This is a genomic window from Peribacillus sp. Bi96, assembly GCF_918698115.1.
Classification (GTDB): Bacteria; Bacillota; Bacilli; order Bacillales; family DSM-1321; genus Peribacillus.
The window spans coordinates 1-57,217 of record NZ_CAKKLV010000008.1 but is presented as its reverse complement, the minus strand read 5'-3'; the positions used below and the strand labels follow the sequence as shown (position 1 = coordinate 57,217).

58 protein-coding genes, 1 pseudogene and 1 riboswitch (1 of these 60 cut by a window edge) are annotated in these 57,217 nt (G+C 40.9%); of the genes and pseudogenes, 25 read left to right on the top strand and 34 right to left on the bottom strand.

Translation table 11 applies throughout. From position 1 onward, the window contains the following. Positions 1–236, top strand: partial view of an iron-containing alcohol dehydrogenase family protein gene (locus LQ203_RS12085; RefSeq protein ID WP_230158424.1) — the 3' portion only. Its footprint begins 871 nt before the window's first position; only the last 236 of its 1,107 coding nucleotides appear in the window; the start codon falls outside the window, past its left edge; its stop codon occupies positions 234–236. A gap of 407 nt (positions 237–643) precedes the next feature. Here the strand turns inward: LQ203_RS12085 and LQ203_RS12080 are convergent, their stop codons facing one another. Beyond that, entirely contained in the window at positions 644–1,045 is a 402-nt protein-coding gene (locus LQ203_RS12080; RefSeq protein WP_290370578.1) for an N-acetyltransferase, read from the bottom strand. 355 nt (positions 1,046–1,400) lie between these two features. Next, positions 1,401–2,438 carry an NAD-dependent epimerase/dehydratase family protein gene (locus LQ203_RS12075; RefSeq protein ID WP_230158420.1) on the bottom strand — a complete coding sequence of 346 codons (1,038 nt, stop codon included), beginning with the start codon at positions 2,436–2,438 and terminating at the stop codon, positions 1,401–1,403. 190 nt (positions 2,439–2,628) lie between these two features. Here LQ203_RS12075 and LQ203_RS12070 point away from each other — a divergent pair, with 190 nt between their 5' ends. Together LQ203_RS12070 and ugpC are read left to right on the top strand one after the other, a co-directional pair. Continuing rightward, positions 2,629–3,516 carry a helix-turn-helix domain-containing protein gene (locus LQ203_RS12070; protein ID WP_230158739.1) on the top strand — a complete coding sequence of 296 codons (888 nt, stop codon included), beginning with the start codon at positions 2,629–2,631 and terminating at the stop codon, positions 3,514–3,516. Positions 3,517–3,637: 121 nt separating this feature from the next. Beyond that, positions 3,638–4,783, top strand: a complete 1,146-nt coding sequence (gene ugpC, locus LQ203_RS12065) for a sn-glycerol-3-phosphate ABC transporter ATP-binding protein UgpC (protein WP_230158418.1) — start codon at positions 3,638–3,640, stop codon at positions 4,781–4,783. A 49-nt stretch (positions 4,784–4,832) separates the two neighbouring features. Here the strand turns inward: ugpC and LQ203_RS12060 are convergent, their stop codons facing one another. After that, the gene (locus LQ203_RS12060; protein WP_230158416.1) at positions 4,833–5,075 is read right to left on the bottom strand and encodes a hypothetical protein; all 243 of its coding nucleotides are present in this window, start codon (positions 5,073–5,075) and stop codon (positions 4,833–4,835) included. Positions 5,076–5,182: 107 nt separating this feature from the next. Further along, positions 5,183–6,565 carry a class II fumarate hydratase gene (fumC, locus tag LQ203_RS12055; RefSeq protein WP_230158414.1) on the bottom strand — a complete coding sequence of 461 codons (1,383 nt, stop codon included), beginning with the start codon at positions 6,563–6,565 and terminating at the stop codon, positions 5,183–5,185. Between the two features lie 337 nt (positions 6,566–6,902). Further along, a riboswitch (SAM riboswitch) is annotated at positions 6,903–7,016 on the top strand. A gap of 86 nt (positions 7,017–7,102) precedes the next feature. Between fumC and LQ203_RS12050 the strand changes: the two genes are divergently transcribed. Both LQ203_RS12050 and metC read left to right on the top strand, forming a co-directional pair. Next, positions 7,103–8,215: a methionine biosynthesis PLP-dependent protein gene (locus LQ203_RS12050; protein ID WP_230158412.1), complete on the top strand. Its 1,113-nt coding sequence runs from the start codon at positions 7,103–7,105 to the stop codon at positions 8,213–8,215. Next, positions 8,212–9,393: a cystathionine beta-lyase gene (gene metC, locus LQ203_RS12045; RefSeq protein ID WP_230158410.1), complete on the top strand. Its 1,182-nt coding sequence runs from the start codon at positions 8,212–8,214 to the stop codon at positions 9,391–9,393. The genes LQ203_RS12050 and metC overlap by 4 nt, the downstream gene beginning before the upstream one ends. 109 nt (positions 9,394–9,502) lie before the next feature. Here metC and LQ203_RS12040 read toward each other — a convergent pair whose 3' ends face one another. The 3 genes from LQ203_RS12040 to LQ203_RS12030 form a co-directional block, all read right to left on the bottom strand. Then, positions 9,503–9,751: a type B 50S ribosomal protein L31 gene (locus tag LQ203_RS12040; protein WP_230158408.1), complete on the bottom strand. Its 249-nt coding sequence runs from the start codon at positions 9,749–9,751 to the stop codon at positions 9,503–9,505. Positions 9,752–9,887: 136 nt separating this feature from the next. Beyond that, positions 9,888–11,906 (bottom strand): ABC transporter ATP-binding protein, encoded by a 2,019-nt coding sequence (locus tag LQ203_RS12035; RefSeq protein ID WP_230158405.1) that lies wholly within the window; start codon positions 11,904–11,906, stop codon positions 9,888–9,890. Next, positions 11,903–13,654, bottom strand: coding sequence for an ABC transporter transmembrane domain-containing protein (locus LQ203_RS12030; RefSeq protein ID WP_230158403.1), 1,752 nt, complete (start codon positions 13,652–13,654; stop codon positions 11,903–11,905). Before LQ203_RS12030 ends, LQ203_RS12035 begins: the two co-directional genes overlap by 4 nt. A gap of 511 nt (positions 13,655–14,165) precedes the next feature. Between LQ203_RS12030 and LQ203_RS12025 the strand changes: the two genes are divergently transcribed. The 4 genes from LQ203_RS12025 to LQ203_RS12010 all read left to right on the top strand — a co-directional run bounded on the left by LQ203_RS12025 (position 14,166) and on the right by LQ203_RS12010 (position 18,482). Beyond that, positions 14,166–14,339 carry a hypothetical protein gene (locus LQ203_RS12025; RefSeq protein ID WP_230158401.1) on the top strand — a complete coding sequence of 58 codons (174 nt, stop codon included), beginning with the start codon at positions 14,166–14,168 and terminating at the stop codon, positions 14,337–14,339. A 95-nt stretch (positions 14,340–14,434) separates the two neighbouring features. After that, positions 14,435–15,550, top strand: coding sequence for a DUF2515 family protein (locus LQ203_RS12020; protein ID WP_230158399.1), 1,116 nt, complete (start codon positions 14,435–14,437; stop codon positions 15,548–15,550). 75 nt (positions 15,551–15,625) lie between these two features. After that, on the top strand, positions 15,626–15,979 hold the full coding sequence (locus tag LQ203_RS12015; RefSeq protein ID WP_230158397.1) for a hypothetical protein: 354 nt from the start codon (positions 15,626–15,628) through the stop codon (positions 15,977–15,979). 391 nt (positions 15,980–16,370) lie between these two features. Beyond that, on the top strand, positions 16,371–18,482 hold the full coding sequence (locus LQ203_RS12010; RefSeq protein WP_230158395.1) for a penicillin-binding protein 2: 2,112 nt from the start codon (positions 16,371–16,373) through the stop codon (positions 18,480–18,482). 54 nt (positions 18,483–18,536) lie between these two features. Here the strand turns inward: LQ203_RS12010 and LQ203_RS12005 are convergent, their stop codons facing one another. Then, complete coding sequence (locus LQ203_RS12005; protein WP_230158392.1) at positions 18,537–19,004, bottom strand: CBS domain-containing protein; 468 nt, start codon at positions 19,002–19,004, stop codon at positions 18,537–18,539. Positions 19,005–19,075: 71 nt separating this feature from the next. Further along, entirely contained in the window at positions 19,076–20,566 is a 1,491-nt protein-coding gene (glpK, locus tag LQ203_RS12000) for a glycerol kinase GlpK (protein ID WP_230158390.1), read from the bottom strand. 186 nt (positions 20,567–20,752) lie between these two features. Between glpK and LQ203_RS11995 the strand changes: the two genes are divergently transcribed. Together LQ203_RS11995 and LQ203_RS11990 are read left to right on the top strand one after the other, a co-directional pair. Beyond that, entirely contained in the window at positions 20,753–21,544 is a 792-nt protein-coding gene (locus LQ203_RS11995; RefSeq protein WP_230158388.1) for a TIGR00266 family protein, read from the top strand. Positions 21,545–21,613: 69 nt separating this feature from the next. Continuing rightward, positions 21,614–21,844 carry a hypothetical protein gene (locus tag LQ203_RS11990; protein ID WP_230158386.1) on the top strand — a complete coding sequence of 77 codons (231 nt, stop codon included), beginning with the start codon at positions 21,614–21,616 and terminating at the stop codon, positions 21,842–21,844. Positions 21,845–21,846: 2 nt separating this feature from the next. On the opposite strand, the gene LQ203_RS11985 is transcribed toward LQ203_RS11990, so the two are convergent. Then, positions 21,847–22,596: a glucose 1-dehydrogenase gene (locus tag LQ203_RS11985; RefSeq protein WP_230158384.1), complete on the bottom strand. Its 750-nt coding sequence runs from the start codon at positions 22,594–22,596 to the stop codon at positions 21,847–21,849. 239 nt (positions 22,597–22,835) lie between these two features. Here LQ203_RS11985 and LQ203_RS11980 point away from each other — a divergent pair, with 239 nt between their 5' ends. Both LQ203_RS11980 and LQ203_RS11975 read left to right on the top strand, forming a co-directional pair. Beyond that, positions 22,836–23,138: a hypothetical protein gene (locus tag LQ203_RS11980; RefSeq protein WP_230158382.1), complete on the top strand. Its 303-nt coding sequence runs from the start codon at positions 22,836–22,838 to the stop codon at positions 23,136–23,138. Between the two features lie 15 nt (positions 23,139–23,153). Further along, positions 23,154–24,824 (top strand): AarF/ABC1/UbiB kinase family protein, encoded by a 1,671-nt coding sequence (locus LQ203_RS11975; protein ID WP_230158379.1) that lies wholly within the window; start codon positions 23,154–23,156, stop codon positions 24,822–24,824. A 59-nt stretch (positions 24,825–24,883) separates the two neighbouring features. Here LQ203_RS11975 and LQ203_RS11970 read toward each other — a convergent pair whose 3' ends face one another. From LQ203_RS11970 to LQ203_RS11940, 7 genes and pseudogenes are all read right to left on the bottom strand, one after another. Next, positions 24,884–25,816, bottom strand: a complete 933-nt coding sequence (locus LQ203_RS11970; protein ID WP_230158377.1) for a catalase family peroxidase — start codon at positions 25,814–25,816, stop codon at positions 24,884–24,886. A 172-nt stretch (positions 25,817–25,988) separates the two neighbouring features. Further along, positions 25,989–26,105, bottom strand: a pseudogene (locus LQ203_RS11965) (glutathione peroxidase); the annotation flags it as partial. Between the two features lie 170 nt (positions 26,106–26,275). After that, positions 26,276–26,590 carry a YbjQ family protein gene (locus tag LQ203_RS11960; RefSeq protein ID WP_230158375.1) on the bottom strand — a complete coding sequence of 105 codons (315 nt, stop codon included), beginning with the start codon at positions 26,588–26,590 and terminating at the stop codon, positions 26,276–26,278. Beyond that, positions 26,571–26,789, bottom strand: coding sequence for a sigma-Y antisigma factor component (locus LQ203_RS11955; RefSeq protein ID WP_230158374.1), 219 nt, complete (start codon positions 26,787–26,789; stop codon positions 26,571–26,573). Before LQ203_RS11955 ends, LQ203_RS11960 begins: the two co-directional genes overlap by 20 nt. Then, positions 26,782–27,126 (bottom strand): YxlC family protein, encoded by a 345-nt coding sequence (locus LQ203_RS11950; protein WP_230158738.1) that lies wholly within the window; start codon positions 27,124–27,126, stop codon positions 26,782–26,784. Before LQ203_RS11950 ends, LQ203_RS11955 begins: the two co-directional genes overlap by 8 nt. Next, positions 27,089–27,646 (bottom strand): RNA polymerase sigma factor SigY, encoded by a 558-nt coding sequence (gene sigY / locus LQ203_RS11945; protein WP_230158372.1) that lies wholly within the window; start codon positions 27,644–27,646, stop codon positions 27,089–27,091. Before sigY ends, LQ203_RS11950 begins: the two co-directional genes overlap by 38 nt. 87 nt (positions 27,647–27,733) lie before the next feature. Next, positions 27,734–28,162, bottom strand: a complete 429-nt coding sequence (locus LQ203_RS11940; RefSeq protein ID WP_230158363.1) for an Lrp/AsnC family transcriptional regulator — start codon at positions 28,160–28,162, stop codon at positions 27,734–27,736. Positions 28,163–28,280: 118 nt separating this feature from the next. Between LQ203_RS11940 and LQ203_RS11935 the strand changes: the two genes are divergently transcribed. Next, positions 28,281–28,553, top strand: coding sequence for a hypothetical protein (locus LQ203_RS11935; RefSeq protein WP_230158361.1), 273 nt, complete (start codon positions 28,281–28,283; stop codon positions 28,551–28,553). Between the two features lie 65 nt (positions 28,554–28,618). Here LQ203_RS11935 and LQ203_RS11930 read toward each other — a convergent pair whose 3' ends face one another. Continuing rightward, a complete protein-coding gene (locus tag LQ203_RS11930) occupies positions 28,619–29,086 on the bottom strand; it encodes an Lrp/AsnC family transcriptional regulator (RefSeq protein ID WP_230158360.1) in 468 nt (155 codons plus the stop codon). Positions 29,087–29,258: 172 nt separating this feature from the next. On the opposite strand from LQ203_RS11930, the gene hisC reads away from it, so the two are divergent. Further along, complete coding sequence (hisC, locus tag LQ203_RS11925; protein ID WP_230158358.1) at positions 29,259–30,371, top strand: histidinol-phosphate transaminase; 1,113 nt, start codon at positions 29,259–29,261, stop codon at positions 30,369–30,371. A 98-nt stretch (positions 30,372–30,469) separates the two neighbouring features. Here the strand turns inward: hisC and LQ203_RS11920 are convergent, their stop codons facing one another. The 5 genes from LQ203_RS11920 to pdhA form a co-directional block, all read right to left on the bottom strand. After that, a complete protein-coding gene (locus LQ203_RS11920; RefSeq protein WP_230158356.1) occupies positions 30,470–31,846 on the bottom strand; it encodes an amino acid permease in 1,377 nt (458 codons plus the stop codon). Between the two features lie 332 nt (positions 31,847–32,178). Continuing rightward, positions 32,179–33,603, bottom strand: coding sequence for a dihydrolipoyl dehydrogenase (gene lpdA / locus LQ203_RS11915; RefSeq protein ID WP_230158354.1), 1,425 nt, complete (start codon positions 33,601–33,603; stop codon positions 32,179–32,181). Then, positions 33,604–34,884: a dihydrolipoamide acetyltransferase family protein gene (locus tag LQ203_RS11910; RefSeq protein WP_230158346.1), complete on the bottom strand. Its 1,281-nt coding sequence runs from the start codon at positions 34,882–34,884 to the stop codon at positions 33,604–33,606. A 32-nt stretch (positions 34,885–34,916) separates the two neighbouring features. After that, the gene (locus tag LQ203_RS11905; protein ID WP_230158344.1) at positions 34,917–35,900 is read right to left on the bottom strand and encodes an alpha-ketoacid dehydrogenase subunit beta; all 984 of its coding nucleotides are present in this window, start codon (positions 35,898–35,900) and stop codon (positions 34,917–34,919) included. Beyond that, positions 35,900–37,012 (bottom strand): pyruvate dehydrogenase (acetyl-transferring) E1 component subunit alpha, encoded by a 1,113-nt coding sequence (gene pdhA / locus LQ203_RS11900; protein WP_230158342.1) that lies wholly within the window; start codon positions 37,010–37,012, stop codon positions 35,900–35,902. The genes LQ203_RS11905 and pdhA overlap by 1 nt, the downstream gene beginning before the upstream one ends. A 756-nt stretch (positions 37,013–37,768) precedes the next feature. Between pdhA and LQ203_RS11895 the strand changes: the two genes are divergently transcribed. After that, positions 37,769–38,338, top strand: coding sequence for a hypothetical protein (locus LQ203_RS11895; protein ID WP_230158341.1), 570 nt, complete (start codon positions 37,769–37,771; stop codon positions 38,336–38,338). A gap of 267 nt (positions 38,339–38,605) precedes the next feature. On the opposite strand, the gene iadA is transcribed toward LQ203_RS11895, so the two are convergent. Further along, complete coding sequence (gene iadA / locus LQ203_RS11890) at positions 38,606–39,781, bottom strand: beta-aspartyl-peptidase (protein WP_230158339.1); 1,176 nt, start codon at positions 39,779–39,781, stop codon at positions 38,606–38,608. A gap of 191 nt (positions 39,782–39,972) precedes the next feature. Here iadA and LQ203_RS11885 point away from each other — a divergent pair, with 191 nt between their 5' ends. Continuing rightward, positions 39,973–40,281, top strand: coding sequence for a hypothetical protein (locus LQ203_RS11885; RefSeq protein ID WP_230158337.1), 309 nt, complete (start codon positions 39,973–39,975; stop codon positions 40,279–40,281). A gap of 201 nt (positions 40,282–40,482) precedes the next feature. Here the strand turns inward: LQ203_RS11885 and LQ203_RS11880 are convergent, their stop codons facing one another. Next, the gene (locus tag LQ203_RS11880) at positions 40,483–42,516 is read right to left on the bottom strand and encodes a PBP1A family penicillin-binding protein (RefSeq protein WP_230158335.1); all 2,034 of its coding nucleotides are present in this window, start codon (positions 42,514–42,516) and stop codon (positions 40,483–40,485) included. A 153-nt stretch (positions 42,517–42,669) separates the two neighbouring features. On the opposite strand from LQ203_RS11880, the gene LQ203_RS11875 reads away from it, so the two are divergent. Beyond that, complete coding sequence (locus tag LQ203_RS11875) at positions 42,670–43,194, top strand: universal stress protein (protein ID WP_230158737.1); 525 nt, start codon at positions 42,670–42,672, stop codon at positions 43,192–43,194. 394 nt (positions 43,195–43,588) lie between these two features. Here LQ203_RS11875 and LQ203_RS11870 read toward each other — a convergent pair whose 3' ends face one another. Beyond that, complete coding sequence (locus LQ203_RS11870; protein WP_230158333.1) at positions 43,589–43,729, bottom strand: hypothetical protein; 141 nt, start codon at positions 43,727–43,729, stop codon at positions 43,589–43,591. Positions 43,730–44,011: 282 nt separating this feature from the next. Here LQ203_RS11870 and LQ203_RS11865 point away from each other — a divergent pair, with 282 nt between their 5' ends. The 3 genes from LQ203_RS11865 to LQ203_RS11855 all read left to right on the top strand — a co-directional run bounded on the left by LQ203_RS11865 (position 44,012) and on the right by LQ203_RS11855 (position 47,850). Continuing rightward, positions 44,012–44,899, top strand: a complete 888-nt coding sequence (locus LQ203_RS11865) for a cation diffusion facilitator family transporter (RefSeq protein ID WP_230158331.1) — start codon at positions 44,012–44,014, stop codon at positions 44,897–44,899. 236 nt (positions 44,900–45,135) lie between these two features. Then, positions 45,136–46,245, top strand: a complete 1,110-nt coding sequence (locus tag LQ203_RS11860) for a histidine kinase N-terminal domain-containing protein (RefSeq protein ID WP_230158329.1) — start codon at positions 45,136–45,138, stop codon at positions 46,243–46,245. A 273-nt stretch (positions 46,246–46,518) separates the two neighbouring features. Further along, positions 46,519–47,850 (top strand): hemolysin family protein, encoded by a 1,332-nt coding sequence (locus tag LQ203_RS11855; RefSeq protein ID WP_230158327.1) that lies wholly within the window; start codon positions 46,519–46,521, stop codon positions 47,848–47,850. Positions 47,851–47,906: 56 nt separating this feature from the next. Here the strand turns inward: LQ203_RS11855 and LQ203_RS11850 are convergent, their stop codons facing one another. From LQ203_RS11850 to LQ203_RS11835, 4 genes are all read right to left on the bottom strand, one after another. Continuing rightward, on the bottom strand, positions 47,907–48,533 hold the full coding sequence (locus LQ203_RS11850) for a DedA family protein (protein WP_230158736.1): 627 nt from the start codon (positions 48,531–48,533) through the stop codon (positions 47,907–47,909). Positions 48,534–48,698: 165 nt separating this feature from the next. Beyond that, positions 48,699–48,863 (bottom strand): Lmo0850 family protein, encoded by a 165-nt coding sequence (locus LQ203_RS11845; RefSeq protein ID WP_230158325.1) that lies wholly within the window; start codon positions 48,861–48,863, stop codon positions 48,699–48,701. 117 nt (positions 48,864–48,980) lie between these two features. Continuing rightward, positions 48,981–49,694, bottom strand: coding sequence for a FixH family protein (locus tag LQ203_RS11840; protein ID WP_230158324.1), 714 nt, complete (start codon positions 49,692–49,694; stop codon positions 48,981–48,983). 94 nt (positions 49,695–49,788) lie between these two features. Beyond that, entirely contained in the window at positions 49,789–50,370 is a 582-nt protein-coding gene (locus LQ203_RS11835; RefSeq protein WP_356714349.1) for a YitT family protein, read from the bottom strand. Between the two features lie 599 nt (positions 50,371–50,969). On the opposite strand from LQ203_RS11835, the gene LQ203_RS11830 reads away from it, so the two are divergent. Beyond that, positions 50,970–52,322, top strand: a complete 1,353-nt coding sequence (locus LQ203_RS11830; RefSeq protein ID WP_230158321.1) for a hemolysin family protein — start codon at positions 50,970–50,972, stop codon at positions 52,320–52,322. A gap of 340 nt (positions 52,323–52,662) precedes the next feature. Here LQ203_RS11830 and ytvI read toward each other — a convergent pair whose 3' ends face one another. Further along, the gene (gene ytvI / locus LQ203_RS11825) at positions 52,663–53,706 is read right to left on the bottom strand and encodes a sporulation integral membrane protein YtvI (protein WP_230158313.1); all 1,044 of its coding nucleotides are present in this window, start codon (positions 53,704–53,706) and stop codon (positions 52,663–52,665) included. 127 nt (positions 53,707–53,833) lie between these two features. Here ytvI and LQ203_RS11820 point away from each other — a divergent pair, with 127 nt between their 5' ends. Further along, positions 53,834–54,037: a hypothetical protein gene (locus LQ203_RS11820; protein ID WP_230158311.1), complete on the top strand. Its 204-nt coding sequence runs from the start codon at positions 53,834–53,836 to the stop codon at positions 54,035–54,037. A 63-nt stretch (positions 54,038–54,100) separates the two neighbouring features. Here LQ203_RS11820 and LQ203_RS11815 read toward each other — a convergent pair whose 3' ends face one another. Next, positions 54,101–54,280, bottom strand: a complete 180-nt coding sequence (locus tag LQ203_RS11815) for a hypothetical protein (RefSeq protein ID WP_230158309.1) — start codon at positions 54,278–54,280, stop codon at positions 54,101–54,103. 219 nt (positions 54,281–54,499) lie between these two features. On the opposite strand from LQ203_RS11815, the gene LQ203_RS11810 reads away from it, so the two are divergent. Next, complete coding sequence (locus LQ203_RS11810; protein WP_230158307.1) at positions 54,500–54,919, top strand: MarR family winged helix-turn-helix transcriptional regulator; 420 nt, start codon at positions 54,500–54,502, stop codon at positions 54,917–54,919. A 56-nt stretch (positions 54,920–54,975) separates the two neighbouring features. Here the strand turns inward: LQ203_RS11810 and LQ203_RS11805 are convergent, their stop codons facing one another. Then, positions 54,976–56,382: a PLP-dependent aminotransferase family protein gene (locus tag LQ203_RS11805; protein WP_230158305.1), complete on the bottom strand. Its 1,407-nt coding sequence runs from the start codon at positions 56,380–56,382 to the stop codon at positions 54,976–54,978. A 104-nt stretch (positions 56,383–56,486) separates the two neighbouring features. Between LQ203_RS11805 and LQ203_RS11800 the strand changes: the two genes are divergently transcribed. Further along, positions 56,487–57,065, top strand: a complete 579-nt coding sequence (locus LQ203_RS11800; protein WP_230158303.1) for a GNAT family N-acetyltransferase — start codon at positions 56,487–56,489, stop codon at positions 57,063–57,065. Positions 57,066–57,125: 60 nt separating this feature from the next. On the opposite strand, the gene LQ203_RS11795 is transcribed toward LQ203_RS11800, so the two are convergent. Further along, positions 57,126–57,217, bottom strand: a 92-nt coding sequence (locus LQ203_RS11795; protein WP_230156708.1) for an IS3 family transposase, incomplete at its 5' end; no start/stop codon positions are given.

Genomic DNA, 57,217 nt, shown 5'->3' with positions numbered 1-57,217 from the left:
TCTCAGAAATCCAACATTTACTGCCATTATACAAGGCACTTAAACTGCCGATGACATTATCTGATATTGGTCTGAAGATTGAAGACAAAGCGGAACTTCAACAAATTGCAGCCATCTCTGTCCAAGAAGGGGAAGGCATTCATCTTCTATTCCCTGATATTAGCCAGGAAAAAGTGACAGCAACCATGGAAAACCTTGAAATCCTTACAAACCATGCAAGCAAATCCATAAACTAAAAAAACGATGGGGTTTTACCCCATCGCCTCAGTTTGTAGACAAAAGAGGTTCCATCAATGTTAAAACAAAGTTGATTGGAGCAGGTGTACGAGACTCCTGCTTAGAATACGCGTCCAAGGGAGAGACCCCGCAGGCGCAAAGGCGCCGAGGGCGGACTGCCCGCGGAAAGCGAGTGCCTGGAGTGGAAATCACAGTCTAAAACGATGGGGAGATTCTTATCAAGACCTAAATCGTAAAAAATCATAAAAAATAAGGGATGATACATATTAAACATGACTAATATGTATCATCCTTTTTACTTGTTTAACAATCGTGCCCTAGTGCGGAAGATCATTATTGAAAGAAAACATCCTTTAGTTGAAAATAAGGGATACTAAAAATTAAAGAGTAACATCCGTACTGCCTGTCAATGTCTCAAGGCATCATAAATCGAATAATCCACTTCACCTGAAATATTTTCCATACTATTTTCACACAACTCCATAGCCATCAGATTCTCCTCAGAAGGTGGAAGATTTTTCTTGGACGCATATATTCCGAATTCAGTTGATGTTCTAAATCCAAAGCGTTGATAGTAACGATAATCTCCTTCAACAATTATTCCCTTATATCCCATTTTAGCAGCAAATTTAATTCCTTCCTGTAACATATACTTACCAACACCCTGACGTTGATGATTAATTGCTACTGAAACTGGTGATAGCATCAATATCTCATTTTCATACTTATTACTAATCGGAAGTTTTGAAAGGATAAAATGTCCTATAATCACACCATCTTCTTCAACAACTAAGTCAAGCTGGGGAATGTAATAGTGTTTTTCTCGGATTTCTCATACTAAAGCTTTTTCAGCTACTCCGTCCGAATAATTGGTATTTTTGAATATCTCATATACAAAGCCTTCAATAAAACTATATTCTTCTTTATTAACTAATCTTATTTTCATTAATACACCTCCAATGTACATTTACAATTTTACTAAGAAAAAGCACAACTCATGCTGCAGAAACGTGCCCTTTTGTATAAGACTTCCGAAGTTATAGGATGTTTTAAGTATTCTGGAAAATAATTATTACCATTCGTTTTTACAAATAATGTTCACCCTCTTTTATAGGGTTACTTTCAAATGTTATTCCTTCATAATCTGGAATATAAAGAAGGTTTTAACCAACTGTCTGTTTCCATAATCGAAGGAGGTCACTTTCAAGTTGTCTATGAATACCTGCTTTTCTTTCAGCAGATCCTGAACGATTCTTTTCCCAATCCCAAATATCTTCGAGGGTTTCTGAAAGAGGACGGAAGGATAGTCCATTATTGATTGCCTTTTTGTTATCGACAGCCAAAAATCCATTCAAGGGTTCCTTAGCTCCTGGTAAAGGGAATTCCTCTGGTATCCATAAAGGCATTTCTCCCCACGGCTCTACTTTATTGTCCAATAAAAACTTTTCAGATACCCATGTAAAGGTAGCACCACTTCTTGTTACCTTTTTGCATTCTTCAAGTAATTGTCCCATAGTGAGAGTATAATCTGGTCCAACGGCGTTAAATGTACCTGTTATACTTTTTTCTATCATTTGAATGATCCACTGAGCTAAATCCCTTACATCGATAATTTGGATTGGACGACCTGGGCGTCCCGGGGATAAAATTTCTCCCCCTTCCGCTATTCTTTTAAGCCAATATGGTAATCGGTCGGTGTAATCGTATGGACCTACTATTTGGCCAGCACGAATTGACAAGACTTTCCCCGGTAGCTCTTTTTCAGCTGCTTTTTCGCTCAATGATTTTAGCGGACCATAATATTCACCATATATTGGTCCAGCTGTACCGTGGGTGATTTCTTCTACTTTTTTTTCATTTAGTGTATGAACCTCTCCATTTTCATCTATGCCAGGTTTGCTAGGATCCTTATAAGCTGAGATACTTGAAATATATGTATAATGTTTAACATGATTAAGTAATCTGCAAGATCTCGATACAGTTCTAGGGATGAAACCAGATGTGTCAATGACTGCATCCCATTGTTTTCCCTTTAACATCTCGAGATCCCCATCGCGGTCCCCTCTTACCTGTTCTATTTCGCGAAAAACATCAGGGTTGCTTCCACGATTAAAAAGTGTGACATCATGCCCTTTCTCCAGGCCAGCCTTAACTAAATATCTGCCTAAAAACCGTGTACCTCCCAATATTAAAATGTTCATACGATCTCCTCCCCTTTAACGATATTCCTTAAAGCATACGCAATAACCTCCCCTAAAATTTATAATATTTATAAATATTTAAAATCTCTTATTTAACTATGAATTTCATTTGGCGGAATACAAAACTAGTTTTCTTATGATTTGGCTTTTCGCTATAATGAGATAAATAGGGAGAAAGACGGTGAAGAAAATGCTTGAAAATCTTAAACAAAAATTCCCGAACGCTCTTTCCAATAAATTGGATACTGATAGCGTTTCTGAATATGTTTGGTTCGAAGACTCAATAGGAAGTATACTTGGCATTCCCCATTCAGAAATCACGGCCGAAGAAATCCGTTTACTGGAATTACTATTCGCTCCTTCCTTAAGCCAAAATGATCTCACCACGTTTCCAAACGCATCATGGAACTCTTTTTTATCCGAACCGAATGCACCCTTGCCTTTAACTAACTGGGAGAATGTTCGATTCATTCATTTTAAACTGACACATGCTGATTTTTCCAACACTGATTTTGAAGACGCCTTTCTCGCTTTCGTTCCATCTGACGCAGCCTTCGTCTGGGAAAATGAAACCTCAGGAATTTTAATAGAAACGGACAAGGATGAATCCTTATCCAAAAATGAACTAATTGCCATTACATCGACGCTTGAAAGTGATTTTTATGTAAAGACCCGGATGTTCACCGGGCGCTTTCACCCTGTCAATCAAGAACTTCGTCATCACAGGAATCAGGAAAAAAAATGTTTTGATTTGGCCCAAGTGCATTTACCGGATTTAAAGGTGGCTGATTTGGCAGACATCATCCCTCACTCACTATTAAAGGAGCAATCCGTTACGAATACCAAGTGGTATATCAATGAAATTCTCGGCAAGACTCAGCAGGATATTGAACTTATCAAAACGATTAAAACGTATATCGAGTGTAATTCCAATGCCACCTATGCCGCCAAACAGCTTTATATCCACAGGAACAGCTTACAATACCGAATAGATAAATTCACTGAAAGAACGGGACTCGATATTAGAAACTTTCGTCACGCCTTGACTGCTTATTTGATTCTTTTACTGAATGAATAACATTGCACAAAAAAGGATAATTATCCTTTTTTGTGCAATGTGCCTATACTTATTTCCAAACTGATAGCTTAGACTATAGTTAATTGTACAAGTAATCAGTAGTTTAAAAGGGGGATTTTTCATGGCAGAGTTGGTATTAGATCATATATTCAAGATTTATGATAAAAAGGTGACGGCTGTTAAAGATTTTAACCTTCGTGTTGCAGATAAGGAATTCATTGTTTTTGTGGGACCTTCCGGGTGCGGGAAGTCTACTACTTTACGGATGATTGCCGGTTTGGAAGACATTTCACAAGGGGATTTATATATAGACGGCAAGCGAGTCAATGATGTCCCTCCTAAAGATCGTGATATTGCGATGGTTTTCCAGAACTACGCTTTATATCCACATATGTCCGTCTTTGACAATATGGCTTTTGGATTAAAGCTCAGGAAAACGCCGAAAGCGGAAATCAAGCAAAGAGTCAATGAAGCGGCAAAGATCCTCGGACTGGAAGAGTTTCTAAATAGGAAACCCAAAGCCCTTTCAGGTGGTCAGCGCCAGCGTGTGGCACTTGGCCGTGCAATTGTACGTGACGCAAAAGTTTTTTTGATGGATGAGCCATTATCCAATCTCGACGCAAAGCTACGGGTTCAAATGCGGGCGGAAATCGCTAAACTACATAAACGACTGGACACCACAACGATATATGTCACACATGACCAAACAGAGGCAATGACCATGGCGACACGCCTTGTCGTTATGAAGGACGGTATCATCCAACAGGTCGGTGCGCCAAAAGAAGTTTACGAGAAACCGATAAATGTTTTTGTCGGTGGCTTTATAGGATCACCTGCGATGAACTTCTTTACCGGAACATTAAAAGAAGGTATCTTTAAAATTGGTGAGCAATCGCTCGAAATACCTGTATTTAAGATGAAGATGCTGCGTGATCAAGGATATGTCGGAAAAGAAATCATCCTCGGCATCCGACCAGAGGATTTCCATAATGAAGGAGCTTACTTCACGGAGTCCACTAACACTACATTCACGACCCAAATTGATGTAGCTGAACTCATGGGTGCGGAAATTATGCTTTACTCCACATTCGAGGGGCAGGACTTCGTTGCCCGGGTGGATGCGAAAAATATTATCCATGCAGGCGAAAACATCGAGCTTGCCCTCGACATGAATAAAGCCCACTTTTTTGATAAAGGGACCGAACATCGCATTCTGGTTGAAGAAGATGAACAGATTGCTGAAGGCATGAAGTTGCCTGCTAATTAAATAAACAAAAGACCCGTTCATGAACGGGTCTTTTTGTGTTTTCTGACAACTATTCCTGCACCAATAGCACTTCATCATGTCCGCATTCTGAGCATTTCATGATATGCGGGCATTGGCCTTTCTGAAGGGATTGAGGGTACCCGTCGTTTAGCTTGAGTGTGTCTATGTCCATATAGGCGCTGTATTCATCAGCGTAATCCATGAATTTCCCTTTATCGTCAAGATCACTGCCGCATTCCGGGCAATTCACATGAATTTTTCTTAGACCGTTACAAAGCGGGCATAAAGACATTGTTTTTCCTCCTGTTTCAGATAACGTTTTGATCTTAAGTTTTTTCATTCCATGATTCAAATATTGAAACACCCTCCCTAAAAACAGTGGGAGGGCATTCCTAGGCATTATTTATTAACCATGTTAGCTGGGTCGACCCACGCTTTGAATTCATCTTCCGTCAGGAATTCCAATTTCAACGCTGCTTCTTTTAACGTAGAATTGTCCTTGAATGCAGTTTTGGCGATCTTGGCTGCTTTTTCATAACCAATATGAGGGTTCAATGCCGTAACCAACATAAGGGAACGTTCTACATTTTCTTTGATTTTATCTTCATTTGCAGTGATGCCAACCGCACAATTATTGTTGAAAGAGTGAATGCCTTCCGTCAATAATTTAACCGTTTGCAGGAAGTTATAGATGATGACAGGTTTAAAAACGTTCAATTCGAAGTTACCTTGGCTTGCTGCAAAGCCAATTGTCGCATCGTTACCCACGATTTGTGTCGCAATCATCGTAAGCGCTTCACTTTGTGTTGGATTGACTTTACCTGGCATGATGGAGCTGCCTGGCTCATTTTCTGGAATGGCAATTTCACCGATTCCGCTTCTAGGACCACTTGCCAACCATCTGACATCGTTCGCAATTTTCATTAAATCTGCTGCCAGTGCTTTCAATGCACCATGTGCATAAACGATTTCGTTATGGCTTGTCAATGCATGGAATTTATTATCCGAAGTGACAAAAGGATGTCCTGTATCCGCTGCGATTTGTTTAGCAGAAAGTCCCGGGAATTCTTTTTTTGTATTGATTCCCGTTCCTACAGCCGTTCCTCCAAGTGCAAGGTTCAATAATTTTTGGCTGCTCTCCTCAATCATCGCCAAGTCTTTTTCAAGCATCGCCTTCCAACCGGAAATTTCTTGTCCTAAAGTTAGTGGAGTTGCATCTTGAAGGTGTGTCCGGCCAATTTTCACGACATCCCAAAATTCTTTTTCTTTTGAATCGAATGTATCACGAAGTGCTTTGATGGCAGGAACCAATTTTTCAGCGACTTCCATGAAGGCTGCAATGTGCATGGCGGTCGGGAATGTATCATTGGAGCTTTGTGCCTTGTTAACATCATCATTCGGGTGAAGAGTTTCAGATTCACCATTTTCTTTTAACCATTCATTCCCTTTGTTAGCGACCACTTCGTTCAGGTTCATATTACTTTGTGTGCCGCTTCCCGTTTGCCAGACCACAAGCGGGAAATGTTCATCAAGCGTACCTTCAAGAATTTCGCCGCAAATCTTAATGATGGCATTTTTTTTCACTTCCGAAATATCACCAAGATCATAGTTCACCTTTGCCGCAGCTTGTTTAACATATGCAAATGCACGTACTAATTCAATTGGCATTTTTTCATTACCGATTTTGAAATTATTGCGGCTTCTCTCAGTTTGTGCTCCCCAATATTTATCAGCAGGAACTTTCACTTCACCCATCGTATCTCGTTCGATTCTGTATTCCATGTGTTCTCCTCCTAAGTTTGCACTATTCATCGAAGACCTTATGTATATGAAATGAATAATGTCGTATTATTTTTCTCTCTATACATTGTACAAATTTTATTATTTTAAAGCAAAAAAACCGTCCAGCTTCCCCTCCCCTTTTTCTAAATAATCCATTTAATATTGCGATTATCCCTGCCCCCCTGCAGATTTTTGATGTTTTTTTAAAATACGTAAAGTGTCGATACCGCTTGGCCCCAACCGACCCAACCCTGCACATCTAAGCAATTTCCTTCCAAAATGTTCTTGACAGTAATTTATATATATAGTAAATTCAAAAGAAATTGAATAATCTAAACTCTTATCGAGAGAGGTAGAGGGAATGGCCCGATGACACCTCAGCAACCTTCATTTGTTTCAAACCAATGAAAAGGTGCTAATTCCACAAGTTTGTGAACTTGGAAGATAAGAAGAATGACTCATCCCCATTTAATCAAAGTCTTCTTCTTAAAGAAGACTTTTTTTTATTTTATATAACTCAAAGGAGCAGTGAAAACTATGTACAAAACCGAAACATATCTTGCTCAATTAGGAAATCGCAGTGAAACGGCGACGGGAACAGTCAATCCGCCGGTATACTTTTCAACAGCTTTCCGCCACGAAGGAATTGGCCAATCGACAGGATTCGATTACACAAGGACAGGTAATCCCACACGACAGCTATTGGAACGATCCATTGCCGATTTGGAAAAAGGCGACCAAGGATATGCCTGCAGTTCAGGAATGGCTGCCATTTCCACGATACTGGCTTTATTTAAATCAGGCGATGCATGGATTGTCAGCGAGGATCTTTATGGCGGTACATATCGACTGTTAGAACAAGGTTTTAAAAAATGGGGGTTGCAGTGTGACTATGTAAACACTTGTTGTTTGGAGGATATCGAGAAAGCCATCACTCCTCACACGAAAGCCATCTTCATCGAAACTCCCACTAACCCCCTTATGCAGCAAACGGACATTAGCGCCGTTGCCGCACTGGCAAAACAATTTAATCTATTGTTAATCGTTGATAACACTTTTTATACGCCTCTTATTCAGCAACCCATCCTGCTTGGCGCGGATATTGTCATTCACAGTGCCACCAAGTATCTAGGTGGTCATAATGATGTACTTGCCGGACTGATCGTGGCTAGCGGCGCGGATTTATGTGAGGCACTTGCCTTCCATCATAATGGTACCGGCGCGGTCTTGAGCCCCTTTGATTCTTGGCTGCTGATGCGCGGAATGAAAACCCTGGCATTGCGGATGGAACGTCATGAAAAGAATGCCAAGATACTTGTAGATTACTTATCGGAACATGATTGTGTAACGGACGTATTGTATCCCGGAAGAGGCGGCATGATTTCATTCCGTATCATTGATGAATCAGCGGTCAACCCATTTTTACAATCGCTCTCATTAATTTCGTTTGCAGAAAGCCTTGGAGGGGTTGAAAGCTTCATCACCTATCCCGCTACACAAACACATGCCGATATACCGCTTGAAGTCAGAACGGCAAATGGGGTTTGTAATCGCCTGCTCCGCTTCTCCGTTGGCATCGAGGATAGCGATGATTTGATTGGGGACTTACAGCAAGCATTCGCACATGTAAAAAGGGAGGCACTACGATGACAGATCATGATTTTAGTTTTGAAACCAAATTACTTCATAATCAACATAAATTCGATCCAACAACAGGCGGTGTGAGCGTCCCCATTCAGCACGCATCCACTTTCCATCAATCCGATATCGATTCTTTCGGCAAATATGATTACAGCAGAAGCGGGAACCCAACTCGCGAGGCACTTGAAGATATCATAGCCGAACTTGAGGAAGGCACTCACGGCTTTGCCTTTTCATCGGGTATGGCAGCCATCTCAACCGCCTTTCTTTTGTTGTCTGCCGGTGACCATATCGTCATTTCCGAAGATGTGTATGGCGGAACGTTCAGGATGGTCACAAGCGTACTGACGCGTTTCAATATTGAGCATACCTTTGTTGACATGACGGATCTGGAAAGCGTCAAAGCGGCCATTCAGCCAAATACGAGAGCCATATACATTGAAACGCCTTCAAATCCTTTACTTAAAGTGACCGATATTCAAGCCGTATGTGATATCGCAAAAAAAGCAGGTGCCTTAAGCTTTGTTGATAATACATTCTTGACACCAGCGTTACAAAAGCCGTTGAACCTGGGCGCTGATGTTGTCCTTCATAGTGCGACGAAGTTTTTATCCGGACATAGTGATGTAGTAGCTGGACTTGCCGTAGTGAAGGATCCGGAATTGGCAGACAGACTCGGTTCCCTCCAAAACTCCTTTGGAGCTGTACTTGGTGTTCAGGATGCCTGGCTAGTAATGAGGGGTCTGAAAACATTGTCGGTCAGAATGGAACACTCCCAAAGAGGAGCTGAAAAGATTGCCTCCTACTTAAAGGAGCAGCCATTAGTGAAAAAAGTTTATTATCCTGGTCTTGCCGATCATCCACAGTATGCCATCCAGGAGGGACAGTCCCTTGGTGCAGGAGCGGTCTTATCATTTGAATTGGAAAGCGAGGAAATTTTCCGCTCATTCGTGAACACTGTTGAACTCCCTGTTTTTGCTGTGAGTCTTGGAGCGGTCGAATCGATATTATCCTACCCGGCTAAAATGTCACATGCTGCCATGCCTGCTGATGAAAGGGAAAAGCGAGGCATCACCAACAGCCTGCTTCGTCTCTCAGTCGGACTTGAAAATCCGGACGATTTAATCAAGGACTTTGATGCCGCCCTTGTACGTATTGCAAAAGGGGAAGCTATTGCTGCAAAATGATGAAAAGATGGGTGCCTCATATATAATGGGCACCCTTTTTTTGCACAAATATCGCTTCTTTCTCAACCCAGCCAAAAAAAAGGCCAACGATTTCTCGATGGCCTCACTATCATTTCTTCATATTATATTTATCAAGGAAGCGATCCACGCGTCCCCCTTTTTCAGCGAATTTCTGTTTGCCTGTATAAAATGGGTGCGTATTTGAACTGATCTCGACTTTTAATAATGGGTACGTTTGACCGTCCTCCCACTCGATCGTTTCATTGGACGTTTTTGTGGACCCCGTCAAAAATTTATAACCACTGTTGGTATCCATAAATACTACTTGTTGATAATCAGGATGAATTTCATGTTTCACTATTATCACCTCATTGTTAGTATAGATATATGTTAACCGTAATGATAACTATTATCAACAATTATGCTTGAGAGTGCCAATAGAGGCACCCACAATATAGTGTAATCTTGTCTATCCATCCTTATTCAATTGTATTTCACCCGGCCATCCCTTTATGTGGACCAGCCTGCAGTTCATACATTTGATAGTACTTCCCTTTCAATCCCATTAATTCTTCATGTGTACCCTTCTCCGTAATTCGCCCTTTATCCAACACCAGAATTTGGTCGGCATTTTTAATCGTGGAAAGTCTATGGGCAATGATGAAGGTCGTTCTCCCTTTTTTCAGCACCTCCATTCCCTCCTGGATAATTGCCTCTGTTTCCGTATCGATGCTTGCTGTCGCTTCATCCAAAATCAATATCGCCGGATTGAATGCAAGAGCACGTGCAAAAGAGATTAGCTGGCGCTGTCCAGAAGATAAGGTTCCACCTTTTTCTATCACGGGTTCATCCAGCCCTAAAGGAAGATGCTTCAGCACTTTGTCCCCTCCTACATCCTTTAATGCCTTTTCAACCATTTCCCTTGTGATTCCTTTATGGTTCAGGGAGATATTGGATGCGATGGTGCCAGTAAATAAATAGGGATCTTGAAGGACAATTCCCATATGCTCCCTAAGCGTTTGATGGGGTATATCCAGAATATCCCTTCCGTCAATTTTGATTTGCCCTTCACTGCTGTCATAAAAACGGAACAATAAATTCATTATAGAACTTTTTCCCGAACCAGTATGGCCAACCAAGGCGACCGTTTCCCCTTGTTTTGCTGAGAAGGAAATGTCTTTTAACACATATTCATTATCCTTATAGCCAAAAGAAACATGGTCAAATTGCACATTTCCTTTGTATCTGGATATGTTTTCATCACTGACTGCCAATCCCTGCTCATCCAATAAACTGAATGCCCGCTCCCCTGCAACGAGTGCCTGTTCCAGGTTGGCGAACTGATTGACGATTCCGTGAAGCGGATGAAGCAGGCGGCTGATTAAATCAACAATTGCATACATCATCCCTAAAGAAATCGCTGAACTAGCTGTAAGTGAAATTCCACCGAAATACCAGACGAATGCTATCAGCGCCAAAACCTTAATGACACCAATCAAGTTCCCACCCGTCAACGAATTTAAATGGAGCATTTTATTTTGATAGGAATAATGCTCCCGGTTTAAACTTTCAAAAGATTGCTTCGTCTCCTTTTCACGTCCAAATGCCTGAATGATGTTCATTCCAGAAATGGATTCATTGATCATCCCATTAATATCACTGACCCGCTCCCGAATGATGTGATTATATTTCGAGGCGAATTTACGGTATACCTTCGTCCAGATAACGATGATTGGAATAAGTAAAAGGCCCATAGTACCAGCACGTGCATCCAGAATATATAGAGCGATGAGTACTCCGAAGATATTAATCGTGCTCGAAAAGAAGTTGGCGAGCACGGTTACATATAATTCCCTGATCGCCTCGGTATCATTTGTGACCCTTGCTACAACTTTCCCCGCTGGCATATTATCGAAATAACGAATCGGCAACCGGGAAATATGTGTGAAAATATCATTTCGCATCCTCTGAATGATTCGGTTAGCCGCTTTCTGTAGATAAAAGCTTTGCCCATATTGAAAAATGGATGAGATGATGACAAGGCCAAAGTAAAAAGCCACAAGCTTCAAGATTCGCGGGATTTCCGGTTGGTAAAACCCCATCACTTCCTGACTCGTCAATTTCTCTACTTGCGCCCTTTGCTCTTTCCCGTCTTTCTTGATGATTAACGTTTGGTTCTCCAAGGTTCTGCGGCCATCCATGGGTATACCTTCGTTTAAGAAGACAAATTGATTGCCAACCTGCAAAACATGGACTTCTCTGCCTTTCTTCTCACCTTCAGTAAAGTAATCCGCCCGTTTATACCAATTTTCATCATACTTAACAGCATCTTTTCCTTTTTCCGATTCATACCAAGAAGATTCGATGCCAAGTATATGTGAGTCGATGATTTTCTTGGCAACGAATGGGCCCGTTAAATCGGCCGCTACTGAAAGTGTCAGCATGATCAATGCGCCAATGATCAATTTTTTATAAAGGGCAGCATAATCAAACAGTTTCTTTACGACCTTCATGCCTTCATCTCCGTCCCTTCGTCAACCTGCTGTCGCTCGTATTGCTCCCTATACCAGCCATTATGTTGCAGTAAATCCTCATGAGTTCCCTCTTCGATGATCTCTCCACTGTCCAACACGATGATCCTATCCGCATGTTGAACGGCTGATAAGCGATGGGTTGTGATGATGGTCGTTTTCCCTGCCCGTTCATTTTGGATATTTTCAATGATTGTCGTTTCCGTTTTCGCATCTACAGCAGATAAGGAATCATCCAATATAAGGATTTCCGGATTTTTGATCAGTGCCCTCGCAATCGAGATCCTCTGCTTTTGCCCTCCAGAAAGAGCGACACCCTTCTCACCGACGAGTGTCTCAAGACGATTGGGCAGCATCATTAAATCCTTCTCAAAATCAGCAAGGCGGATAGCTTCAGCCAGTTCATCTTCCGTTGCATCCATTTTACCGAATAAGATATTTTCCCTCACAGATTTTGAAAATAAAAAATGGTCCTGTGGAACGTAGCCGATCCATTTGCGTATATCTTCAAGATCCAGTTGCTCCAACGGCATGCCGGCAAAAGATATTTCCCCTTTTCCTAAAGGATATTCCCGCAGCAATTGCTTCACGAATGTCGTTTTTCCACTTCCTGTTTTTCCGACTATCCCTAATGTTTGACCACGTTCAAGTCGAACGGAAATATTGGATAGATTCACTACAGATGAGGATGGGTATGTAAAAAACACTTGATTGAATCCCATATTTTCCGGATTTGGAATACGCTCCAGCCCCATTGAGTTTTTCACATCCGCTTCATATGAAAGGGTATCTTGAACACGATCAAGTGAAGCATTTCCCCTTTGCATGACATTGATCAGTTCACCCACCGCGATCATCGGCCAGATTAACATGCCTAGGTACACATTGAACGAAACAAGTCCGCCTAGCGTTATGGTCTGTTGAAAAACCAGATAAGCACCATAGCCCAAACCGATTAAATAACTGATGCCGATAATAATGCTGATCGTCGGATCAAAGAGGGCATCGATTCTTGCCACTGCAAGGTTTTTACGATATACATCCTCTGTCATTTCATCAAATTGCTTTTCGTCCTCCCGTTCCTGAACATAGGCCCGAATTACACGGACACCTGAAATGGATTCCAGAACCTTGTCATTTAAAGTACCAAAGGCAGCTTGTGCATCCGTAAATCGTTTATAAATTTTCTTCACATAGATTTGCATCATCACTGCCATGATTGGAAGGGGCAGCACCGCCGCAATCGTCAACTGCCAGCTGATGGTTGCACCCATCATGACAACGACCGTAATGGTGAACAGCACCGAGTCAACGAGCGTCAATATCCCGAAGCCAGCAGTGAGTGAAATTGCCTTTAAATCATTGGTGGCCCTTGCCATTAAGTCCCCTGTCCGGTTTTTTTCATAAAAAGCCGGCGACATTTTCATCAAATGCCCCATAAACCCTGACCTTAGTTTTCGTTCGACCAAGTTTCCGCCGCCAAATAACAGATAACTCCATAAATACCCAAATAAGTAGCTGCCACACAGCACCATAAGCAAATAAATAACGTATTTCATGACTCCTTCCTGCGTCATGTTGCCATTGTTCATATCATCGATGGCATTCCCGACGAGCTTCGGCGGGATAACCTCCAAAATATTCACAAGACATAAAAATAAAATGGCCCAGGTATAACGCTGCCATTGTTCCTTAAAGAACCAAGACAGCTTTTTAAAAATCGCAAACATGAATTCCCCTCCCTTTAGTTCCAAACTGCCCCTGCGCTAACCGCTTTCTGGATCTCCTGGCTGCAGTAAAACTCCCAATGTTTTTTGTCTCATTTATAATTCCTCCTATCTTTTATATGGAAAGGATGCTATTGCACCTTAATCCCCAAAGACCAAAAAGCCTCCGCCAATTAGCGGAAGCTTTTAGATGTGTAAGAACACATATAAAGGCGCAGGCCGCGAAAATCCACAACCTGCGCTTTAAACGATCAATGAGCACATTCGAGACTTTATCTAGAAAGACAATGTCTCAAGGCAGGAGGACGTATGATAATATTCGGTTATGGCATCTATGTGCTTAACTGATTTAGTCATGACGTTCGTCTCCTTTCTCATTGAATAATGGTAATATTTAACTCGTGTTTAAAGATTACTACGTGTGTATATTTTTGTCAATTGTCAGTTTTCTAGATTATTGATGGATAATCCTTTATTCTTAATAAGAATGACGTAACCTAAGGAGGTTCAGCATATGCAATGGAGAAAATATATACTCCTAGCGGTTCCCTTTTTATTTTTATCCATTTTCATCTTATTTGCCGTACCGGCCAAATATACACCATTATCCTTTATTCCCGTGTTACTTTTCTGGATCGTTTATTATATTTTATTGCACCTGGAAAAGAAGAAGAAAAATAACCGATAACAAAATTCAACGATGAACTTGAGGGCGTTGCAAATGCAAAGCCCCTTTCTTGACCGCTCTGCATATAATGATTGAAAAACATTCGTGGTGATTGTATGTTCTCCCAATATGTGCAGAAGCTGTTAGGCAAAAGCTTTGTTAAAACGAAACCCATCATCGATGCGGAAAGTTATGACACGTTAAAATCCCATTTACAAAAAGAGCTTTTTCAGCCTACGGACGGGTCAAAAGCTTTTTTCCCCGAGGAAACCGCGCTTGTTAAAAGCATTCGATCCAAGACGGCTGCCTTGAATCGCAATAATATCACAAGAACACAAGCATATCTTGCTTATTATAATCGTAACCCCGAGGTACATTGGGCCTTTTTAGCACATATGGTTTCAAGGAATGGAGGATACCATATGACTGACTTGAAAAGTTCATCCATGACCCATCTCCTTGACAGCGCGGAACGGCAGAAATTTTTCCTGTTCCTTGAGCGCGCCAATTCAGCCATATTTGCCGATGCCTTCCCTCAACTCCTTTTATATGAACATTCTAAACAAAAAGAGCTTCCATTAAGAAAGTATTTACCCCTCTTCCATATTTCAAGATTCATGGCCCCGATTTGGGAATCTTTCATCAAGGAACCCCAGTCATCCCTTTTAACAACGTCGCTTATCATCAATGAACAAAGAATGCTTCAGGAAAGGGTAATAAAACGCACCCATCATGGTGAAATCCTCCGGAGGCTTGATTTTCAACTACAGGAATTCTTAGGCTTCACCAACGTGATCTTTCCTTATGCAAATAAGAAGGACGGACTCCATTCCTTGACCGGACTTACCGTTGAACGCTTTGCCGATCCGAAACAGCGTATAGAAACGGGAAAATTCTTATATGAGCTTCTTTTTCAGCCCGCTGTTTTTCGCGGTGTTAGCCAGTTTATAAAAGAGGTTACGCATACTGGTTCGAGAAAGGATTATTGGCAAACCATATATACCTCCGATGCATCCGCATCCAAAGATGATAAAATTTACAGTCCCACCCTACATGATGCATGGTCAGATCAAATTTTCTTTCCTCCCCCTTCCATTGATTGGTTTACAAAGGAAAGCCAGGTTGAAGATTTACAAAGCTCTCCTATTATTAAAAAGGTGGACCTGACCAACAAGGTGCTCGAAAATGTCAAACATCTCAAAACCATAAACGAACTGAAAGCCTTTTTCTAGCATCAAGCCTCTTACTTTGAATATCCCATCCTCCATTTGGCAAGAATGGTTAGCAAAAAAGAATGGGTGAATCAAATGAGAGGCATTGTACTATTGAATCCAAACAGCAAGATTGGGGATTTACATACAAATGAAAGCTTTGCGATCCAAAAGATTGTAACGGACAAGTATATAGAAGAAAAAAAGATTTCCCCGGTCATACTGAATCCGTATCAGCTCCATCCTTATTACACGATCCCACATGAACTTCTATTCAATTTACAAAATAAAAAAACGGATCAAATCGATTGCCTGGTGTTGCACTCTTTAGAAACGCTGGAGCGTTTTATCTATATTTACCCTGAAAAGTGGCTCGAGCTTTGCGGATATTTCAAAGAGATAATCTGTGTGGCGACTGAAACTCCCGTTTGGAAATATGAAGCAAACTAATGGACTATTTAAAAAGTCATGGTACAAAAAGACCTTGTGAATGGATTCTCTACGGAGATGTATGTCAATCATCGATCTTTTACCACGACCTCTTCTTGATTTGAACTTCCCCTTTTTCACATGAGCGAATCATAATCCATCCCCCTCTTGATTACCCCCCTGCTTGGCTTGACCCTCTCTTTATCTATTAAAATCTTTCTCAAATCATTAGCATTCAAATTATTTAAATTTACCTAATTTTATGAATACCAGTAATTTTATAGATTAATAACATTCTTTTGGCTTTATAGATAAATTTACGGATAAAGCATAGAAAAATAAGTTAATTTTATATATCATTGGAGATAGGAATTTTCTTATTTTTTACTTTTACTAGAAAGGAATGAAAATGATGGCCAAGGGAAAAAAGAAAAAAAATCCAATTCCTTTCCGATTGAACATTATGTTCTTTTTAATATTCATTTTATTTTCAAGCTTAATAATCAGGCTTGGTATCGTCCAAATCGTGTATGGGGATGATTATCTTCGTGAAGTCGACAGAACGGAAAACGATGTGGCCAATACCCCAGTTCCGCGTGGTAAGATGTATGACCGCAACTTGAACCCGGTCGTTGATAATGAGCCACGTAACGCCATTACTTATACGAAATATCCAAATACGAAAATGGCCGATATGGTAAAAACGGCCCAGGTCCTTGCTACCTTGATAGAAAAAGATACGAAAAAGGTAACATTGCCGGATAAAAAGGACTTTTGGATTTTAAAACACCCGAAAGAAGCCGAAGCTTTGATCACCAAGGCAGAGAGAAAGAAAATAGTAGAAACGAAACTGGAGCAAAAAGATTTATACAAACTTCAAATGGATCGGGTCACCGAAGAGAATATCCAGGAATTCACCAAGGATGAATTGGAAGTGATCGCCATATTCAGGGAATTCAATAGTGGCTATGCCCTCACTCCGTCCATCGTGAAGAATAAAGACGTCACTACAAAAGAATACGCCAGGGTTAGTGAGCATTTGGATGAAATGCCAGGCGTGGACGTAACGACGGATTGGGAAAGGACCTATAAGTATGACGAGACCCTGCGCTCGGTTCTGGGCAAAGTCTCTTCTTCAGAAGAAGGAATTCCCAGTGAAAATATTGACTTTTATCTAGCACGCGACTATACCAGGAATGATCGGGTCGGAAAAAGTTATATCGAAAAACAATATGAAGATGTCCTGCGCGGTCAAAAGACGCGGGTTGAAAATGTGCTGAGCAAAGGGGAAGTCATCAAAACGAATACCCTCACTGAAGGGCAAAGCGGAAAAGACTTGGTCCTGACAATTGATATGGAGCTGCAGCAAAAGGTTGAAGCTATCATCGAGAGCGAATTGCGGAGGGCGAAGGCTAGGGGAAATACCTACTTATTAGATCGTGCCTTCGTCGTTTTGATGGATCCGAACACAGGCGAGGTGCTTACGATGGCCGGTAGGCAATACGGCCGTAACAGTGAAACCGGCTTAACCGAAATGAAAGATTTCGCCCTTGGGAACATCACGACCTCCTATACGATGGGATCATCTGTCAAGGGAGCTACGGTCTACACGGGCTTTCAGACGGGAGCCATTTCTCCAGGAACGGCGTTTCATGATCATCCACTTTTATTGGCTGGTGCTAAGCCAAAAAAATCATATAGCCCTTTAGGGTATGTTACGGATGTCACCGCGTTAAAAAAATCGTCGAATGTCTATATGTTCATGACGGCTATCAGAATTGGCGGCGGTCATTATATTCCACATCGACCGTTAGGAATCAACAAGGAAGCTTTTTCCGTCATGCGGAATCATTATGCCCAATTCGGATTGGGTGTCCGTACAGGCATCGACCTGCCAAATGAATCAGTCGGATTTAAAGGAGTCGATACAAAAGACGGATTGTTGCTGGATTTATCGATTGGACAATATGATACATATACTCCAATGCAATTGGCACAGTATGTATCGACGATTGCAAATGGCGGAAAAAGGCTGGAGCCCCGTATGGTCAGGGAAATAAGGAATCCTTCCAACGAACACAATGAATTGGGGAGTGTTTTTAAAACAATGAGCCCCAAAGTGTTAAACGATTTAGGTGGGAAAGATGTTTGGATTCAACGTGTCCAGGAAGGATTCAGACAGGTAGCACAGGAGCCAGGCGGGACGGCCTATAAATATTTCGGCGGTAAATCCTACCGTGCAGCAGCGAAAACGGGGACGGCTGAAGCCTTTTACGATGGACCGCGGAGAAATCAATACAGTGAGCCAGTCCCGACAATAAATCTGACACTTGTAGGATATGCACCTCACAATAACCCTGAAGTGGCATTCTCTGTCGTCGTCCCATGGGTTTATCAAGGTAAGCCTGCAGACGATATTAACAAACGGATCGGCGAATTAACAATGGATGCCTACTTTAAATTGAAGGAAAAAAGAGCAAAAGGTGAATCTAATGCAGACAAAGCAGTAGAAAGCACTCAGTGATTGATTACAAAAGGCCTGCTCGATTACGAACAGGCCTTTTTATTACTGCTTCCCCTATTCCAGCTTTTGAACGAATTCCTTATAAAGAGCCCTTAGTGCATCTCCCCTGCTGATGATGCCGATGACTTTATCATTTTTGTCCACTACGGGGATTTTCTTGAAATGATGCTTGGACAGTACCTTTATCAAATCCTCTAACGGATCTTCGGGGGACAGCTTCGTGATTTTTTTATTTTTAATGATCTGTGAGACTTTGTCATTCATTTTGGATGTGACCTTTTCATCCAATTCTTCACCAGGAAGGATGGTAATGTAGGTGAAATACCCCATGATCGCTTCCTCTGCAGGTGTCAAATAACGAAGGATATCCCCGTCCGTTACCATCCCCAATAGCTTATCGTGTTCATCCACGACCGGAACCCCGCCCACTTTATTTTCGATAAAGGTTCGCAGGATTTCCTTTAATGTAAAATCAGGACGGGCCACATAGACTTCCCTTATCATGAAATCCTTAACTAACATATAAAAACACCCCTTTTTATAAGTTTGACGTTCCGATTTCATCTCTCTTTTTACTAATACCCTTACTTACTCTATTTAAAAACCCTTGCCGCCTGAACGGCCTTTTTCCAGCCATCATATAAACCCTTCCGTTCCTGTTCTTCCATAACGGGTTCGAATTTTTTATCGACGGCCCATTGCTTTGAAATCTCTTCTTTGCTTTCCCAATATCCGACAGCGAGCCCGGCTAAATACGCTGCCCCTAATGCAGTCGTTTCACTAATTACCGGCCTTTCGACTGGTACATTCAAGAGGCCGCTTTGAAATTGCATCAAGAAGTCATTTTTGACAACCCCGCCATCGACCCGCAATGCCTTTAGACTAATCCCTGAATCGCCTTCCATCGCACTGAGGACATCTTTTGTCTGATAGGCCAATGCTTCCAATGTTGCCCGGACAAAATGCTCCTTCGATGTCCCCCTTGATAATCCGAATACCGCTCCCCTGACATCACTATCCCAATAAGGGGTACCTAATCCAACAAATGCAGGGACTACATAGACGCCATCGGCTGAAGTGACACGCATTGCATACTTTTCACTGTCTTTCGAATCCTGCAAGAGTTTCAATCCGTCCCTTAACCATTGTATGGCCGAACCTGCGACAAAAATACTGCCTTCCAATGCGTACTCGACTTTTCCGTTCAGCCCCCATGCAATCGTAGTCAACAGGCCATGCTCGGATTTTACTGCCTGTCCTCCTGTATTCATCAGCATAAAGCAACCGGTGCCGTACGTATTTTTAGCCATTCCTTTTTCAAAGCATGCTTGGCCGAACAGAGCGGCCTGTTGATCTCCTGCAGCTCCGGCAATCGGAATTTCGTGGCCAAAGAAATGATGTGGGGCTGTTTTCCCATAGACCTCCGATGAGGAACGAACATCCGGCAGCATTGAATGCGGCACTTGCAGAATTTCCAGAAGCTCTTCGTCCCACTTTAAATCATGAATGTTATACATCAGTGTCCTTGAAGCATTCGAATAATCAGTTACATGGGCTTTACCACCTGAAAGCTTCCATATCAGCCACGTATCGATCGTACCAAACAATAATTCACCGTTTTCTGCTTTTTCCCGCGCCCCTTCTACATGGTCGAGAATCCATTTCACCTTTGTACCGGAAAAATAAGCATCAATCAACAAACCCGTTTTCCCGAAAAATAAGTCATCAAGACCATCATTCTTCAATTGCTCGCAAATCTCACTCGTCTGTCGGGATTGCCAGACGATGGCATGATGAATCGGCTGACCTGTTTCCTTATTCCATACCACGGTCGTCTCCCGTTGATTCGTTATGCCAATTCCCGCAATCTGTTCAGGTTTTACATTCATTTCCGATAGACACGAAGCGATGACCGATAAAATGGAGCCCCAAATTTCATTGGCATTATGCTCCACCCATCCAGGATTCGGGAAATATTGGGTGAACTCCTTTTGGGCAATATGCAAAACTTCCCCGCTCTTATTAAACAAAATGGCGCGGGAACTTGTCGTTCCTTGATCCAATGATAATATGTAAGTCTCCATAGTTGTCTCCTCCTACACCTAAGATACATTTCAACTTAAGTGTCTTGCTGTTTTCTCTATCTTCATTTTACTAGATATACCCCTGAAAACAAAAAATATAGAAAGTTAGATGGAAGGTTGAAAATTATTGGCAGATTGATAGCTAATCTTTTACAATGAAAAAAGACGGATAGGAGGAAATGGTAAATGAATAATCATGATATAGATTTTAAAATTTATGGTGACGACATGCAGTTTGTTGAAGTGGAATTGGATCCGCATGAAACCGTGATTGCCGAAGCTGGAAGTTTAATGATGATGGAGGACCAAATCAAGATGGAAACCATCTTTGGTGATGGGGCTTCGAATAGTGACGGCGGAATGATCGGTAAGCTATTTGGTGCTGGGAAAAGGCTTCTTACGGGTGAGAGTCTTTTCATGACGGCTTTTACGAATGAAGGACGAGAAAAAAGACATGCCTCCTTCGCTTCCCCTTATCCAGGTAAAATCATTCCCATGGATTTAAGCGAGCTCGGCGGGAAAATCATTTGTCAAAAAGATGCTTTCTTGGCAGCGGCAAAAGGGGTTTCAGTCGGAATTGAGTTTCAGAGAAAAATAGGAGCTGGCTTCTTTGGCGGTGAAGGTTTCATCATGCAAAAGCTTGAAGGAGACGGAATGACCTTCGTTCACGCCGGTGGAACGATCCATAAAAAAGAATTGGCTGCAGGCGAGATTTTACGCGTCGATACTGGATGTCTGGTAGCAATGACAGGTGGGGTAGATTATAATATTGAATTTGTAAAAGGCGTAAAAACCGCCTTATTCGGAGGCGAAGGTTTATTCTTCGCCACATTAAAAGGACCCGGAACCGTCTGGGTGCAATCTTTGCCTTTCAGCCGACTTGCCAGCCGTGTATTTGCTGCAATGCCGCAAAATGGGGGATCTTCTGAGGAAGGCAGTGTAGCAAAAGGGTTGTTCAATTTATTCAACGATAAATAAGAACCGGACCAATGGCTGCCATGCCATCATGGCAGTCATTGATCTCTTTTGAAAAGGATGGATAGCTATATGCAGCTTGTTAAATGGTCCTACATGAGACGTTATAATATCAAGGCAATTTTTGATGAATTCCCGAACTCGCCTGTTATTTTCCGAAAAATAAGAGATTACTATTTTGTTTATACCATTCACTGGACAGCAGCCGATGCTCCCATCGGCATTAATGAGCTTGAAAAAATGGAACAGCTGCTCAACCGGGAGCTCGGAACTGAACTGCAATATCTCTATCGGAGAAAATGAGGTCACTCCTCGTATATCATTTTTCTTGTCATCCCTCCATCGACGATAAGGTCAACTCCCGTAACGAAGTCATTCTCCGATGCCGTTAAATAAAGGCAGGCCCTTGCAATATCTTCCGGTTTGCCAACCCGATTGGATAAATGCTGTTGATGATCCTTTTCCCTTAACGCTCCATAATCACCTGTTTCAATCCAACCCGGTGAAATCGAATTAACCGTAATTTTCTCTTCGCTGAATGAAGCGGCGAGTGCATGGGTCAAGGCAACGATCCCCCCTTTTGTCGCTGCATAGGATTCCGAATCCGGCTCTGACATAATCGCTCTTGTTGATGCTAAATTGATGATTGCCCCGCCCGTTTCATTATTCCGCATCGATGTTGCCGCTGCCCGGGAACAAAGGAAAACACTGCGCAAGTTCGTATTCATCATATCGTCCCATTCCTCAATCGTCAGATCATATAGCGATTTGAATAATGTCTTTCCGGCATTATTAATTAATATATCAATGGTTTTATATGTTTCTAGAGTGACATCCATCAAATGCAGGATGTCAGCTTCCTTCCGAACATCCGTTTTAACGAACATGGCTTCATGCCCATTACTTTTGAGCTCCTCTACATACTGAAGGCCCTCCTGCTCGTCCATATCTGCAAGTACGACCGATGCACCACTTTCAGCATATCCCTTTGCCACGCCTCTCCCTATACCATTAGAAGCGCCTGTTACAATCACCGTTTTATTTGTGAATCCCATATTTTCATCCTCACTTTCACTAGCTTGCTTTCCCTATCATAATCTCCAATTCGCTCCACTTCAAACACTTCACTTTAAACACTTTCCTTGAGTTTTCAATAATCAGCAGGACCCATTATATTTTTGTAGTGGCCTTCAATGATGTATGATAATAGAAACAACAAGAATAAACCAGGGTGAAGGAAACCTGCTATTATCTTTCTACAGTGTAAAAAAATTTATATTGGAGGAATGTAAAAATGGACTTATTAAAAAATGTGTTTTCTTTAGGATTAGGTGCTGCCGCTGCTACAAAGGAACAAATTGAAAAAGCAGTGGACTCTCTTGTGAAAAAAGGCGATATCTCAAAGGAAGACTCCAAGGTTCTTATTAAGCAATGGGTCGAAAAAGGGGAACAGGCCCAAAAGCAACTGGATGAATCCGTCAAGCTCAAAGTCAATCAAGCACTCAACGGCCTAAACTTGGCAACCAAAGAAGAAGTTCGGGAATTAGAGCGTCGTATCGCAATTTTAGAGCAGCAAAACAAAAACATACAACCGTAATCTGGAGGTACTTGAATGTTTGGCAAGCGACTGAAACACGCACATCGTTACCAAGAAATCATTAATGCCTTTTTGAAAAATGGTTTTGGTTACTTCATCTATCGCCTCGGGTTATCCGAGAGCAAAGCGGCATCGAAACTCCAACCAGACGAAAATCTGAACCTCCGCTCAATAGGTGAGAGGCTGCATAAGATATTACAAAGCTTGGGACCCACTTTCATTAAACTTGGTCAGATTGCAAGTACGAGGCGTGATTTCGTTCCGGAAGAAATCGTCCGCGAACTTGAAAAGTTACAGGACCAGGTCACTCCCTTTCCATTTGATAAAGTTCGCAAGATTGTTGAAGCTGAATTGGGGGATTCATTGGAAAATCTTTTTCTTGAATTTGATGAAATCCCACTGGCAACCGCTTCGATTGGGCAGGTCCATGCTGCACGGCTGCCATCGCAGGAAATAGTAGCAATCAAAGTGCAGCGGCCCGATATTCTGCCAACCGTGGAAACGGATTTGGAAATTCTCGATGATTTGGCAAGACTGATGGAAGCACGCATATCTTGGGCAAGACGCTACCAAGTCAGAAAAATGATTGATGAATTCGCTAAATCACTTCGCGCAGAACTCGATTATAACTCCGAGGGGCGCAACGGGGAAAGAATAGCCAAGCAGTTCATCAATGATCAAGGGTTAAAGATACCAAGGATCCATTGGGAATATTCTACAAAAAGGGTACTATCGATGGATTTTATTCAAGGAATTAAGATCAATCATTATAAGCAGCTTGATGACGAAGGGTATGATCGCCGAAAAATCGCGGAAAGATTAGCAAATGCCATGCTACAACAAATATTGATCGATGGCTTTTACCACGGCGATCCCCACCCTGGCAATATCATCATTTTGCCAGGTAATGTCGTCGCACTCATGGATTTTGGAATGGTGGGACGTCTGGAGGATGAAACGAAATATCAATTCGCCTCGCTTGTCATCAATCTGAAACGCGGAAGTACTAATGGACTGATCAAGACGCTTTCCGATATGGGCCTCCTGACAGACGAAACGGATATGGCTTCATTAAGGGGAGATATTGATGAACTGCGAAATAAATATTATGATATCCCATTGAGCCAAATCAGCCTAGGTGGAGCAGTGAATGACCTGTTCACAGTTGCCAATCGGCACCATGTCCAAATCCCACCTGAATTCACGATGCTCGGCAAGGCACTGCTTACCATGGAAGCCATTATCGAGGAATTAGATCCACATTTCAGCATTATGAAGGCAGCTGAACCTTTTGGGGAAAGGCTTTTTAAGGAACGCTACAATCCAAAAAACATTGCAAAGAACACATGGAATCAATTCATAGAGTCTGCTGAAGCTCTTGCTGAACTTCCGAAGGACATCAGGGAAGTAACAGGTATCATAAAAAAAGGGAAATTGCGATTGGATATCAATATTCCCGAACTTCAAGTATTTTTACATAAGCTAGATCAAATCTCCAACCGTTTGTCTTTTAGTATTATCCTGCTTGCCTTTAGCATAATCATGGTCGGTCTCATTATCGGCTCGGCAATTGGTGGGGAAACCCTTCTTCTATGGAAAATACCAGTTATCGAGATAGGTTTTGTGGTTGCAACCCTGATGTTCTTATTCATGCTTTACACCATTTTTAGATCCGGAAAAATGTAAACTTACGAAAAAAGAGAAAAACCAATCAATAAGGTTTTTCTCTTTTTTCATGATTTCATTCATTGGTTATGTGTGCGACGATCATATGAAATCGCATACGCATGATGTCGGAAATGTAAGATTGGGTCTTCCGAGCACTCAATTCCCGCAGGGATATTGGTTGGATCAAACAGTAAATGATCTGCAAAAGATTCGATTTTATTTGATATCATTAAATGACCGACCGTGATTACTTGTTTATCTTCCGACCAAGCAATGGTTGAATCGTCAGTCGGGTCATTTACCCCTCCTATTTGAATGTTCAATTTAAAGCCCACTGGACCTTGCTTGAGCCTCTCTTCCATTTCTTCATTTAGATATTCGGGATGACGCTTGGCTACCTCCTCTTTTGCTAGCATACTAAGGCCTGCATCAGGTACCCACTCATACTTAATGGCCTGACGCCTCCCTTCCGCATTAACGAAATAGAAGGCATGAATGGAGTAATATTGACACGTTGAGAAACTGGCTGGAGAACGCATTTCTTTCAGCATTTGTAAGCTTGCCTTGCTTTCAGGATACTTCAACAGGATTTTTGCAAGCTCTTTCAGATTGGGAAAACCATCTTTTGCAGACTTGAAAAAGTCAGCAATATCAACAAATGCTTCAGGTGTTTTCGCAAAGAATAGCGGGATGGTCACAGCAATAAGGTCTGATGCCTCTCCATTAGGCAATTGAAACTTGACTGCCATGCCCTTTACAGGTGAAATGGCATCAGGATGGCTTGGAATCGGCGAGCTATTTGAAAACCGGATGATCGCCGGCACGGATTCATCCTGAAGATGGGCTGCCACCGTTAATGGGGACGCGTTTCCGTTTGGGGTGAAAATCCCCTCATACATATATCCCCTTGCATGCGCCCGTCGATAACCAGGATATGTTCCAGCTACATTTTCAATTACATTCACCGCTTCACTCGCTAATTCAGGTTTAACATTGGCATTTCCCTCCATATGTCACCCCTCTTTTCAAATTTTTATTAAAGTTCTTTCGCTATTACCTGTACCCCTTATTTCATTAGCTTATTCAAGATACTTTGATTTCATATAATTATTGGAAAGCAATGATCGCTAAAAATGCGCCTGGAAAAATCCAGGCGCTTCATTATATCTTCGAATCCATTATATAGAAGGGGGGTGCTAGACTTCCCCTTACATCAATTTTACTGAGAATTGGGAAGGTAACGCCATAATTCAACTGGAAAAACGTCTTCACTTCTTCATTTTGGCCGGGCTCTTGATTCAGACCTTATCTTTATATTTGTTATAAAGTTTTAGAAGGACTTCATTCACTTGCCGTATGGACAACAATAAGGAACCCTCTGCTGAAAAATCATATATGGCTCTTTAATTGTTTAAATGGTAAGAAGAACAAGAAAAATACGCTTAAAGGATTACAGACCCCACTTTATTTCATTCAACATGAACGGCAGTGCCATAAGCAATGATTTCACAAGCATTTTGCATGATAGCTGAAGTTTCCAGGCGCATGGCAACGATGGCGTTCGCCCCTTTTTCTTTCGCTTCATCCACCATCCTGCCAATTGCTTTCTGTCTTGCTTCTTTCATCATTTCTGTATACTCAGTGATTTCGCCCCCGACAATGGTCCTTAATCCAGCGAGTATATCTTTTCCGATATGCTTGGATTGAACACTGTTCCCCTTAACAAGCCCCTTCAGTTCTTTGATTTCTTTACCAGGTACGGTATTAGTAGTCACGATAATCATATAGTTCATCCTCTTCCTTTTTTCTAATTTTTTTTACGATCAAATAAAAAATCAACGGAAATGGAGCTTGAATCAAACCTAGAATCCCCCACATCCAATGGTTAAAGCCATTCTTCCTGGCATCGATGAAGAGAAAAATACTTTGGGCCAATAAAATCAGCCCACACACAATCAAAGCAAATATTTTAAGGTTACTCATGACCCATCTTCACCTTTCTTTTTACAAGCATCGTATAAAAACAAATGAACACAACGGTCAGCACCTGGAGCGCCAGAAAGACTTCGGGTTGATGGAATAGGGCTAGAAACAGGAAACCTAGAATGATTGCAGCGGTTACAGTAAATATAAGCAGTTCTTTCAACCACTTTTTTTTGGTCTCCGCTCGCTGCATTTTGATTTTTTGTTCAAAATAGGACGGTTGGGGGATTTCAATCGAAAAAGCCTCATCAAAATTTTCCAGGCTCTTATTTATTTGGTCGACTATATCTTGATCATCCCTAGATGAGCGGTTTGGATAAGCTTGTTGATCCTTCATCAATCGGTTTCAGCTCCTTTCTTATAGTTTTAATGCCTTTATGGACACGGGATTTTACTGTCCCTTCTGGAATCTTGATTATTCCCGCTATTTCTTCATAAGAAAAACCATAGTAATGCTTCAGGATGATCGGAACCCGTAAATCATCATTCAGGTGATCTAGTGCTTCCATGACATCATCCCATGCTTGGTTATTGCTTTGTGTCTCCCATTTCAGTTTGCGGACTGACTGCTCTTGTTTTAACCAGTTGATTTCTCGTTTCTGCTTTCGCTTTTGATCCAGATATAAGCGTGTTGCAATGGAAATCAGCCATGTAGAAAACTTTGAAGTTCCCTTGAACTTAGGAAGATTCTCAATCGCTTTCGAAAAGGTCTCCTGAGCTAAGTCTTCAGCATTTTGAAGACTGAAAGTCAATTTCAATAAATATTTAAGCAGGAAAGGATAGGTAACTTGAAACAATTCGGCTAATGCTTCATCGTCACCCTTTTTCGCCGCTTTGACCAGCTTTTTTTCTTCCATCTATGATCACCTACTCTCGTCCCTATCCGTTATAGTTATATGACGTTTGGGACGAAGAATTCGTTCACGAGAAATACATAATATTTTTCATTCTTGATTCCGCTCCACTTCTGAAAGGATCACATGGGTGACAGTTGCCGCAAAAGGAATTGTCCGGTTGATGAATGCCTCCACTTCTTCAAGGCTCTCACTATGAATTTTTAGCATAAAACAAGCCTGTCCAGCAATTCGATAGCAAAAATCTACATTCGGTAACTTGGAGATATACTTTTTGAATTTTTCATATTCCCCATTTTGTATCGTTGCTTCCACGATACACTCAATAGGAAAACCAATCTTTTTATGGTCAATCTCGGCAACATACCCTTTAATGATTCCGAATGACTCCATTTGCCGTACTCGTTCTGTAACAGTGGGAGCAGAGAGGTTGACTTTCTTTGCCAATTCCCTCATGGAAATTCGGCTATTCATCGTTAATTCGGCAAGGATGCTACGGTCTTTTTCATCTATTTTCATTTAAATATAATTTCCCTTCTTTTCTTTACATTCATTCATTATTAAACTGAAATACCTTACAAACGCAATGAAAATCCCTAGTCTTTTATATTAAGATTATCTCAAAGGAGAGATGTTCATGACAAGAATAAAAAATTCGGGGCTTGGGTCCAGTCCATTTCAACGATTGTTTCACTCAGAAGAGATTTCGCATAAATGGGCAGAAGATACGAAAGAAAGCTATGCAATCGCCTTTGCAGAATTATTTCTCATTCACCGTGAAAAAACGGAGGAAAAGTTTTTCCAAGTATTAAAGGAGGTATTCACTGATGAAGAGGTCTCAGAACTATTGGCCTTCATTTGTTTTACAACTGCCCAGCAATATTTCGGGGCTTTGATGGATTTGAAATAACGCCAAAAAGGAACAGGCCTCGCCTCGTTCCTTTTTGTAAAAACCCTTCATTCTAACCCTTTCAGCTAGGATTTCGCGCCATGATCCTCCATTTCATTGATCTTTGGAAGAATGGAGCGGGAAGGTACCGGGGATGTCAAAACTATGGAAGTGTTCAGATGTCCATAGGGTATTAATCGATCTATAAGTAATCTCATGCTGTCCATATCAGCTAAAGCCGCTTTCAAAAAATATCCAACAGTTCCTGTTACACGATGGCATTCGATAATGTCTAAATCATTTTTAACTAACTGCTCGAAATCGGAAACAGAAACCTTAAGTTCACTGACCTGAATGAACACAAGTACACCTCTTCCTATCGCCAGCGGCGAAACCCTTGCACTGAACCCCTCAATGATCCCCTTTTCTTGCAGGCGATACATACGTTCCGAAATGCTGGGCCGACTGAGAGCCAATTTCTTTGATAGTTCACTTATCGTAATGCGTCCATTCATCTGTAAAAGTTCCAGTAAACTGACATCTATTTCATCCATGAAGCACCCACCTTTCATAATGAAGGAATATAAGCTTATCTTTCTTAAAAATGTTGTATGGAAAGTGAAAAAACATTCTTTTTTGTATGTAAATTTACCAGTTAATATTCTATCATTAAAATTAGCAAATAGAAAAAGAAAATTCAGAATTTACCAAAGGGAGGAACCTGCATTGACCTTTACGAAAATCCCGGTTCGAAAAAACATTGAAGACATCAGCCCATATGTTTCCGGTAAGCCAATTGAAGAAGTCCAACGCGAACTGGGACTTGAAACGATCGTTAAATTGGCCTCCAATGAGAATCCATTCGGTTACTCAGCTCTAGCAAAGGAAGCCATGCTTATCGAAATGGAGCAAACCTCCTTTTATCCTGAAGGAATGGCACCGTCATTAGCTGAAAAGCTGGCAAGGAAATTGAATATCAAACAAGATCATATCATCCTGGGAAATGGATCTGATGAAGTGATACGTTTGTTAACAAGAACCTACATCCAACAAAATGATGAAGTCATCATGGCTGATGTTACATTTCCACGCTATGAAACGAATGTATTGATTGATGGCGGCACACCTGTAAAGATCCCTCTTATAGATGGTGTACATGACCTGGAGGGTATGTATGATGCCATAACTGAAAAAACAAGAATGATATTTGTCTGTAATCCCAATAATCCGACAGGAACGATCGTTCAAAAAGAAAAGTTAAGATCTTTTATCGAGAAGGTGCCGAAACATATATTACTGATCGTTGATGAAGCATACTATGAGTATGTCGATGATGAAGAATATTTAGAAACTTTGCCACTTCTAAATACCCATTCTAATCTGGTCATCTTACGCACTTTTTCAAAGATTTATGGATTGGCTGCATTAAGGATTGGATACGGTTTAATGGATGCTTCCATCATACAAGAGCTAGTTAAAGTGAAGGAACCCTTCAATACCAATCGTTTAGCACAGGCTGCTGCCTTCGCTTCCCTCGACGACCATCTATTTGTAGAACAATGTGCCCGTAAGAATGAGGAAGGAAGAAGATATTTAGAAAACGAACTAAGCGAGATGGGATTAACATGCTTCCCTTCACATGCCAACTTCTTGATGGTCAAACTGAACCATCCAGGTAAGGAGATTTTCGAGAAGCTATTGATTTCTGGTGTCATCATCCGTTCTGGTCATTTGCTAGGCTATGATAATACGATCCGCGTGACGATCGGCACTCCTCTTGAAAATGAGAGATTCATAACAGCGTTACAACATGCAATCAATAAAACCTCCAGTACATGAACGATCGAAACGAAGTTGCAGTATGACGATGATTATTAATAGATAAAAGATACGACATGGACGCCTTTGCCCATGTCGTATCTTTTACGTGGATTTATTCAACAAGATTCTTTTTCTATGATCGTTGTTTCCTGTTCATCCACGCTTTTGAATTTAATGATCGAAATCGAGATCAATGTAGCCAACACAAGAAGGCAGGCAATGATGCTGATCCGATTCTGTTCACTAAATACGAACGTGACACAAATGATGATTAAGGTGATGACTGCAAAGAAGGTTACATATGGAAAGCCCCACAATTTAAAACTCGGAGCTTTAGGATATGAACGGCGAAGTTTTAACTGCGCTAAACAAATGCTGATCCATACAAGCGATACCACAAAACCTGGAAACGCCATTAATAAAGTAAATGCCTTGTCCTGTGCAACGTATGTAATCATGGAGCCGACGACCAATGCAATGGCACTTAGCATTAAACTATATAACGGAACGCCATTTTTTGACACATAAGCGAACGACTTGGGAGCTTCTCCTTCTGCCGCTAAAGAATGCAACATCCGAGTACACCCATATATTCCAGAGTTAGCGGCAGATAAGACGGCCGTAATTAAAATGAAGTTCATGATGTGTGCCGATCCCTGAAAGCCGGACATTGACAAAACTTGGACGAAGGGGCTTGCCTGGTCGGTGATCTCGTTCCAAGGAATCAAACCACAGATTACAAGTATCGGTAAGGTGAAAAATAATACGACTCTCCAAATATAGCTTTTAATGACCTTCGGTAAAATGCGTTCTGCATCCTTTGCTTCCGTTACCGTCAGACCTATTAACTCAGAACCTCCATATGAGAACATAACGATCAGTAATGCCGAAAAGATGGACATCCACCCATTAGGGAAAAACCCTCCGTGCCCTGTGAAGTTTTCCAGATAATTAGTTCCGCCGCTTGGGATGGCCCCAAATAAGATGCAGGCTCCCAAGATAATGAATAAGATGATCATTGTAATCTTAATGCCAGCAAACCAAAATTCGAATTCCCCATAATTTTTAACATTCATCATGTTAACCCCAATGATCAAGGCAGCGCACCCTAAACTTAATATCCATAGTGGAATCGCTGGGAACCAATACTGCAAGAAGCTTCCAGCCACCACTATCTCAATGACACATACGGACAGCCACATGAAACAATACATCCAGCCTATAATGAAGGAACTGCGCTTACCGAATGCTTTCTGAACGAAACCCTTCATATTCGTATTTGGATAGACGATCGCCATCTCTGCTATAGCTCCCATCACTACAAGAAGTAATAGTCCTGCAAACAAATAAGTGAAAATGACTCCTGGTCCTGCTAATGATATGGTTTCGGCACTTCCTTTAAAAATCCCAGTGCCTATTGCCCCGCCCATTGCCATCATGCTAATATGTCGCGGCAACAATCTTTTTTGCAGTGCCCCCCCATTTGATTCCATTACATCCGCCTCCTTCATTCCATAATTTTTAATTGAAAAATCCATCACTCCAAACCAATGGTTGAATGGCGACTTGATAGTTAGATTTTCATCAACCGTTAAGCTATAGAAGTTGAAGTTGCATGGCATTCTTCAACAAGATAAAATTAGAACAATATGCCATTAGTTTTACAAAAGGACATTGCAAGCTTGTACAGTTCCTGGGTGGAATAAACGGGGCCTTTCCTTACGGGGACCCATGACCATTATTTTCATCTCTATCTATTAAAATAGAACATTCCAATTGGGGACTACATTTGTAATCCCCATGAGTTTACTTCTTCCCCGTGATCTTACTTATTAACGATGTGGATCGCATGTCCCAAAACTGCCTCCGCCGCTTCCATCCACCCCTCCGTCAAAGTTGGATGAGGATGCATACTGAGGGCTATATCTTCAACCCGTGCTGACAGCTCAAGGGCGAGAATGCCTTCACCGATAAGGTTGGAAGCATCAGCACCTACCATATGCATGCCCAGCAATATGTGGCTTTTGGCATCTACGATCACTTCAGCAAATCCTTCTGTTTCATTCGTTGCAAGCGCCCTTCCGTTGGCACTGAACGGGAATTTTCCCGACTTGACGCCGTATCCCTGCTGCTCAGCTTCTTCACGGCTTAAACCAACTCCTGCTATTTGCGGTTCCGAGAAGATTACATAAGGTACAAAAGCTGAGTCCATGGCACTTGGCAGCCCCCCTATTACTTCCGCTGCAACAATTCCCTGCTTAGACGCTCGATGAGCAAGAGCGGGACCAGGCGTAATGTCGCCGATGGCGAAGATGTGCGGCACATTTGTACGGCATTCCATATCTACTACTATATGGCCTTTTTCGTCCACAGTAACGCCAGCCCTGCTCAGACCAATCTCTTCTGTGTTAGGAATCCTGCCGATTGTTACCATCGCCTTTTCGCTCACGACCACTTCCGCCCCATGTTTTTCGGAGGAAACATGCAGATGCACTTGACCATCCACTACACTCGCCTTTTCTACCTTAGCGGATGTTTTAATAATCATCCCAAGTTTCTTGGCATTACGGGATACTTCCTTGACAAGATTTTCGGCAACTTGTGGAAGAATGCGGTCGGCCATTTCAATGATGGTCACTTTAGCTCCTAACTTTGCAAATGCCATACCCAATTCGATACCGATATAACCTCCGCCAATGATCGACAAGCTGGATGGGACTTCCTGAAGCTGCAAAGATGTTGTTGAATCCAAAATATATTCTCCATCCACTTTAATGAATGATGGAACGAATGGTCTGGAACCCGTCGCAATAATTGCCTGTTCAAACTTGTAGGTTTCAAAATCCCCATCGGTTTCGACCCCGATACGGTCGTCAGATAAAAAGGTTGCTTGACCTTTAACAACTGTCACTCCATTTTCTTTACACAAATGGGCAATGCCTTGGTTCAACTGAGAAATGATGCCCTCTTTCCAATCCTGCCAAATTTTAAAGTCCATAGTGGTTCTTTCTTGAGATAGCCTGATTCCCATTTTTCCCAAATCATTAAGCCGATGGAATTGGTCAGCTGTGTGTATTAAAGCCTTAGAAGGTATACAGCCCCTATTGAGGCAAACACCACCCAGCTTATCCTTTTCAACTAGAACGACTGATTTCCCTAACTGTCCGAGGCGGATAGCCGCAGCATATCCTCCCGGACCACCTCCAATGATGATAACATCCGTTTCTACAGCAACTTCCCCTACTACCATTTATCTCATCTCCACAACTAAACGAATTGGATTTTCCAGTAGTTCCTTGATCCGATTTGTAAAATGCACCGCTGTTACACCATCAATTAAACGATGATCGAAAGATAAAGACATATTCATCATTAAACGAATAACACCTTCCAAATCGCGAACGACCATGCGCGGTTCCATTTTATGCAACGCTAATATGGCCGCTTCGGGATAATTAATGATCGGGGTCGCATGCATCCCTCCAATCGGTCCAACATTGCTTATGGTAAATGTACTGCCTGTAATTTGATTTATGCTCAATTTCCCTTCACGGGCTTGGGTGGCCAACTGCCTGATTTCATCTGCTAGTTGGAAAATCGTTTTTTGATCTGCATGTTTTATGACAGGAACAATGAGCCCCTCGTTTGTATTCGTCGCAATTCCAATATGATAATAATTCTTCAAGATGATTTCATTTGTCTTTTCATCAATTGAAGCGTTTAATGTTTTAAACTCCTTTAAGGCGATGACAATGGCTTTAACAAAAAACGGTAAAAAGGTCAATTTAATATCCTTGTCATCGGAATATGCCTTTAATTGATCTTTCAATTCCTTCAATCGATCCATTTCCAATTCATCAACATGGGTTACATGAGGAATGGTCGAAACAGACTTTACCATATGTTCAGCTATTTTTTTACGAATTCCCTTAAGCAGAATGCGCTCTTCCCACTCATTTTCCGTTCCTTTTGCCTGATCGGCATTCTTCATAGGATCCTTCTCCTGAAGAATCCTGTCATCTTTGTGATGGGCATTTTCGCGTGTAATCGAATTATTTTCTTTAAACTTTTGCAAGTCGCTTTCAATTATTCGTCCTGCAGGCCCAGAACCTTTTACCTGCTGGATATCAACCTTCATTTCCCTCGCCATTTGACGAACGAATGGGGTAGCCAAAACGCGCCCTGCTTCAAAAACCGGTTTGCTTGTAATATGCTCTGCCATTCCTTTTACATTTCCAGATTGCCCGTCCGGGATATCCTCTTCCATACTGTCATTTTCCGGTACATACATTTCATTCTCTTCTTGAATGGTGAAAATAGTGGTCCCCACTTCCACAATATCCCCTTCGGAAAAAAGTATTTTCTTGACCACTCCCGTTGTTGGGGCAGTCAATTCCGCATTGACTTTATCCGTTTGCACTTCAACGATGGGTTGGTCCTGCGCTACTGCATCCCCTTCTTTGATGAGCCATTGGATGATTTCTCCTTCATGCATTCCTTCCCCTACATCAGGAAGTTTAAATTCGATCATGCGTCTTCCTCCTTCTCCCTTAATATCATCATTTAGAATGTAATCGTGTCCGTTATCCCTTGTTTTACACGTTCAACAGTCGGTAGATAATGATCTTCTATAGAAAACGGCGGTACCGGAACATCAAATCCAGTGACACGCTTAATCGGCGCTTTCAGGTAAATAAGAGCTTCATCATTAATGATGGAGATAATCTCCGCACCTAATCCAGCAGTCTTATGGGCTTCATGGACGATTAATGCACGCCCGGTCTTTTTAATGGATTGTACGATCGTATCCCGATCTAGAGGGTATAAAGTTCGAAGATCGACCACTTCACACTTCCAGCCTTTTTCGTTTTCGATCTTTTTCGCGGCGTTCAACGCCTCCCTTAACATAGCCCCCCAGGCAAAAATGGTCAGGTCGCTTCCCTCCTGGACCACTTTTGCCTGACCAATCGGTATTCGGTACATTTCTTCGGGAACTTCTTCCTTAAAAGCCCGATACAATTTAGTAGGTTCCAAAAAGACTACCGGATCAGGATCTTCAATCGCAGAAATGAGGAGCCCTTTTGCGTCATATGGATTACTAGGCGCAACCACCTTTAATCCTGGAGTATGGGCAAAAAAGGTTTCAACACTTTCGGAGTGTAGCTCAGGACCTCTGATCCCGGCACCATATGGCGTACGGATTACGAGGGGCACCCCAAATTGCCCACGCGTTCGGTATCTCATACGGGCAGCATGGGATACGAGCTGCTCGAATCCTGGGTAAATAAAGGCGAGAAATTGAATTTCCACTATCGGTAACATTCCATTAAGGGCTAAACCAATGGCAGATCCGATGATTCCAGACTCAGCCAATGGTGTATCCACAACTCGATCTTTCCCATGCTTTTCATAAAGTCCTTCCGTCGCTCGGAAAACTCCGCCATTCACTCCAATATCCTCGCCCATGATCATCACGCGATCATCCTGACCAAGCTTCTGGTCCATCGCTTCCGTAATAGCCTGGAGCATCGTTAAACTTTTGCCCATTATTTATTCACACCTTTCTTTAAGATTTGTTCCAACTCCTGCTGTTGTTCCTTTAGATGCCACGACTCATTTGCATATACATGGTTAAACATTTCGAGCGGGTTGGATTTCGGATAAGCTTCCGCTTTTTGGAGGTGAGCATCAATCTGTTCGTTGAACTGTTTTAACACCATTTCTTCCTGCTCATCATTCCAGTAACCCTCTTTTATCAAAAACTTTTTAAGTCGGGTAATCGGATCGCGGTTTTCCCTCCAGAATGTTGATATTTCGTCCTGCTCACGATATATGGCCGGATTGTCAGCAGTAGTGTGGGCACCATATCGAAAGGTAATGGCTTCAATTAAAGTAGGTCCTTCACCTTTTAGCGCTCTTTCGACAGCTTCCTTTACAGTCAGCCAAACTGCGAAGATATCATTTCCATCCACTCGAACCCCAGGGATGTCATAAGCAGCCGCCCGCTGGGATATCGTTTTGGATGCTGATTGTTTATTAAAAGGCACACTGATCGCGTAGCCATTATTTTGACAGAAAAAGATAGTTGGGGTTTTATAAACGCCTGCAAAATTCAGAGCCTCATGAAAGTCCCCTTCTGAAGTGGCACCATCGCCAAAATAAGCAATGCTTACATTCTTTTCCCCTTTTAACTTACTTGCCCAAGCCGTTCCTACCGCATGAACCATTTGTGTGGCAATGGGAACACTAGGTGGCATTATTCTTTTTCCTTCAGGACATATTGAACCCTCAAAATGCGCCATCCAGTATAGGAAAACACGATACAGCTCCTGCCCATGAATGATTGCCGCTCCATGATCACGGTATGTGGGAAACATCCAATCTCCTGCCGACAAAGCTAAAGCGCTACCTACTTGTGATGCTTCCTGTCCTTCGAAAGGTGCATAAGTTCCCATTCTCCCCTGACGCTGAAGATTAATTGATTTACGGTCAAATGTTCTGAGCAAAAGCATGCTCTCATACATTTTTAACATCAGTGATTTATCGATTTTCGGATCAATCGTTTCAACGATTTCTCCTTCAGGAGTCAATACTTGAAACATTTCCGGTTCAACTCCACTTGAATGCGCTTTCATTATTGGGTTTCCCGTCTTTTCCATTTCATTTCTCCCCTTAAGATAGATTTGTTTCGCAAACTTACCGAGGATTTTAACAGTCATGAAATAACAGCCCAAAAATTTTTCGTTGGTCTATTATGTCTGTGAATGAATGCTGTTTCATAAACTACATTTCCTTATATAAAAGGATAATACATCCAAGATTTTAATAATATGTTAATTAGAATGAATTTTTTGCATATTTCCTTTATTTTGAATATGTTTCCTTATACTTCGCCTTCATTTTGAAAACAGGCCCCATCAATAGGAAAATTTTAAATAAAATCATATAATTGACTAAAAAATATTGGATATAGTTTGATTGCTGCTAATCACATTTACCCTGGGGGTGCCCCAATGAATGAAATAAGTATCTCCCTTTCATCATCCGAAACCTGGATCGAACCAAAAAATAACCGGTTCCCTTGATAGGGACACAACAATCAAAATGCATATGAATCACAAAATCAGATAGGTCATTTTTTATTGATTTAGAGCCAATTTCACAATAAAAGCATCAAAAATAGGATTAATTTTCGGATAAAAATATACTCTTACAATAGATATTGTACACAGGTATTCTGTGCGTGTTTGTTTATGATTTTATAGATATGCTGTTCTTACTTAAGCATATCTGAAATATATGCTAAAAAATGCAGCCAAAGGAAATTGGGGATCTATTGTAATTAGGATATTTTCTAAAATATGGAAATATTATGATAAAATATAAGGATAGTTGGATTAAAAGGGGAATTCAAAATGAAACGGTTTTTTATGCTTATGGGCTTACTTTTATTTTTTGCTCTTTTAACGGCTTGCTCGACTAAACCATCTTTAGAACTAGTAAGTTCAAGAGTTGATATTGTCAATGATAAGAGCAAGGTTGGTGCAATTGGTATAACGGAAGGTGATAAAAAGGGGCAGGAGCTTGTACCGACGACGTTATATTATGAATTTGAAATTAAAAATAACGGCAATAAAAAAAGGGGGGGAATGGGTGATAAGGGATTACAAGTAAAAATGGAACCAAATGATAAATTAGTGGCTATCTCCAAAGAAACAGTGGGTTTTAATATTTTTAAACCCTCTTCATATGTTGGAACGGGTGTAGGCTATGGAAATTCTTTTTATGGGGAAATCCAGCCCAATAAAAATGGGAAATACATTTTCACTTTCGATTTGGGTGTAAGTGAAGAAAACCCTCAAGTTCCTCTAAGAGTTCCATCAAACGAGAAGTTAAAAAAACTTAAGGATAATGCTTTAGATGCTTCGCTAATAGTAATTATAGATGGTAAAGAAATAACTCGATTTAACTTAAAAAAGAAATAGTTAAAACTTTGCTATTTAAATTGATTAAAAACAAATAAAAACAGTAAAGCATCGGTGATGGAACCGATGCTTTTTAGGTGTTAAATTATTGTGACTTTGATTGATTTATTCCCCAGAAGGGAATTCGATATTATAATAATGAGTCTTTTTTTATTTCTTATTGAGAATTACGGGACTCTGAAACGGCACCGACCATATTCCGCATCATGGTCTTATCTTACTAAAAGAACTTCATTACCTTTTTTCCACTTACAATATGAGAAAAATCTATTTTTCAAATGTTCCTTTCACAACCGCTTCACCACCTTTGACCATGATTTGGCCCATCGCGATTACGCAATCTATTTCTAACGTTGGCTGCTTCATTATGATGATATCGGCGTCCCTTCCTACCTCTAGCCGTCCCTTTTTTTCAAGTTTTAAAATACTCGCAGGATTTTCCGTCACAACTCGTATGGCATCGGCAATTGTCACTCCATCCTCGAGAATCGCATCTACAACAGAATCATATAAAGACATGCATGTACCAATGTTCAAACCGCGCAGGTTCCCGTTGCCATCGAAATCAGGCAAGCTGGCTTGTCCATCTGAAGTTAAAGTGATCTGCCTGATATCAACACCTTCTTCAAGTGCCCTTTTGATTGCTGTACTTGCTTTCACTTCCCCTTCTTCAAGAAATTTTCTGATCGTGCTCGTCGTAAAATCAATATACCCCCCTTTTTTTGCAAATTCTAGCCCTGCACTGAATAAATGAGGATTTCGATTTATATGTGTGGGGTAAAACTGTGTAATCGGTATTTCCGTTGTTTCGACTACATCTTCAATTACCTGCAAATGATTTTGACTGTCACCCACATGAATGTTCACGACACCGCTTTTTCCTGATAACAGCCCTCCATTACGTGCCTGTGAGGCTAGCTTAGCAAGTTCAGCCGCTGTCGGCTGCGATGAACGATGATCGGCAATGGCAATTTCGCCCACACCGATAATTTTATCCACAAGAATCAAATCATCTTCAATCTTTCCTGTTAACGTCTTGACTGGAACTTGATATGAACCAGTCTGAACGAAGCAGCTAATCCCTTCTTCTTCAAGCGATCTTGCTTTAGCTAACAGTGCTAGCATCGTCCTTGTCGTTCCATCTGTCCCGATGACCCCGACTAATGTCGTTATACCTGCTAGAGTGGCATCTGTTAATTGGATTTCAGGTGTCCTCGTTTTAAAGCCACCTTCCCCACCTCCGCCTATAATATGTACGTGAGCATCTATAAAGCCCGGAACTACGATTTGCCCCCTCGCATCAATCACTTCCAATTCAACGAAGTTGGCAGGTACATCAATCGTGTCCTTAATGAACCCAATTTGCTTTCCAACCAAGAGGATATCTTTTTGACCCATATATTCCGGACCATAAATCTCCCCATTTTTTATAAGTGTAAGCATTGTTCCTTCTCCCTTCATGAATTGAAATGTTCAAATAGGTTTCAAAGTCTTTTACATGGGTAAATATACAACATGACTCGCTAACAATTACATAAATAAAACAAAACATACTTGTTCGATTTACAAGTTGTAGCCGAACTGACATCTTGATTATGCTTTTCGAAAGTATAAAAACTAAAGGAGCTAACGACATGAATAAAGTAATTTCTTCTGATATTAAAACAAATAAAACGTTATCCATGCGTCAAATCATGAACTTATATCAAGTTACAAAAGAATTTAAAGGAAATATATATTTTATCTGCAACCATAAATTGGTGGATGCCAAGAAACTTTCGACATTTGTATCTTTTGTACTCATTCTTCAAGAGTGTGCAACCATGAAAGTCATCCTTGAAGGCGAGAATGTACATGCCATGCTCGAAAAAGTACAGGATATTTGTAAAGAAAATGATGAAGGTGCATTTGGTTATCAAACAAATCAAACCGTTAACATTTAAATGATGACAACTACGAATAAACAAAGAGGGTGTATACAATGAGAACCATTTTAATGGTGATTGGCGCAATCGTCGTTATCGGCATAATCGTAAATTTTATTTTTTAATGAATGTGGAAAGACTGTCAAAGGCTTGACAGTCTTTTTTTGTGCTGAATTGGATGGGGAAGTGCATCTGATCCATTCTCCATTTTAAATTAAACTACCACGGTAACTCCCAGTCCTTCCATTTATGCAACCCTTTTCGAATTTCATTTCCTTTATCAATCCAATATTGCTTACTTTGCGCGCCTTCTTCTTTTGCCTGTTGTTTTGCTATAAGTGCCTCTTGTTCAGCTATAAGCTGTCCGATGTCTTGTGTATTAAACGATTGAGAAGCTTGATTCTGTAAAGCTCTCGCCATTATTTTTTGAAAGATGAGTGCACTTCCCTGACTACTATGTGTCGTTAAATAATGTTTTGCATCCGTCTTATCATACCCAGCCCAAACAGCACCGACCAATGAAGGTGTATAACCGACGAACCATTGATCTTTAACCCCTGATATTCCTTCTATGGGAACTTGTGTGGACCCTGTTTTACCTGCTACTTCGTATCCGGAAACAGCCGCATTTTCCCCTGTGCCATATTCCACAGTTCCAAGCAGCATGGCATTCATTTTGTCGACAACGCCTTTAGAGGTTACCTTGGTGCGTTTCTCTTTAAAGAAGGCTACCTCTTTTCCATCGTTATTTTCTATTTTTACAATGGCATGCGTCTGCATCCGTTCGCCACTGTTGGCAAATGCTGAAAAGGCTCCTGCCATTTGCAGCGGTGACACCCCTTTCCTCATCCCGCCTAAAGCAACCGACAGGTTTCGGTCATTCTTGTCATAAGGGATCCCAAACCGCTTTAGTGAATCAAGCCCCTTATCGATGCCAATTTCATTCAACAGCCAAACAGTTGGCACATTCAGGGAATTCATCACCGCTTCGTACATAGGAACTTCCCCTTTATACACTCCGCTCAGGTTTGTTGGCTCATATTCCCCAAAGCTCATTTTTTCATCCTTTAATGGGGCTGTGATATCGTACCCCTCCTCAACCGCCGGTGTGTAAACGACAAGCGGTTTAATGGATGAACCTGGAGATCTTGTCAGTTGGGTTGCCCGATTATATCCCATGAATTGATGCTCCCCTCTCCCGCCGACGAGCGCTTTTATTCCGCCTGTTTTCGGATCAAGAAGGACTGACCCACTTTGAACGATTTCTTCTGTACTCGTTCCAACTGGAAAATTGGCAGGATTCGCATACACGGATTCTGTAGCTTGCTGCATAGGTTGGTCCAGTGTCGTATATATTTTATATCCCTTTGTAAGAAGATCCTCAAGCTTTATTCCATATTTGCTGGATGCTTCCGATAAAACATGATCGACAAAATAAGGGTACTTTCCTTTTAATGGATCAGTTTCCTTCTCTCCCATAAGGAGCGTCACCGTATCTTTTTTGGCGGCAGCTTCTTCGTCTTTCGTCAAATAACCATGTTCAGCCATTCTTGAGAGCACTAAATCACGTCGCTTCAATGCCCCATCCAAATTCTTGTAAGGATCAAGTTTGGATGGCAGGTTAATGACACCCGCCAGTAAGGCTCCCTCGGAAATTGTCAATTCGGATACCTCTTTGGAAAAATAAATATTTGCTGCCTTTTTGATGCCCCATGCTCCATGGCCGAAATAAACTTGATTCAAATACATTTCGAGAATTTCATCTTTTGTATATTCATTTTCAACTTCTTGGGCTAGAAAAAACTCTTCTATCTTCCTTTTCAGTGTTCGATTAGATTCCAGCATCGTAATTTTCACAAGCTGCTGGGTAAGCGTGCTCCCTCCCTCAACAACACTTCCGGCCTTCGCATTTTTAACCAAAGCTCGCAAGATCCCTTGGTAATCTATGCCATGATGTTCATAAAAACGGTGATCCTCAATTGAAACCACCGCTTGTTTCATATGTTCCGGTATTTCATCTATCGTAACACCTTCGGATTTATTTGCTGTTACTGTGCTGGCAAGATTCCCATCAAGATCATAGATTCCCGTCGGTTGCTGAAGATGATTTTGAAGCTGGCTTATGTCGGCACCCTGCCTGAAATAAAATAGTAAACCGGCGCCTAAAACCACCACCGCCAATATTATAATTAGACTTAATTTCATTAACCCTCTCATTTGTACCCCCATTTTCCCATCTGCGACATATTTCATTAAAAATATTTTACCCTTTTTATTAAAGAAAACTCCTCGAATGTATAAAAGACAATAGCTAAATTCGCCTTTTCCAGATAAACAGGCGTTAAGCCATTTAAAAGTGGGTATAACACATTTAAAGACATTATAAAATGGGGAGAGATGATATTGATGAAGGACTTAAAACATATTGTCGTCGCTTTTGATGGAAACGAAGAGAGTAAGCGTGCCGTTGAATACGGAGCAACATTGAAAAAGGCCTTTCCTGGTGCTGAGCTGACCGTAGTTCATGTCCTGAATAATAAGGTGGAACAGCATATCATTGGAAACGCATCGGCTCCGGGATTCGTACCTTCCGCAGGATTTTATGTAGCCCCCGTCCAAACACACCCTGTCGTAGAAGTTGAACAACCAGAACATCAAAAAGTAAATGATCACCTTTCCGCCGTCGAGAATAGTGTTCAAAATGCAGAAAGCAATACGTTGAGACTGCTAAGTGAATGTCAAGTAAAGGGGAAATTCGAAATATTGGAAGGTCATGCGCCTGATAGCATATGTGACTATGCTCAAAGAAACGCGGCTGACATCATCGTTGTTGGTAATAGCGCTAAAAGCGGGTTGGAAAAATTCTTTCTTGGCAGTACAAGTAGTTCCATTGCCAAAAACGCCCACTGCTCAGTATTCATTGCAAAATGAAAATGGAGCCAGTTCAACCTTTATGTTCTATATGATCATCCTTCGAAAAAGACTGGATTCCTTTATGAATTCGGTCTTTCTTACGCTTTTTTTACTTCCATTGAAACAGCGGTATATATCAACACCGCGAATAATTAAACTGATCGGCATTAAAGTCCCATTAACAATGAACGAATAAAGCGCTACTGACTGCCTGTTGGAGCAGAAGAACCAATGACACGATTCCAGATATGTTGACATGACAAAGAAACCTCAGAAAACGCCCCACAAACATGTTGCCAATTTGCCAATTCCATGCAGCTTTGTTTTGAAACGCTTTTCCTCTTTAAGAGTCATTGCCAAACATATTCATGAATACTCGGATAGCCCCACCACCGAAAAGGCAAGATAATAATCAATGAACCTTTACCTTCATCGATGCTGTACCGCTATAAAAAGGCCAAGGAATAATCCAAAATGTGTCCATTAGTTCCCCTTCCGCAATTAGCGCAAAACAAAATGCGGCACCCGATATTGTGTCCAGTAATGCTCGCATCCAAACCACATCCCATCCCTGTGCTCGTACTAACGGGGTCTAAGCTCACTTTTTGGCTCCTCTTGTGGAAGTATTAAAAATCGATCCTCGGTTAGAATATATTACTAGTTTCTATAAATGAACCTTATTGCCAAATTTTCTCTTTTAATCAACTTCTCTATAGGCCTTCAATACACCCATCATAATCAAGTTAGATGGCTAAATACGATAATTTTTCTTTAGACTCACTAAGGTTTGTTTTGGTATCTTATTGAGCTTTTTTACACTTGGGAGGGAATAGACATGGATAAACATTCGATTTCAGCTGAAAAAGGCGCCTACATAAGCATTGCCGCTTACATATTCTTGTCTGCCCTTAAATTGTCTATTGGTTATTTTGGCGATTCTAAAGGACTTTGGGCGGATGGCTTAAATAATACGACCGACATTATCGCTTCAGTAGCCGTATTGATTGGCTTGAAAATCTCAAAGAGACCGCCTGATGATAATCATTCATATGGGCATTTGCGAGCGGAAACCGTAGCCTCGCTGGTAGCTGCCTTCATCATGATAACCGTGGGCCTGCAGGTAATATTCAGTGCTATCGAATCCTTCTTCACGCAAGATTCAACAACCGTTCCCAATATGCTGACCGCTTATGTCGCTCTTTTCTCTGCAATCTTCATGTACGGAATCTATCGTTTTAACATCGCATTAAGTAAAAAGATCAACAGCGCTTCCATCAACGCCGTTGCACAGGATAATCGTTCCGATGCACTTGTCAGTGTTGGTGCATTTATGGGAATTATCGGTACTAAGCTGGGAATCCCTTGGTTAGATGCTATAGCTGCTGCAGTTGTTGGGATCATCATCTGCAAAACTGCATGGGACATTTTTCATGACGCCTCCATCTCTTTAACCGATGGTTTTGACGAACAGCTTCTGCAAAAGATCGGACAAACCATTATCTTGACAGAAGGTGTTAAAGACATGAGTGAAATTAAAGCACGAATGCATGGGAGTGAAATCCTGCTTGAAACCACCGTTCATGTTAACCCGCTTTTGACCGTCATCCAAGGTCACGATATAACGATTAAAATCGAGGAGAATCTTTTGAAGGAATATAATATCGAGCATGTAATCGTTCACATTGAACCATATGCATTTCATACAAAAGGTAACCGTCATTAACTTTACGGATACCTTTTTATTATGTTTAATCTTGTAATAAGTGTAATAAAACTGTGTCAAAAAAAGGGATTTATCGATTGATTGCCGAATATTTATCCAATTGACACATGTGTAAAGAACACTAATCTGTTATCATAAAAGCATCATGTAATTATTTTGATATTTTGTAATTTTATTCAAATGAATATATTTCTGGATCATAAGTAAATTCATTTTCCTACAGTATGGAGGGCAAAATGGTATCTAATCGAGAAATGACCATTCACTTTTTATCTTCTCAAAAAAGCAGTATCATTTCCAAATGGAACGATGAGCTGCTGCATTTACCGGATGAATATATGGGGTACTTCAAAGGAGAAGTAGAAAATATTTTTAATCTGCTAATGGATCAGCTTGGAAAATCGGATACTGGCATAGAAGATGTACTGAGGGTCGTAGGGGAAAAAATTGCGTCTGATCGAGTTCATAAGCAGTTGAATATGGAAAATTTCTTTTCCACTGCAACCATCGGCAGATCCATCATCATTGATCACGTTTTGAATTCCGAGGCATCTAAAGACGAAGTATTTAATCTTATTAAGCAAATAAACGTTTACTTCGATAAACTCATTCATTTTGCATCATCCCATTATACGGAATTGAAAACGAAGGAACTTGAAGAACGCTATCAATTCATAAGCCCAAACCATAAAGACCGTTTGACGCTCCTAGGCCAAATGACCTCAAGTTTTGTCCATGAATTCCGTAATCCACTTACATCCATCATGGGATTCATTCAATTGTTACAGGCCGAGCAACCCGAGATAAAATATCTTGATATCATTTCAAAGGAATTGGATCAGCTCAATTACCGGATTACACAATTCCTTAATATTTCCAAAAAGGAAACATCAGAATCACCACCGGATCTGTTTTCCATTTCCAAACTCGTGAACGAGGTGATCGAGTTTTTATATCCTAGCATTTTGGAAGTAAATGCTTCCATTACATGTAATATTGCCGATGATGCGGTAATTTCCGGTTCTGAAGAAGAATTCCGCCAAGTTTTACTGAATATCATTTTAAATGCTCTTGATGTAGTTGGGGGGATGCCATCCCCGTCCATCTATATATCTGGCTCTGAATCACCGCCCGGCATCCTTACCTTAAATATTTCCAACAATGGTCCGAAGATACCCGACGAGGTCCTTCCGAATATATTTGACCCTTTCATCACCACAAAAAAAAGTGGAACGGGATTGGGACTATTCGTCTGTAAAGAAATCGTTTTAAAACATCAAGGAACATTATCATGTCACTCAACGGATTTCCTAACGACATTTTCGATTCAATTGAAAACTAAATAATGGATAAATATCCTTATTTACTTGGATATTCAGTGTGAAATTTTTGACTGATTGACGTCTATTTACTTATACTAATAGTTAGGTTCCACTACTAATCGAGGTGAATGACCCTATAGATTGAAAATAAAAACCATCATGATATTTCCTGCAAAATAATTTTTTCATCTAACATTTAATACGATAACATCATTTCATTCATTATTGGTTTTGGGAGGTGACTGGGAAAATTAAGTCGTTCGGTACAATAGGCGATTCAATTAAGTCCCACACTAATTGGACATATTAAGTTTTCTATTTATCATTATTTTAATCGCTTTAACTGCCTTTTTTGTAGCTTCTGAATTTTCGATCATAAGGGTTCGCAGCTCGAGGATCGATCAATTGATTGAAGAGGGAAACAAAAAAGCCATTGCGGCCAAGAAGGTTACATCCAATCTTGATGAATACCTATCCGCCACACAGCTTGGAATTACCGTAACTGCCCTTGGATTGGGGTGGCTAGGACAACCGACCGTCCTCAAATTGGTGGGACCTTTATTCAATGCCCTGCATTTCCCACAGGAATTCACAAGCATTCTTACATTTGTCATTTCATTTTCCCTGATAACATTCCTGAATGTGGTTGTAGGTGAATTGGCTCCAAAGACCGTTGCCATCCAAAAAGCAGAGCAAGTGGCCTTGGCTATAGCCAACCCGTTGATTTTTTTCCATAAGATTGCCTTTCCCTTCATCTGGATATTGAATCACTCTTCTCGTTTCGTTGTCGGATTATTTGGCTTCAAGCCTGCATCTGAAAGCGAAATTGCCCATACGGAAGAAGAATTGCGCTTTATCCTCTCAGATAGCTATAAAAGCGGGGAGATTAACCAATCGGAATTTAAATATGTAAGCAACATCTTTGAATTCGATGACCGTGTTGCCAAAGAAATCATGGTTCCAAGGACAGAAATCATGACCATATCTAAAGATGAAACGGTACAGGAATTCGTCGACATGGCAAAACTGGAGAAATACACTCGATATCCTGTTGTCGAAGGTGATAAAGATCATGTCATCGGCTTAGTGAACTTAAAGGAAATTTTCTCGGATCTTATTAAGAATCGGGAAATCCATTTTAAAGCGATTGAAAACTACACTCGCCCGATCATTCGGGTAATGGAGAATATACCCATACATGATTTGCTGTTGAAAATGCAAAAGGAACGCATTCATATGGCTATTTTGATGGATGAATACGGCGGAACTTCAGGCCTTGTCACCGTTGAGGATATCCTGGAGGAGATCGTTGGGGAAATTCGTGATGAATTCGATGTCGATGAAGTCGCATCCATCAGGAAAGTTAAGGATGGACACTATATTTTTGACTCTAAACTTCTTGTAAAGGAAGTCAATGATTTACTTGGCATTCACTTAGAAGAAGATGATGTCGATACTATAGGTGGATGGGTCCTTACGGAAAATTATGATGTAAGTGTTGGGGACATCATGGAAAAAGACGGCTTCTGCTTTAAAGTGATTGAAATGGAAGATCACGCCATTCGTTCTATCGAGGTAACAAAAAAGGTCATTCAGCTTCCTCTGGAAGAGGACCTTTCCCAAGGATAATAATGAAAAACAGCCTCGTAAAAGGTCCTTTTACGAGGCTGTTTTTTGTCTTCTCATTAATCTGGAAACCGTCCCATTTTTTTGACCGTTACGATTGGAGGTGGACTCTTTTTTTTCCATATGATATAAAGCATGATTAGGACAAACGAAAAACCTGCCACCGGAATTAGATATGGCGCAGTAATTTCTTTGATTTGCTGCCAATTCTCTCCGAGGATCCGTCCTAAGGTTAGAAACGCAATGGTCCAAGGTATCACAGCGGCAACCGTATAAATGATAAACTTCCATACGGACATCCTTGCTATACCTGCTGGGATGGAAATGGCATGGCGAACAACGGGGATGAATCGAGCCGTAAAAATCACTCCTACCCCATAACGTTGAAACCATTCTTCAGCCATTACGATATGATTTTCTTTAATGAACACATATTTTCCATACTTCAAAAGGAAGGGCCGTCCGCCATAATAACCAGCCCAATAGAGAAATAATTGTGCGATCGTTCCTCCTGCTACGCCTGCAAGGACAGCTCCCCAAAAATTCATCTTCCCAAGGCCAACCAAATAACCACCGTATCCGAGAACAAGCTCACTAGGGATGACTTCAACCATCAGCCCCAATAAAATCCCCATATACCCCATTCCTGCAAACCAATTCAATATTGTCATTATAAGCTGTGATATCATGCAATCGGACTCCCCTTACCGCTAATTTCAAAATGTTTGTCCTTTTATCCTATTTCAGCTCATAACGTTCTATTCGATTTTTCAAATCCTTCTTCACTTCATATCCTGTTACGAATGCACAGAAAAAAAGACCAGCTGGTATGTACTCCGGTCTCATTCTTGTCAGTATTCTTTTAGCTCCCTTTTTTGGGAGAATTGAGAAAAAGCAGCTATGGTGAGTAAGGATGAATCATTTTGGGAGACATTAGTGAAAATCTCCTGGCGTGATTTCGTTTTTTCAATATGAATCCCGAGATTCTTATACTTGTTGATTATTTGGTTATTCATGCTTACCCTCCCTTTCTGCTGCTGCGTTATCGTTATTCTTTTACTTCCCAGTTTACGTAAAGATAAAACCTACTTACACAATTCCGCTATAAAAAACATGTTGCACAGGTTCACTTGTCAATTTACTTGTATGGTTTCCAGTTGATGTTCATGCACTTCGTCTTTTTCTACATGTACCTGCACCTTATAGGTTCCCGATTCATCAAGCGATACCTTATTTTGGTATGTGCCATTTCCATCTTCTTTTGCTTTGGTGAAATGACTTTCTTCGCTGCCTTCCTTCCACACTTCGAAATTCACATCTGCATTTGTCAGAGGCTTCCCATCCAATTCTACGGTTGCTTCAAAGCTCGAACTGTTTCCTGCCTTAACAGGGTTACTTTGAAATTCAATTGATAAATCCGTACTCGGATGAGCCGAGGCACCTTCACTTTCATGATCTGGGATGACAACTTCTTTTTCCGGCATAACATGAAGGCCTTTGGCCGTTACATGGGCAACCACAATATACTTCCCTTGTTCATCAAAAGTATGCATCACTTGATACATGCCGCTTCCAGTATTTTTTGCTTCTAGCATTTCCCGTTTGTCCTGTCCGGACTTTCTCACTTCCAACAGTACCTCATCAGCTTCGTTCACTAATTGGCTTCCTTGTTTCACTGTCGTTTCAAGAATGACTTCTTTTCCAGGATTTAATTTTCCCTTAATGACAATCGATGCTTCCAAGGATTCTGGAACGGCACTGTTCACTTCTTTATCCTCTGGCATTTCAGACTCTTGACAGCCAGCCAGCATGAATAACAACGCAGAACACAAATAGAATTTTTTCATAAAAACTTCCCTTTACTATTTATTAGACTAAAAATCCGTCCTTTTCATATTGCCCATCCTTCCCTTTTTTCAAATTTTTATACATGCTATTACATCAAGCAGTTCGCATCACGGTGACTGAAGTCAGCATGGCTACTGCGATGATCGTTAAAAATGAATATAAAAAGACCGAAGTCCCCACCACACTCAGTCCGGCAAGCAGAACGCATCCATCAATGAAAAAAATCAGCAAACCCACATTGAGCCCACTCTTCCTGGAAAGGATCTGCGCGAGCATATCCGTTCCGCCAGTAGAGGTTCCATACCTAAGCATCAAGCCTATTCCAAGTCCAATCAATCCTCCCCCCATTATCGCACTAACAAAAATGGGAAGATCCCACCCTGTGACAGCGTCGGAAAATATATCAATGCATAAGGAGGAAAAAAGCAAGCCATGCAAGCTGTTCAGAAATAGTTTTTTTTCAAAGTACCAAGCATATATATATAATGGAATGCTGCTTAAGATCACACCAAGCCCTGTTGGAAGTCCTATATAGTAATGAAAAATCAGCCCAATCCCTATCATGCCCCCATCCAATAAATGATAAGGTATCAGGAAAAAATTAATTCCCACACCAACAAGCATGCTGCCGGCAATGATCGCCGCCATCCTTTCCAGAATTTTTATGGCTGTCACCCCCTTTTAACCTTCATAAAAAACCTGTCCGGATTTTATAGAATATGTTTATATAGTCCAAAAAATAATGAAAACAATCAATTTTTTATGTAGCAAGCTAATAGTTTTCTGAATATTCCTTCACATGATACAATAAAGTAGAGAAAACAGTCAAAAACCGCTAATTATTAGATCAAATTGATCCTTTACAAGCTATTTACCTGATTTAAGGAGCTGTAAGCTGTTTGACTGAATCATTAACTCTTTCTATAATGAAAGTATTTAAATTTATTAAATTGAGGTGATTTGATGGGACATTAAAGAATGTTCGTTTTGACGGACGGACGCTGCTTTGCGTAACGGACATGTGCATACTTTTGAAAAATGGGTGTACTCCTTCATACAGAAATTCTTCTTTTTCCCGTCTGCGCATCGCTAATCGGCATATACTATTATTCTCTTCAGCTATTAACAAATTGGGAGTTCAAACATCTTTGTAAACAGCTTATTTGAATGAATCCCGAAAAGATTTTGCAAGCAAAAAAAAATATACTTGTATATTTTAAAAATGTAGGAGGTGGACTCCTTATTCGTCTCAGAGGCGAGTTAAGGGAGACTATTTGGACATAATAAACTTGGTTCTTATTGCCATTTTAATTGCTTTAACAGCATTTTTTGTAGCTACGGAGTTTGCGATTGTTAAAGTGAGAAGCACGAGGGTCGATCAATTAATTGAAGAAGGAAAGCCGAATGCTCTTTCAGCAAGGAAGGTCATATCCAACCTGGATGAATACCTCTCAACTTGTCAGCTCGGAATTACCATTACTGCTTTAGGTCTTGGATTCCTCGGGGAACCGACAGTTGAAAACATTTTGCGACCACTTTTAAATCAATTAAATCTTCCGGAGTCGGCTTCACATGTACTCTCAGTTGCAATTGCCTTTTCTTTCATTACGTTCATACATGTCGTTGTTGGAGAATTGGCACCGAAAACATTGGCGATTCAAAAAGCGGAGCAAGTAACATTATTGGTTTCGAAACCTTTAATTGCCTTTAACAAAGTCATGTATCCTTTCATCTGGGTACTTAATGGCTCTGCAAGGTCGCTTACAAAAATGCTAGGATTAAAAGCAGTTTCCGAACATGATCTGGCTCATACAGAAGAAGAGCTTCGCATCATTGTTTCAGAAAGCTACAAAAGTGGCGAAATTAACCAATCAGAGTTTAAATATGTGAATAAAATTTTTGAATTCGACGATCGGATTGCAAAAGAAATCATGGTTCCGCGTACTGAAATTGCAACCATATCCAAAGATGATACGATTCAACAATTTTTCACCGTTATGGCGGAGGAGAACTTTACCCGCTATCCTGTCATCGATGGTGATAAAGACCATGTTATCGGTATGGTCAATATCAAAGAGCTATTCACTGAAATGATAGACAAGAACAATCAGACGGCGTCAACGATCAGCAGATATGTCCGTCCCATCATACGTGTCATTGATAGTATCCCGATTCATGATTTACTTTTAAAAATGCAGAAAGAACGCATACACATGGCTATCCTCATGGATGAATACGGCGGTACATCAGGTTTGGTGACCGTTGAAGATATCCTTGAAGAAATCGTTGGCGATATCCGCGATGAGTTCGACCTGGATGAAGTGCCGGATGTCCGCAAATTAAAAGAAGATCACTATATCATCGATGCTAAGGTATTAGTCAGTGAAGTGAATGATTTACTTGGATTGGATATAAACGATGAAGATATCGATACGATGGGCGGTTGGATCCTTACAGAGAATTACGAGGCCAAACAAGGTGATGTCCTGACTTATGGTCCCTATAACTTTAGGATAAAAGAAATGGAAGATCACCATATTTGTTATATTGAAATATATAAACCAGCAAAAGTCGTAAGCGAAGTAAAAGAATTTCCAATGATCTCACAGACCGAAATCGTTTCATGATTAAAAAACCCCCGCCCCTTACATTAGGAGCGGGGGTTTTTTCCCCGTTGGTACATGAAATAAAAAAACTACATATCATATAAAATTACACCGATTTAGATTGATTGATAACATGTAGTATAGTTCAACCTTTATTGTTTCATACTGTTAGAAAAGCGATTCTTTATGAAGGAGTGTGGAATCATGAAACTTATAACCATCTGCCAGCACTGCAAAGGGAAAGGGAAAACTCGTTATCTGCAATTCTTTTCCCGGAACTGCCATCATTGTAACGGCCAAGGTAAAGCAGTAAGAGATATGTCCAATCTAAGAAACCAAGCAAAAAACCTCTAATAATCTTTCATATTTTGAAGTTTGATTTGATGACACCTGCCTTCTTTAACGTTTCATAAACGATCAGTATCGAAGGTCCAAGGAAAAGTCCAAGGAAACCAACCATTTTAAATCCTAAATACAGACTGACCAACGATGCCAATGGAGACAATCCCATATTTGCTGAATAGATTTTTGGTTCGATGGTCCTTCTTATAATGGTAATGACCAGGAACAGGATAATCAGACCAATGCCAAGATGATGGTTTCCTTGAGCCCAAACAATAACCGCCCAAGGAACAAGTACAGATCCCGTCCCCAAAATTGGAAGAATGTCCACAACAACTATTAACAGTGCCAATGGGATTGTATATTTTACCTCCAACAACCTTAGTCCGCCATAAGCCATGATGAACGTAATTAAACTTAACAAGATTTGCGCCTTAAAGAAGCCCACTGCTGCCATACTTAAATCTTGATAAACTAGCGATATCTTTTGATAGGTGGATGTCTTTAAATACTGGACTGCCTTTTTTCTTAACTTAGGCAATTCCAGACTAATTAGGAATAAAGCGATTAAATAAATTAAAAAATCAATGAAAAATCCTGGGATAAGTGTAACGAGCTGGACCATATCCTGAACAAAGCCCTCTGTGAAACCTTCTAAAGCCTTGACTCCCTTTTCCATCGTTTGTTCTATGGACTGTATGAGATTGGGCGGCAACGTTTGGGAATATTGTTCCCATTGCCTTATGACCGGCAATATCGCCGTCAGATACATTTCACGAATGACGCCAGGAAATTCCTCCGAATAGACAATGACTTTCTTGATTAAAACCGATAGGGAAAAATAAGTGATGCTCATAACCCCGCCTACATATAAAACAAATGAAATCAAAACTGCCCATAGACGATGCAGCTTTGCCGTTTCACTAATTATGCGGACTAATCCATCCAAAAGAATGGCAGTGAGTAACGCTAAAATCAACGCCCATGAATAGGGAATGACGATAAATAGGACTAAAAGGAAAATACCCCTCCAAAACCAGCGGAAAAAGACAGCACCATTCACTGAACAAACCCTCCTTGCACTTCTTGTTCTCCTTATATTTATGAAACGGTGCCGCATATATTTCGCTTATACGTTTTATTTTCTCAATTAAGGGAAAAAGAGATAAAAAGAGATGGAGGGATTGACATTGGATAATAAAGATAAAGAAAAGTATCTTGAAGAGCGTAATGATAAATCCAAGGCATTCAAAGAAAATCAAGAAAAACAGCTGGAACGTGATCAAGTAGTCATGCCAATTGAAGATTTACCAATTGACGAAATTAAATATGAGCGAGAAGAAGAACGAAATAAAAAGGAAACGAAACAACGCTCCACCAGCGAGAGGTTCTAAAACTTGAGATGATAAGGATGCTTTCTAAACATGATTCTATTCAGCGAGATCAACTTGAAATGATTACTTTCGATCAACTCGTGCCAGTGATTTTAACTCGATGATCAATTTGAACTCTTTTTTTGCTTCCCACATATGCAAATGGTAGCTTTTCGTTTCTCGTTGAGGGCAGTTGATGATACCATCAGGATTTATTTCCGCAGTTGCCACCACTGGATTTTTTTCGGAGCATCTGTTTTTCATATCGATTGTTTGTTATCCATTCAGGTTAGTGGATGCTGGTGCATTGTTATTTGATGATATAGAAGATTCGGTTACCCGCGTTCATATTCCACCCTCGTCTTTCCCATACCTCCTTCTCTTCCAAAATTAAACATTGACTGAAATGAATGATTCTTTACAATAGACTTTTAAGAATTAAAGAATATAATGGATTGGTCGACCATTATAAAGGAGAATCATATGACGAACCCTACTCAATTATTTCATCAATATTTACAAGTATCCAGATCATTAGTCAGCAAAATGAATGAACAAATTACAACCCTTGAAATTTACCACAATCAGTGGACGATCTTGAATTATTTAAAAAACTGTGGATATTCCACCATACCCGATATATGCAGCTACTTGGACGTAGATAGTGTTATCATCACACGTTCGGTCAACAGCATGGAACAGAATAATATGATTAAGCAGGTCCCTGGAAAAGATGAACAGGAAAAACGAATCGAACTGACTCCCCGAGGCAAAGAAGTACATACCAAATGCCTTAAGATAGCAGATAAGATCGAAGGAAAAGCCCTGGAAGGCATTACAGAAGAAGAACAGGACTTTTTTTTCCAAACGGTCCTTAAAATCCTCAATAATATAAGAAACTAAATGTCTTATATGATTGTTGAATTAGTGTGAGCCATGGTCTTCCATTGGCCACTACCCTAGTTTCCATCGAAATATGGCCATGCCTTTTTTAAAAGTTGGATTCCTTCTTCGATTTCCTTTTCGGTTAATCCACCGTACCCTATCAAGACAGTCGGCTCTTTTACCTTCTTTGAATGATAAACTGAAGTTGGATGGACTTTAACCCCAACACTGGCTGCCTTTTGAATAAGCTCTGATTCACTGCTACTGCTTTTTACTTTTAACAGAACGTGTAATCCTGACTTTTCACCGATTACGGCTACACGATCATGAAAGTTCTCTTCAATTGCATTCAGCAACACCTTGTTCTTTTTACGATAAATCGTACGCATTTTATTCAGATGGCGTTCCCAATGCCCATTTTTCATAAAAAGACAGAGCGTTTCCTGAATCATTCTGGAAACGGTCTGTTTGTATCCTATTAAGTTCTCCTGATAGCGGCAAGCTAGCTCTTTGGGTAACACCATATAGCCGACCCTAATTGTAGGAATGAACGACTTTGAAAACGTGCCTAGGTAAATGACCTTTCCATTTGTGTCCAACCCCTGCAAGGACGGAATCGGTTTACCTGTATGACGGAATTCACCGTCATAATCATCTTCAATAATATAACCCTTTTTTTCCCCAGCCCAATTCAATAATTCCACCCTTCTGGCTATCGGCATGATCATGCCGGAAGGAAACTGATGAGAAGGGGTGACATAAGCAACATCAGCCTCACTATTTTTTAATGAGTCAACATTCATACCGCTTTCATCTAATGGAATGAATGCCATTTCAGCTCCCTCCAACCTCAGTACCTGCCTAACTCGATGAAAGCCAGGATCCTCCAACCCAAAAATCCGCTCATTTCCAAGAAGTAACCGCAGTAAATGGATGAAATACTGTGTACCTGCCCCGATAATGACCTGTTCCGCACCACAGCGGACTCCTCTAGATTGAAAAAGATAGGAAGAAATCTCAGCCCGGAGTCCCCATTCCCCTTGAGGATCACCGCTGATGAACATTTCCCTTTCCTGTAGATACAACGTATTGTTTAAGCATTTTTTCCATACCGCATGCGGGAAAGAATCAACGTCCACCCGGCCATGATTGTAATCTATCTTACTCCGTTCATCTTGTGGGCCTATCATCCCTGCTTTAACAGGCAACGGTTCATTCAAAGGTGAGATCGGTTCTAAATCGGCTGCGTAGAAACCTTTCCTTAATTGACTTTCCACATACCCTTCCGCCATCAACTGCTGATATGCCGTATCTACAGTATTCAGGCCTATCCCTAAATGAGCAGCTAGCTTTCGTTTAGAAGGCAATTTCATTCCGGCTTTTATTTGTCCATTCTGGATTTCCGCTTTAAAGTATTTATACAATTGGAGATATAACGCTTCTCTATTCTTTTTATCTAAAGTTAGCGTGATTTCAAACATTTGGCCCTCCTTTTAAACTGGTTCCATAAATTATATCAGCTTTGGTCCTTTTTACAGGATCAGAATGTTTCTATAATGAAGATATCAATCAAGAGGAGGAGACTATGGAGCATATTGAACTATTCGGGAAACACGTGATCCTCACCCCAATGATGGAGCATCATATTGAACCGCTTTATGCAGCTTCCCTGCCATCTGAAATCTGGGAATGGAGCGCCACAAAGATTTTGTCATATGAGGATGCCGTTTCCTATGTAAAGGAAGGCATTCGAGCAAGGGAACAGGAACTTCATCATCCATTTGTCGTTGTCGATCAAACAAATGTTTCCGTAATCGGGAGCACGAGCCTAAGAAGTATCCAGTTTGACAATCAATCCCTGGAAATCGGAGCAACTTGGTATCATCCCGACAAATGGCGGACAGCCGTTAACACTGAATGTAAGTACCTTCTATTGCAGCACGCTTTTGAAAGGTGGCATATGAAACGGGTTGAATTCAGGACGGATGAATTGAACAAAAGATCGCGTGCAGCAATAACCAGGCTCGGCGCCCATGAAGAAGGCATTTTAAGGATGGAGAAAAAGCTGAAAGATGGAAGGATAAGGAATACAGTGGTTTTCAGCATAATCGAGAACGAATGGAATGATGTAAAAAAAAGATTGGAAGCTTTTTTGGATAGGTGAAGATGGAGAAAAAGAGTGCCGATTATGAAGTGAACCCAAAAAGTTAGACACTTTATTTAATTAGGCAGCCTTGAGGGCATGAATCCGGTAATCTACCGGGCTCATGCCTTTTAATTTTACCTTGATTCGTTGATGATTGTAGTAATGGATAT

What these genes read in the sequence shown, in the direction of transcription:
- LQ203_RS12075 (WP_230158420.1), bottom strand. Translation starts at nt 2,438, where the DNA reads ATGAACATTTTAATATTGGGAGGTACACGGTTTTTAGGCAGATATTTA.
- metC (WP_230158410.1), top strand. Translation starts at nt 8,212, where the DNA reads ATGACAGATCATGATTTTAGTTTTGAAACCAAATTACTTCATAATCAA.
- ugpC (WP_230158418.1), top strand. Translation starts at nt 3,638, where the DNA reads ATGGCAGAGTTGGTATTAGATCATATATTCAAGATTTATGATAAAAAG.
- LQ203_RS11980 (WP_230158382.1), top strand. Translation starts at nt 22,836, where the DNA reads ATGGACTTATTAAAAAATGTGTTTTCTTTAGGATTAGGTGCTGCCGCT.
- LQ203_RS11975 (WP_230158379.1), top strand. Translation starts at nt 23,154, where the DNA reads ATGTTTGGCAAGCGACTGAAACACGCACATCGTTACCAAGAAATCATT.
- LQ203_RS12015 (WP_230158397.1), top strand. Translation starts at nt 15,626, where the DNA reads ATGAGAGGCATTGTACTATTGAATCCAAACAGCAAGATTGGGGATTTA.
- sigY (WP_230158372.1), bottom strand. Translation starts at nt 27,646, where the DNA reads ATGGAAGAAAAAAAGCTGGTCAAAGCGGCGAAAAAGGGTGACGATGAA.
- LQ203_RS11845 (WP_230158325.1), bottom strand. Translation starts at nt 48,863, where the DNA reads ATGAATAACCAAATAATCAACAAGTATAAGAATCTCGGGATTCATATT.
- LQ203_RS11935 (WP_230158361.1), top strand. Translation starts at nt 28,281, where the DNA reads ATGACAAGAATAAAAAATTCGGGGCTTGGGTCCAGTCCATTTCAACGA.
- LQ203_RS12050 (WP_230158412.1), top strand. Translation starts at nt 7,103, where the DNA reads ATGTACAAAACCGAAACATATCTTGCTCAATTAGGAAATCGCAGTGAA.
- LQ203_RS11985 (WP_230158384.1), bottom strand. Translation starts at nt 22,596, where the DNA reads ATGGGATTCACAAATAAAACGGTGATTGTAACAGGCGCTTCTAATGGT.
- LQ203_RS12035 (WP_230158405.1), bottom strand. Translation starts at nt 11,906, where the DNA reads ATGAAGGTCGTAAAGAAACTGTTTGATTATGCTGCCCTTTATAAAAAA.
- iadA (WP_230158339.1), bottom strand. Translation starts at nt 39,781, where the DNA reads ATGCTTACACTTATAAAAAATGGGGAGATTTATGGTCCGGAATATATG.
- LQ203_RS11960 (WP_230158375.1), bottom strand. Translation starts at nt 26,590, where the DNA reads ATGATTATCGTGACTACTAATACCGTACCTGGTAAAGAAATCAAAGAA.
- LQ203_RS11875 (WP_230158737.1), top strand. Translation starts at nt 42,670, where the DNA reads ATGAAGGACTTAAAACATATTGTCGTCGCTTTTGATGGAAACGAAGAG.
- LQ203_RS11880 (WP_230158335.1), bottom strand. Translation starts at nt 42,516, where the DNA reads ATGAAATATGTCGCAGATGGGAAAATGGGGGTACAAATGAGAGGGTTA.
- LQ203_RS11955 (WP_230158374.1), bottom strand. Translation starts at nt 26,789, where the DNA reads ATGAGTAACCTTAAAATATTTGCTTTGATTGTGTGTGGGCTGATTTTA.
- LQ203_RS11905 (WP_230158344.1), bottom strand. Translation starts at nt 35,900, where the DNA reads ATGGGCAAAAGTTTAACGATGCTCCAGGCTATTACGGAAGCGATGGAC.
- LQ203_RS11970 (WP_230158377.1), bottom strand. Translation starts at nt 25,816, where the DNA reads ATGGAGGGAAATGCCAATGTTAAACCTGAATTAGCGAGTGAAGCGGTG.
- LQ203_RS11800 (WP_230158303.1), top strand. Translation starts at nt 56,487, where the DNA reads ATGGAGCATATTGAACTATTCGGGAAACACGTGATCCTCACCCCAATG.
- LQ203_RS11950 (WP_230158738.1), bottom strand. Translation starts at nt 27,126, where the DNA reads ATGAAGGATCAACAAGCTTATCCAAACCGCTCATCTAGGGATGATCAA.
- LQ203_RS11895 (WP_230158341.1), top strand. Translation starts at nt 37,769, where the DNA reads ATGAAACGGTTTTTTATGCTTATGGGCTTACTTTTATTTTTTGCTCTT.
- LQ203_RS11815 (WP_230158309.1), bottom strand. Translation starts at nt 54,280, where the DNA reads ATGAAAAACAGATGCTCCGAAAAAAATCCAGTGGTGGCAACTGCGGAA.
- glpK (WP_230158390.1), bottom strand. Translation starts at nt 20,566, where the DNA reads ATGGAGACTTACATATTATCATTGGATCAAGGAACGACAAGTTCCCGC.
- LQ203_RS11810 (WP_230158307.1), top strand. Translation starts at nt 54,500, where the DNA reads ATGACGAACCCTACTCAATTATTTCATCAATATTTACAAGTATCCAGA.
- fumC (WP_230158414.1), bottom strand. Translation starts at nt 6,565, where the DNA reads ATGGAATACAGAATCGAACGAGATACGATGGGTGAAGTGAAAGTTCCT.
- LQ203_RS11840 (WP_230158324.1), bottom strand. Translation starts at nt 49,694, where the DNA reads ATGAAAAAATTCTATTTGTGTTCTGCGTTGTTATTCATGCTGGCTGGC.
- LQ203_RS12025 (WP_230158401.1), top strand. Translation starts at nt 14,166, where the DNA reads ATGCAATGGAGAAAATATATACTCCTAGCGGTTCCCTTTTTATTTTTA.
- LQ203_RS11910 (WP_230158346.1), bottom strand. Translation starts at nt 34,884, where the DNA reads ATGATCGAATTTAAACTTCCTGATGTAGGGGAAGGAATGCATGAAGGA.
- LQ203_RS12060 (WP_230158416.1), bottom strand. Translation starts at nt 5,075, where the DNA reads ATGTCTTTATGCCCGCTTTGTAACGGTCTAAGAAAAATTCATGTGAAT.
- LQ203_RS11870 (WP_230158333.1), bottom strand. Translation starts at nt 43,729, where the DNA reads ATGCGAGCATTACTGGACACAATATCGGGTGCCGCATTTTGTTTTGCG.
- LQ203_RS11990 (WP_230158386.1), top strand. Translation starts at nt 21,614, where the DNA reads ATGCAGCTTGTTAAATGGTCCTACATGAGACGTTATAATATCAAGGCA.
- LQ203_RS12030 (WP_230158403.1), bottom strand. Translation starts at nt 13,654, where the DNA reads ATGTTTGCGATTTTTAAAAAGCTGTCTTGGTTCTTTAAGGAACAATGG.
- LQ203_RS11805 (WP_230158305.1), bottom strand. Translation starts at nt 56,382, where the DNA reads ATGTTTGAAATCACGCTAACTTTAGATAAAAAGAATAGAGAAGCGTTA.
- LQ203_RS11860 (WP_230158329.1), top strand. Translation starts at nt 45,136, where the DNA reads ATGGTATCTAATCGAGAAATGACCATTCACTTTTTATCTTCTCAAAAA.
- LQ203_RS11995 (WP_230158388.1), top strand. Translation starts at nt 20,753, where the DNA reads ATGAATAATCATGATATAGATTTTAAAATTTATGGTGACGACATGCAG.
- LQ203_RS11930 (WP_230158360.1), bottom strand. Translation starts at nt 29,086, where the DNA reads ATGGATGAAATAGATGTCAGTTTACTGGAACTTTTACAGATGAATGGA.
- LQ203_RS11940 (WP_230158363.1), bottom strand. Translation starts at nt 28,162, where the DNA reads ATGAAAATAGATGAAAAAGACCGTAGCATCCTTGCCGAATTAACGATG.
- LQ203_RS12070 (WP_230158739.1), top strand. Translation starts at nt 2,629, where the DNA reads ATGCTTGAAAATCTTAAACAAAAATTCCCGAACGCTCTTTCCAATAAA.
- LQ203_RS12005 (WP_230158392.1), bottom strand. Translation starts at nt 19,004, where the DNA reads ATGTTAGTTAAGGATTTCATGATAAGGGAAGTCTATGTGGCCCGTCCT.
- LQ203_RS12020 (WP_230158399.1), top strand. Translation starts at nt 14,435, where the DNA reads ATGTTCTCCCAATATGTGCAGAAGCTGTTAGGCAAAAGCTTTGTTAAA.
- LQ203_RS11865 (WP_230158331.1), top strand. Translation starts at nt 44,012, where the DNA reads ATGGATAAACATTCGATTTCAGCTGAAAAAGGCGCCTACATAAGCATT.
- LQ203_RS11885 (WP_230158337.1), top strand. Translation starts at nt 39,973, where the DNA reads ATGAATAAAGTAATTTCTTCTGATATTAAAACAAATAAAACGTTATCC.
- pdhA (WP_230158342.1), bottom strand. Translation starts at nt 37,012, where the DNA reads ATGGAAAAGACGGGAAACCCAATAATGAAAGCGCATTCAAGTGGAGTT.
- LQ203_RS11920 (WP_230158356.1), bottom strand. Translation starts at nt 31,846, where the DNA reads ATGGAATCAAATGGGGGGGCACTGCAAAAAAGATTGTTGCCGCGACAT.
- LQ203_RS12010 (WP_230158395.1), top strand. Translation starts at nt 16,371, where the DNA reads ATGGCCAAGGGAAAAAAGAAAAAAAATCCAATTCCTTTCCGATTGAAC.
- lpdA (WP_230158354.1), bottom strand. Translation starts at nt 33,603, where the DNA reads ATGGTAGTAGGGGAAGTTGCTGTAGAAACGGATGTTATCATCATTGGA.